General features: G+C 71.8%; 51 protein-coding genes and 1 pseudogene (2 of these 52 cut by a window edge). 27 read left to right on the forward strand and 25 right to left on the reverse strand.

Features of this window, described 5'->3' with window-relative positions:
• A protein-coding gene (locus ABZS42_RS10685; protein WP_355143858.1) for an iron chelate uptake ABC transporter family permease subunit crosses the window boundary here: on the reverse strand, positions 1-518 show its 5' portion. The gene continues 511 nt to the left of window position 1, outside the view; 518 of the gene's 1029 nt are visible here — the first part of the coding sequence; it begins with the start codon at positions 516-518; the stop codon falls past the left edge of the window.
• On the reverse strand, positions 515-1570 hold the full coding sequence (locus tag ABZS42_RS10690; RefSeq protein ID WP_355143998.1) for an iron chelate uptake ABC transporter family permease subunit: 1056 nt from the start codon (positions 1568-1570) through the stop codon (positions 515-517). The genes ABZS42_RS10685 and ABZS42_RS10690 overlap by 4 nt, the downstream gene beginning before the upstream one ends.
• A 113-nt stretch (positions 1571-1683) precedes the next feature.
• Between ABZS42_RS10690 and ABZS42_RS10695 the strand changes: the two genes are divergently transcribed.
• The 6 genes from ABZS42_RS10695 (at position 1684) to ABZS42_RS10720 (ending at position 8843) form a co-directional block, all read left to right on the forward strand.
• Positions 1684-2706 (forward strand): ABC transporter substrate-binding protein, encoded by a 1023-nt coding sequence (locus ABZS42_RS10695; protein WP_355143860.1) that lies wholly within the window; start codon positions 1684-1686, stop codon positions 2704-2706.
• Positions 2707-2906: 200 nt separating this feature from the next.
• A complete protein-coding gene (locus ABZS42_RS10700) occupies positions 2907-4481 on the forward strand; it encodes an aspartate aminotransferase family protein (RefSeq protein ID WP_355143862.1) in 1575 nt (524 codons plus the stop codon).
• Positions 4482-4517: 36 nt separating this feature from the next.
• Entirely contained in the window at positions 4518-5813 is a 1296-nt protein-coding gene (locus ABZS42_RS10705) for a SidA/IucD/PvdA family monooxygenase (RefSeq protein ID WP_355143864.1), read from the forward strand.
• A 74-nt stretch (positions 5814-5887) separates the two neighbouring features.
• On the forward strand, positions 5888-6469 hold the full coding sequence (locus ABZS42_RS10710) for a GNAT family N-acetyltransferase (protein WP_355144000.1): 582 nt from the start codon (positions 5888-5890) through the stop codon (positions 6467-6469).
• Positions 6466-8280 carry an IucA/IucC family protein gene (locus ABZS42_RS10715; RefSeq protein ID WP_355143866.1) on the forward strand — a complete coding sequence of 605 codons (1815 nt, stop codon included), beginning with the start codon at positions 6466-6468 and terminating at the stop codon, positions 8278-8280. The genes ABZS42_RS10710 and ABZS42_RS10715 overlap by 4 nt, the downstream gene beginning before the upstream one ends.
• 62 nt (positions 8281-8342) lie before the next feature.
• A complete protein-coding gene (locus ABZS42_RS10720; RefSeq protein WP_355143868.1) occupies positions 8343-8843 on the forward strand; it encodes an anthrone oxygenase family protein in 501 nt (166 codons plus the stop codon).
• Between the two features lie 27 nt (positions 8844-8870).
• On the opposite strand, the gene ABZS42_RS10725 is transcribed toward ABZS42_RS10720, so the two are convergent.
• Positions 8871-9356 (reverse strand): GNAT family N-acetyltransferase, encoded by a 486-nt coding sequence (locus ABZS42_RS10725; protein WP_355143870.1) that lies wholly within the window; start codon positions 9354-9356, stop codon positions 8871-8873.
• 184 nt (positions 9357-9540) lie between these two features.
• Between ABZS42_RS10725 and ABZS42_RS10730 the strand changes: the two genes are divergently transcribed.
• From ABZS42_RS10730 to ABZS42_RS10745, 4 genes are all read left to right on the forward strand, one after another.
• Positions 9541-9933 carry a hypothetical protein gene (locus ABZS42_RS10730; RefSeq protein WP_355143872.1) on the forward strand — a complete coding sequence of 131 codons (393 nt, stop codon included), beginning with the start codon at positions 9541-9543 and terminating at the stop codon, positions 9931-9933.
• A complete protein-coding gene (locus tag ABZS42_RS10735) occupies positions 9933-12440 on the forward strand; it encodes a DUF4132 domain-containing protein (RefSeq protein ID WP_355143874.1) in 2508 nt (835 codons plus the stop codon). Before ABZS42_RS10730 ends, ABZS42_RS10735 begins: the two co-directional genes overlap by 1 nt.
• 148 nt (positions 12441-12588) lie before the next feature.
• Positions 12589-13182 carry a GNAT family protein gene (locus tag ABZS42_RS10740; RefSeq protein ID WP_355143876.1) on the forward strand — a complete coding sequence of 198 codons (594 nt, stop codon included), beginning with the start codon at positions 12589-12591 and terminating at the stop codon, positions 13180-13182.
• Between the two features lie 394 nt (positions 13183-13576).
• The gene (locus ABZS42_RS10745; RefSeq protein WP_355143878.1) at positions 13577-13987 is read left to right on the forward strand and encodes a type II toxin-antitoxin system Phd/YefM family antitoxin; all 411 of its coding nucleotides are present in this window, start codon (positions 13577-13579) and stop codon (positions 13985-13987) included.
• Between the two features lie 39 nt (positions 13988-14026).
• Here ABZS42_RS10745 and smpB read toward each other — a convergent pair whose 3' ends face one another.
• Together smpB and ABZS42_RS10755 are read right to left on the reverse strand one after the other, a co-directional pair.
• Complete coding sequence (gene smpB, locus ABZS42_RS10750) at positions 14027-14518, reverse strand: SsrA-binding protein SmpB (protein ID WP_355143880.1); 492 nt, start codon at positions 14516-14518, stop codon at positions 14027-14029.
• A 131-nt stretch (positions 14519-14649) separates the two neighbouring features.
• Positions 14650-16878: a hypothetical protein gene (locus ABZS42_RS10755; RefSeq protein WP_355143882.1), complete on the reverse strand. Its 2229-nt coding sequence runs from the start codon at positions 16876-16878 to the stop codon at positions 14650-14652.
• A gap of 168 nt (positions 16879-17046) precedes the next feature.
• Here ABZS42_RS10755 and ABZS42_RS10760 point away from each other — a divergent pair, with 168 nt between their 5' ends.
• Complete coding sequence (locus tag ABZS42_RS10760) at positions 17047-18714, forward strand: FAD-dependent oxidoreductase (RefSeq protein ID WP_355143884.1); 1668 nt, start codon at positions 17047-17049, stop codon at positions 18712-18714.
• On the forward strand, positions 18711-20168 hold the full coding sequence (locus ABZS42_RS10765; protein ID WP_355143886.1) for an ATP-binding protein: 1458 nt from the start codon (positions 18711-18713) through the stop codon (positions 20166-20168). The genes ABZS42_RS10760 and ABZS42_RS10765 overlap by 4 nt, the downstream gene beginning before the upstream one ends.
• 50 nt (positions 20169-20218) lie before the next feature.
• On the opposite strand, the gene ABZS42_RS10770 is transcribed toward ABZS42_RS10765, so the two are convergent.
• The 7 genes from ABZS42_RS10770 to ABZS42_RS10800 all read right to left on the reverse strand — a co-directional run bounded on the left by ABZS42_RS10770 (position 20219) and on the right by ABZS42_RS10800 (position 26524).
• A complete protein-coding gene (locus ABZS42_RS10770) occupies positions 20219-20734 on the reverse strand; it encodes an NUDIX domain-containing protein (RefSeq protein ID WP_355143888.1) in 516 nt (171 codons plus the stop codon).
• Positions 20735-20849: 115 nt separating this feature from the next.
• Entirely contained in the window at positions 20850-21416 is a 567-nt protein-coding gene (locus ABZS42_RS10775; RefSeq protein ID WP_355143890.1) for an NADAR family protein, read from the reverse strand.
• 237 nt (positions 21417-21653) lie between these two features.
• Entirely contained in the window at positions 21654-22292 is a 639-nt protein-coding gene (locus ABZS42_RS10780; protein ID WP_355143892.1) for an SRPBCC family protein, read from the reverse strand.
• Positions 22289-22828: a metalloregulator ArsR/SmtB family transcription factor gene (locus ABZS42_RS10785; RefSeq protein WP_355143894.1), complete on the reverse strand. Its 540-nt coding sequence runs from the start codon at positions 22826-22828 to the stop codon at positions 22289-22291. Before ABZS42_RS10785 ends, ABZS42_RS10780 begins: the two co-directional genes overlap by 4 nt.
• A 27-nt stretch (positions 22829-22855) precedes the next feature.
• A complete protein-coding gene (locus ABZS42_RS10790; protein WP_355143896.1) occupies positions 22856-24952 on the reverse strand; it encodes a xanthine dehydrogenase family protein molybdopterin-binding subunit in 2097 nt (698 codons plus the stop codon).
• A 34-nt stretch (positions 24953-24986) separates the two neighbouring features.
• Positions 24987-25976, reverse strand: a complete 990-nt coding sequence (locus tag ABZS42_RS10795; protein WP_355143898.1) for a xanthine dehydrogenase family protein subunit M — start codon at positions 25974-25976, stop codon at positions 24987-24989.
• Positions 25973-26524: a 2Fe-2S iron-sulfur cluster-binding protein gene (locus ABZS42_RS10800; RefSeq protein ID WP_355143900.1), complete on the reverse strand. Its 552-nt coding sequence runs from the start codon at positions 26522-26524 to the stop codon at positions 25973-25975. The genes ABZS42_RS10795 and ABZS42_RS10800 overlap by 4 nt, the downstream gene beginning before the upstream one ends.
• A gap of 64 nt (positions 26525-26588) precedes the next feature.
• Here ABZS42_RS10800 and ABZS42_RS10805 point away from each other — a divergent pair, with 64 nt between their 5' ends.
• Both ABZS42_RS10805 and ABZS42_RS10810 read left to right on the forward strand, forming a co-directional pair.
• Positions 26589-27239, forward strand: a complete 651-nt coding sequence (locus ABZS42_RS10805) for a nucleotidyltransferase family protein (RefSeq protein ID WP_355143902.1) — start codon at positions 26589-26591, stop codon at positions 27237-27239.
• 97 nt (positions 27240-27336) lie between these two features.
• Positions 27337-27711, forward strand: a complete 375-nt coding sequence (locus tag ABZS42_RS10810) for a cupin domain-containing protein (RefSeq protein ID WP_355143904.1) — start codon at positions 27337-27339, stop codon at positions 27709-27711.
• Between the two features lie 170 nt (positions 27712-27881).
• On the opposite strand, the gene ABZS42_RS10815 is transcribed toward ABZS42_RS10810, so the two are convergent.
• The 5 genes from ABZS42_RS10815 to ABZS42_RS10835 all read right to left on the reverse strand — a co-directional run bounded on the left by ABZS42_RS10815 (position 27882) and on the right by ABZS42_RS10835 (position 33305).
• Entirely contained in the window at positions 27882-28568 is a 687-nt protein-coding gene (locus ABZS42_RS10815) for a TMEM175 family protein (RefSeq protein WP_355143906.1), read from the reverse strand.
• 130 nt (positions 28569-28698) lie between these two features.
• A complete protein-coding gene (locus tag ABZS42_RS10820) occupies positions 28699-30069 on the reverse strand; it encodes a GH1 family beta-glucosidase (protein WP_355143908.1) in 1371 nt (456 codons plus the stop codon).
• Between the two features lie 29 nt (positions 30070-30098).
• Positions 30099-30938 (reverse strand): carbohydrate ABC transporter permease, encoded by an 840-nt coding sequence (locus ABZS42_RS10825; RefSeq protein WP_355143910.1) that lies wholly within the window; start codon positions 30936-30938, stop codon positions 30099-30101.
• Positions 30931-31926 (reverse strand): sugar ABC transporter permease, encoded by a 996-nt coding sequence (locus tag ABZS42_RS10830; protein WP_355143912.1) that lies wholly within the window; start codon positions 31924-31926, stop codon positions 30931-30933. The genes ABZS42_RS10825 and ABZS42_RS10830 overlap by 8 nt, the downstream gene beginning before the upstream one ends.
• A 77-nt stretch (positions 31927-32003) precedes the next feature.
• A complete protein-coding gene (locus ABZS42_RS10835; protein WP_355143914.1) occupies positions 32004-33305 on the reverse strand; it encodes a sugar ABC transporter substrate-binding protein in 1302 nt (433 codons plus the stop codon).
• Between the two features lie 149 nt (positions 33306-33454).
• On the opposite strand from ABZS42_RS10835, the gene ABZS42_RS10840 reads away from it, so the two are divergent.
• Together ABZS42_RS10840 and ABZS42_RS10845 are read left to right on the forward strand one after the other, a co-directional pair.
• On the forward strand, positions 33455-34654 hold the full coding sequence (locus ABZS42_RS10840; RefSeq protein ID WP_355143916.1) for an ROK family protein: 1200 nt from the start codon (positions 33455-33457) through the stop codon (positions 34652-34654).
• A 400-nt stretch (positions 34655-35054) separates the two neighbouring features.
• Complete coding sequence (locus ABZS42_RS10845; RefSeq protein ID WP_355143918.1) at positions 35055-36188, forward strand: glutamate--cysteine ligase; 1134 nt, start codon at positions 35055-35057, stop codon at positions 36186-36188.
• Between the two features lie 36 nt (positions 36189-36224).
• Here the strand turns inward: ABZS42_RS10845 and ABZS42_RS10850 are convergent, their stop codons facing one another.
• Positions 36225-38009 carry an N-acetylglutaminylglutamine amidotransferase gene (locus tag ABZS42_RS10850; protein ID WP_355144002.1) on the reverse strand — a complete coding sequence of 595 codons (1785 nt, stop codon included), beginning with the start codon at positions 38007-38009 and terminating at the stop codon, positions 36225-36227.
• Between the two features lie 176 nt (positions 38010-38185).
• On the reverse strand, positions 38186-38608 hold the full coding sequence (locus ABZS42_RS10855; RefSeq protein ID WP_355143920.1) for a MarR family transcriptional regulator: 423 nt from the start codon (positions 38606-38608) through the stop codon (positions 38186-38188).
• A gap of 81 nt (positions 38609-38689) precedes the next feature.
• On the opposite strand from ABZS42_RS10855, the gene ABZS42_RS10860 reads away from it, so the two are divergent.
• The gene (locus ABZS42_RS10860; protein ID WP_355143922.1) at positions 38690-40483 is read left to right on the forward strand and encodes an ABC transporter ATP-binding protein; all 1794 of its coding nucleotides are present in this window, start codon (positions 38690-38692) and stop codon (positions 40481-40483) included.
• 69 nt (positions 40484-40552) lie between these two features.
• Here ABZS42_RS10860 and ABZS42_RS10865 read toward each other — a convergent pair whose 3' ends face one another.
• Complete coding sequence (locus ABZS42_RS10865) at positions 40553-41113, reverse strand: NAD(P)H-dependent oxidoreductase (protein WP_355143924.1); 561 nt, start codon at positions 41111-41113, stop codon at positions 40553-40555.
• Between the two features lie 140 nt (positions 41114-41253).
• Between ABZS42_RS10865 and ABZS42_RS10870 the strand changes: the two genes are divergently transcribed.
• Positions 41254-41772, forward strand: coding sequence for a MarR family winged helix-turn-helix transcriptional regulator (locus tag ABZS42_RS10870; RefSeq protein WP_355143926.1), 519 nt, complete (start codon positions 41254-41256; stop codon positions 41770-41772).
• On the opposite strand, the gene ABZS42_RS10875 is transcribed toward ABZS42_RS10870, so the two are convergent.
• Positions 41769-42509: a TetR family transcriptional regulator gene (locus tag ABZS42_RS10875; protein ID WP_355143928.1), complete on the reverse strand. Its 741-nt coding sequence runs from the start codon at positions 42507-42509 to the stop codon at positions 41769-41771. The two genes, ABZS42_RS10870 and ABZS42_RS10875, sit on opposite strands and share 4 nt — an antisense overlap.
• Positions 42510-42631: 122 nt before the next feature.
• Here ABZS42_RS10875 and ABZS42_RS10880 point away from each other — a divergent pair.
• Positions 42632-43564, forward strand: a pseudogene (locus ABZS42_RS10880) (ABC transporter ATP-binding protein).
• A complete protein-coding gene (locus tag ABZS42_RS10885; RefSeq protein ID WP_355143930.1) occupies positions 43561-45186 on the forward strand; it encodes an anibiotic ABC transporter in 1626 nt (541 codons plus the stop codon). The pseudogene ABZS42_RS10880 and the gene ABZS42_RS10885 overlap by 4 nt, the downstream one beginning before the upstream one ends.
• A 134-nt stretch (positions 45187-45320) precedes the next feature.
• Here the strand turns inward: ABZS42_RS10885 and ABZS42_RS10890 are convergent, their stop codons facing one another.
• On the reverse strand, positions 45321-45467 hold the full coding sequence (locus ABZS42_RS10890; protein ID WP_355143932.1) for a hypothetical protein: 147 nt from the start codon (positions 45465-45467) through the stop codon (positions 45321-45323).
• A gap of 182 nt (positions 45468-45649) precedes the next feature.
• Between ABZS42_RS10890 and ABZS42_RS10895 the strand changes: the two genes are divergently transcribed.
• The 3 genes from ABZS42_RS10895 (at position 45650) to pglW (ending at position 51623) form a co-directional block, all read left to right on the forward strand.
• Positions 45650-46216 (forward strand): hypothetical protein, encoded by a 567-nt coding sequence (locus ABZS42_RS10895; RefSeq protein WP_355143934.1) that lies wholly within the window; start codon positions 45650-45652, stop codon positions 46214-46216.
• A 146-nt stretch (positions 46217-46362) separates the two neighbouring features.
• Positions 46363-47127, forward strand: coding sequence for a hypothetical protein (locus tag ABZS42_RS10900; protein ID WP_355143936.1), 765 nt, complete (start codon positions 46363-46365; stop codon positions 47125-47127).
• Between the two features lie 71 nt (positions 47128-47198).
• Positions 47199-51623 carry a BREX system serine/threonine kinase PglW gene (gene pglW / locus ABZS42_RS10905; RefSeq protein ID WP_355143938.1) on the forward strand — a complete coding sequence of 1475 codons (4425 nt, stop codon included), beginning with the start codon at positions 47199-47201 and terminating at the stop codon, positions 51621-51623.
• 59 nt (positions 51624-51682) lie between these two features.
• Here the strand turns inward: pglW and ABZS42_RS10910 are convergent, their stop codons facing one another.
• Entirely contained in the window at positions 51683-52189 is a 507-nt protein-coding gene (locus tag ABZS42_RS10910) for a hypothetical protein (RefSeq protein WP_355143940.1), read from the reverse strand.
• A gap of 81 nt (positions 52190-52270) precedes the next feature.
• On the opposite strand from ABZS42_RS10910, the gene ABZS42_RS10915 reads away from it, so the two are divergent.
• Together ABZS42_RS10915 and ABZS42_RS10920 are read left to right on the forward strand one after the other, a co-directional pair.
• Complete coding sequence (locus ABZS42_RS10915; protein ID WP_355143942.1) at positions 52271-53158, forward strand: hypothetical protein; 888 nt, start codon at positions 52271-52273, stop codon at positions 53156-53158.
• Complete coding sequence (locus tag ABZS42_RS10920; RefSeq protein ID WP_355143944.1) at positions 53155-54066, forward strand: hypothetical protein; 912 nt, start codon at positions 53155-53157, stop codon at positions 54064-54066. The genes ABZS42_RS10915 and ABZS42_RS10920 overlap by 4 nt, the downstream gene beginning before the upstream one ends.
• A gap of 951 nt (positions 54067-55017) precedes the next feature.
• Here the strand turns inward: ABZS42_RS10920 and ABZS42_RS10925 are convergent.
• Both ABZS42_RS10925 and ABZS42_RS10930 read right to left on the reverse strand, forming a co-directional pair.
• Positions 55018-55368: a hypothetical protein gene (locus ABZS42_RS10925; RefSeq protein WP_355143946.1), complete on the reverse strand. Its 351-nt coding sequence runs from the start codon at positions 55366-55368 to the stop codon at positions 55018-55020.
• Positions 55365-55604: a DivIVA domain-containing protein gene (locus tag ABZS42_RS10930; RefSeq protein ID WP_355144004.1), complete on the reverse strand. Its 240-nt coding sequence runs from the start codon at positions 55602-55604 to the stop codon at positions 55365-55367. Before ABZS42_RS10930 ends, ABZS42_RS10925 begins: the two co-directional genes overlap by 4 nt.
• Positions 55605-55979: 375 nt before the next feature.
• Here ABZS42_RS10930 and ABZS42_RS10935 point away from each other — a divergent pair, with 375 nt between their 5' ends.
• Both ABZS42_RS10935 and pglX read left to right on the forward strand, forming a co-directional pair.
• The gene (locus ABZS42_RS10935) at positions 55980-56219 is read left to right on the forward strand and encodes a winged helix-turn-helix domain-containing protein (RefSeq protein WP_355144006.1); all 240 of its coding nucleotides are present in this window, start codon (positions 55980-55982) and stop codon (positions 56217-56219) included.
• Between the two features lie 72 nt (positions 56220-56291).
• A protein-coding gene (pglX, locus tag ABZS42_RS10940) for a BREX-2 system adenine-specific DNA-methyltransferase PglX (RefSeq protein WP_355143947.1) crosses the window boundary here: on the forward strand, positions 56292-57017 show its start. Its footprint extends 2868 nt past the window's final position; only the first 726 of its 3594 coding nucleotides appear in the window; its start codon is at positions 56292-56294; its stop codon lies off the right edge, out of view.

The following is a 57017-nucleotide window of genomic DNA, read 5'->3' on the forward strand; positions in this document are numbered from 1 at the left end:
TAGCCGTTGACGCCGGTGAGGATGGCGGTGATGCCGATGCCGACCAGGATCAGCCGGTAGCCGTGCACGCCGTTGCGCCAGGTGAGGAGGTAGACGAGCAGCCCGGTGGCGAGGCCGCCGGCCACCGCTGCGCCGGAGAGGGCGAGGCTGCTGCCGCCGAGCACCACCACGACCAGCGCGCCGGTCGACGCGCCCTGGGTGAATCCGAGCATGTCGGGGCTGCCCAGCGGGTTGCGCACCAGCGACTGGAAGACCGCCCCGGCCAGCGCCAGGGCCGCGCCCACCAGCAGCGCGGTGACCAGCCGGGGCAGCCGCAACTCGTGGATGATGAACCGCTCGGCCGGGGTGCCGCCACCGAGCAGGGTGCGCAGCACGTCGGCGGGCGTCATCGGGTAGTCGCCGCCGGCGACGGCCACCACGCCGAGGGCCGCGGCGAGCAGGGCACAGCCGGCTCCGACGGCGAGCGCGCGGGGACGGAACCGCAGCGAGTATCCGCCCGGGGTACGCAGTACGGTCACGGGCGGGCCACCCTCCTGCGCAGCACCAGCCAGAGGAAGAGCGGCCCACCGAGGACGGCCGTCACCATCCCCACCTGGAGTTCACCGGGGCGGCCGAGCACCCGGCCGAGCACGTCGGCGCCGAGCAGCAGCACCGGTGAGAGCACCGCGCAGTACGGCAGCAGCCAGCGCAGGTCGGGCCCGGTGAGCGCGCGGACCAGGTGCGGCACGAGCAGGCCGACGAAGACGATCGGGCCGCAGGCTGCGGTGGCCGCCCCGCACAGCAGGGTGACCACCGTGATGACGGTCGCCCGGATCAGCGCCGGGCGCGCGCCGAGAGCCCGGGCCGCGTCGTCGCCGAGAGCGAGTGCGTTGAGCGGACGCGCGGCAGCGAGCGCGACCAGCAGCCCTGCCCCGATGAACGGCGCCACCCGGGCGACCGTGGCGGCGTCGGCGCTGGCCAGCGAGCCGACGGTCCAGAAGCGCAGCCGGTCCAGCGAGGCGGCGTCGAGCAGCATCACGGCGCTGACGTACGAGTAGAGGGCGGCGTTGAGCGCCGCGCCGGCCAGCGCGAGCCGGGCCGGGGTGGCGCCGCGCCCGCCTCCGACGGCGTAGACCAGCGCGGTCACCGCCGCCGCGCCGAGCAGCGCGAACCACACGTACCCGTTGAGTGCGGTCACGCCGAGCACGGCGGCGGTGGCCACCGCGGCGGAGGCGCCCGAGTTGATGCCGAGCAGACCCGGGTCGGCGAGCGGGTTGCGGGTGAGCGCCTGCATCACCGCGCCGGCCACACCGAGGGCGGCGCCGGCGAGCAGGCCGAGCAGCGTACGCGGCAGACGCATCTGGTGGACGACCGCGTACTCGGCCGAGTCGGGTTCCCGTAGGCCCGACCAGACGTCGGCGAGAGGCAGTTGCTTCGCGCCCACCGTGATGCTGAGCACGACGACGGCGGCGAGCAGCGCCACGGCGCCGACCAGGCCGACGGCCCGTACGGTGGCCCGCCCGCGGCGCGGTGGGACCGGTCGGGGGGCCGTCGCGGCGACGCCGGATGGTGATGACTGGAGAACGGACAGTGTGGGCTCCGGTAGGGGGAGAAACGCCGGACGAGACTTGACAGCGATTTAGGTTAGGTTAACCTAACCGCGCTGTCCACGGTCATCCTGGACCCTGATCGAAAGACGACGCCATGCTCGATTCCACGTCTCGTATCTCCCGTCGCGGCCTGCTGGCCGGTGGGGCCGCCGCCATCGGCCTCCTGCTGGCCGGTTGCAGCGGCGGCGGCGATTCCGCCAAACCGACCACCAGCGGTGGTGGCCCCTGGACGTTCACCGACGACCGAAGCGAGAAGGTGACCGCCGCCAACCGGCCGAACCGGGTCGTGGCGTTCACCGGCACCGCCGCCGCGTTGGTCGATTTCGGACTCGACAAGCAGATCGTCGGGGTGTTCGGCGAGACGAAGCGGGCCGACGGCACGGTCGACCCGCAGGCCGGTGACCTGAACGTGGAGGGGGTGGAGATCCTCGGCAACGTCTGGGGCGAGTTCAGCGTCGAGAAGTACGCCGCGCTCCGCCCCGAGTTGCTCGTCACCCACATGTACGACCCCGGCGCCCTCTGGTACGTCCCGGACGAGAGCAAGAACAAGATCCTTCCACTCGCGCCCTCCGTGGCGATCACCACCGCACGGGTGCCGATGACCAAGCCGATCGAGCGCTACGCCAAGCTCGCCGAGTCCCTCGGCGCGGACCTGTCCGCGAAGAAGGTCACCGACGCCAAGGCCCGCTTCGAGGCGGCGGCCGAGTCGGTCCGTCAGGCGGTGAAGGCCAACCCGGGCATCAAGGTGCTGGCCGCCTCCGGCAGCCCGGACCTGTTCTACGCCTCCAACCCGAAGGTCAGCACCGACCTCATGTACTTCGCCGAGCTCGGCGTCGACATCGTGGTGCCCACCAAGCTCGAAGCGGGTGACTACTTCGAGGCGCTCAGCTGGGAGAACGCCGGCAAGTTCCCGGCCGACCTGATCCTGCTGGACAACCGCAGCACCGCGCTGCAGCCCAAGGACCTCGCCGCCAAGCCGACCTGGGCACAGCTGCCCGCGGTCAAGGCCAACCAGGTCGCGCCGTGGGACGCCGTCCCACGCTTCTCGTACGCCGGCGCCGCGCCGCTGCTGGAGAACCTCGCCACCACCATCCGCGCCGCCAAGAAGCTGAGCTGAGGCGGCGAGGAAGGGCCCCGGCCGACGATCCGCTGTCCGCCGGGCCCCTTCCCGGCATCTCTCGCGGCCTCCGCCGCGTATGTCCGGCACGTAGTCCGGCGACGCCGTTCCCCCTGCCGTCCTGCCGCCCGACCACGGCGGCGGGTTCCGGCCGCCCGAGATCAGCTCCGTCCGCAACCGAGCGTGGAGGACATTTCCCAATGAGTCTGCCGGCGTACACCGTCGAGGCCGTCACGAACCTGCCCGGTTCGCCCACCCCCGTCCCGGTCGAGGCCCGGTCCGGTGCCACCGCCGCCCGGGGACATCTGTTCAACAGCGGGACGGCCGCGCGGTACCGGACGGTTCTCGCCGGTGGTGTCGACCGGGTGGCCCGGCGAGTGGCCGGCGTGGACCGGCCGTTCACCGGGGTGACGCCGGGGGAGCTGGCTCCCCGGTTCGCCGGCATCGACCTGGACCGGCCGCTCGGCGACACCGCCGCCGCTCTGGACGAACTCGACGAGGTCTACCTGCGCGACGCGGTCTGGTTCCACCATCCCCGCTACCTGGCGCACCTGAACTGCCCGGTGGTGATCCCGGCGCTGCTCGGCGAGGCGGTGCTCAGCGCCGTGAACTCCTCCCTGGACACCTGGGACCAGAGCGCCGGGGCGACCCTGGTCGAGCGCCGCCTGATCGACTGGACGGCTGAGCGGATCGGTCTCGGTCCCGCCGCCGACGGGGTCTTCACCAGCGGCGGCAGCCAGTCGAACCTGCAGGCGCTGCTGCTGGCCCGGGAGGAGGCGTGCCAGGCCGCGGCGGGCCGGGAGGCCCGTGCCGAACTGCTGCCCCGGCTGCGGGTGCTCACCTCGACGGCCGGTCACTTCAGCGTGCAGAAGTCGGCGAACCTGCTCGGCCTGGCCCCGGACGCGGTACTGACCATCCCGACCGACGCGCAGCGGCGGATGATCCCCGCCGTGCTGCGGCGGGAGATCGAGCGCTGCCGGCGCGACGGGCTGGTGGTGATGGCCGTGGTGGCCACCGCCGGTACCACGGACTTCGGCTCCATCGACCCGCTCGACGAGATCACGGCGGTCTGTGCCGCCACCGGCGTCTGGCTGCACGTCGACGCGGCGTACGGCTGCGGGCTGCTGGCCTCGCGCACCCGCCGGCACCTGCTCGACGGGATCGAGCGGGCCGACTCGGTGACCGTCGACTACCACAAGTCCTTCTTCCAGCCGGTCAGCTCCAGCGCCGTGCTGGTACGCGACCGACGCGTGCTGCGGCACGTCACGTACCACGCCGACTACCTCAATCCGGCCCGCATGGTCGAGCAACGCATCCCCAACCAGGTGGACAAGAGCCTCCAGACCACGCGGCGTTTCGACGCGCTCAAACTCTGGCTGACCCTGCGAGTGATGGGCCCCGACCTGCTCGGCGACCTCTTCGACGAGGTGGTGGACCGGGCCGCCGACGCCTGGGAACTGATCAGCGAGGACCCCCGGTTCGAGGTGGTTACCCGGTCACCGCTGAGCACCGTCGTCTTCCGCTACCTGCCCACCGGAGCGGGGCGGGGACTCGCCGACGCGGCGAACCTGTACGCGCGGGAGGCGCTGGCCGCCTCCGGCGCCGCCCTGGTCGCCGGCACCACGGTGGACGGCCGGCACTTCCTCAAGTTCACCCTGCTCAACCCCGAGACCACTCTCGACGACGTCGGGCACGTGCTGCAGCTCATCGCCGAACACGCGGGCCGGTACGTGCACGAGCGGAGCACCGCCGACCTGGCCTGCCGGGTCGGCTGACCACCGAAGGCTGCCGAACCCGCCCGGGAGGGCCGCATGTCCACGCACGATTTCATCGCCATCGGCCTCGGCCCGTACAACCTGGGCCTGGCCTGCCTCACCGCGCCGATCCCCGAACTGGACGGGGTGTTCCTGGAGGCCCGACCGGGCGTCGACTGGCACCCCGGCATGCTGTTGTCCTCGGCCCGCCTGCAGACACCGTTCCTGGCCGACCTGGTCACCCTCGCCGACCCCACCTCGCCGTTCTCGTTCCTCAACTACCTGAAGGAGAGCGGGCGGCTCTACCCGTTCTACATCCGGGAGAGCTTCTACCCGCTGCGCGGCGAGTACAGCGCGTACTGCCGGTGGGCCGCCGCGAAGCTGCCCAACCTGCGGTTCAACCACGAGGTCACCTCCGTCGAGTACGACCCGGCCGACGGGCGGTACGTGGTGCGCGCCCGGGTCGGCGCGGGGGAGACCGTCACCTACCGGGCGCGGCATCTGGTGCTCGGCACCGGGACCCCGCCATACCTGCCCGAGAGGTGCGAGGGGCTCGGCGGCGAGCCGGTGCACACCTCCCGCTACCTGGAGAACCGCGCGGCGCTGCGGACCAGACGGAGCATCACGGTGATCGGCAGCGGGCAGAGCGCGGCGGAGATCTACCACGACCTGCTCGGCGACATCGACACGTACGGCTACCAGCTGAACTGGGTCACCCGCTCGCCCCGGTTCTTCCCGCTGGAGTACACCAAGCTCACCCTGGAGATGACCTCACCGGACTACGTGGACTACTTCCACGCCCTGCCCGAGTCGACCCGCTACCGGCTGGAGTCCGAGCAGAAGGGCCTGTTCAAGGGCATCAGCGGGGATCTCGTCGACGGGATCTTCGACCTGCTCTACGAGCGCAGCGTCGCCGGGCCGGTGAACACCCGGCTGCTCACCAACACCGAGCTGGTCAGCGCCGCGTACGAACCGGCCACCGGCACGTACGACCTCGGGCTGCGGCACGTCGAGCAGGGGCGGGACTTCACCCTGCGTACGGAGGGGCTGGTGCTGGCCACCGGCTACCGCTACCTGCCGCCGGCGTTCCTGGAGCCGGTCCGGGACCGGATCCGCTGGGACGCGCACGGACGCTTCGACGTCGCCCGCAACTACAGCATCGACCACGCCGGCCGGGAGATCTTCCTGCAGAACGGGGGCACCCACACCCACAGCGTGACCTCGCCGGACCTCGGCATGGGCCCGTACCGCAACTCGTGGATCATCCGTGAGCTGCTCGGCCGGGAGCACTACCCGATCGAGAAGAGCATCACCTTTCAGGAGTTCGGCGCACCGGCGGGATCGGCGTCGTGAGCGGGCGCAACGAGTCGGCGGCTGATGACTCCCGGCCGCGTCGCGGCGTCGAGTTCACTCGGGTCGACCCCTCGTTGGGCGAGTTCGCCCTGCGCCCGGTCGATCCGCACATCGACGCCGCGCTGCTGCACCGCTGGGTGACCCATCCGAAGGCCGTGTTCTGGCTCATGCGGGACGCCGACGTGGCCCGGGTCGCCGAGGAGTACCGGCGCATCGTGGAGCATCCGCACCATGACGCGTACCTGGGCCACTGGCGTGGTCGGCCCGCCTTCCTGGCCGAGCGCTACGACCCCGCGCGCGTCGAACTCGTCGGCCGGTACGACGCACGCCCCGGTGACGTGGGCATGCACTTCCTCTGCGCGCCGGCCGACACCCCCGTGCACGGCTTCACCCGCGCGGTGATCACCACGGTGCTGGCCTGGCTCTTCGCCGACCCGTCGACCGAACGGGTGGTGGTCGAGCCGGACGTGCGCAACACCGCGGTGCACGCGCTGAACGCCGCCGTCGGCTTCGAGGTCGTCGGCGCCATCACGAAACCCGAGAAGGACGCACTGTTGAGCATCTGCACCCGCGCCGGCTTCCATTCCGCCACCGGCCTCGACGCCGGCCCGGTCTCCGCGACCGGAGCGCCCGGCATGGACGGAGCCTCGGCGTGACCGTGTTCGACCCCGTCGCCCACCTCACTCCCGCGCACTGGGCCCGGGCCAACCGGCTGCTGGTGCGCAAGGCCCTCGCCGAGTTCGCCCACGAGCGGCTGCTCACCCCGGAGCCGACGGCCGCGCCCGCCGCCGCTGGCGGCGACACCCCACGCTGGTACGTGGTGCGCAGCGAGGACGGCACCGTGACGTACCGCTTCGCCGCCATCGTGCGCACCCTCGAGCACTGGCAGATCGACGCCGAGAGCATCACCCGGCATCGCGGCGAGGACGAGCTGCCCCTCGACGCGGTCGACCTGATCATCGAGCTGCGCGGGGCCCTCGGGCTCTCCGATCAGGTCCTCCCGGTCTACCTGGAGGAGATCACGTCCACACTGGCCGGCATCGCCTACAAGCTGGACCGCTCGCCGATGACCGCCAAGGAACTCGCGGCGGCCGACTTCCAGACCATCGAGACCTCGATGACCGAGGGTCACCCCTGCTTCGTGGCCAACAACGGCCGGCTCGGCTTCGGCATCGACGAGTACCACCGGTACGCCCCGGAGGCGGCCCGGCCGGTCCGGCTGCTCTGGCTCGCCGCGCACCGCGACCACGCGCAGTTCAGCCACTGCGCGGACCTCGACTACGACACCCTCGTCACCGGCGAACTCGGTGCGGAGACGCTGTCCCGGTTCGAGGCCGTCATGGCCGGGCTCGGCCTCGACCTCGACGACTACCTGCTGCTCCCGGTCCACCCGTGGCAGTGGCGGCACCGGATCGCGGTCACCTTCGCCGGCGAGGTGGCGCAGCGCCGCCTGGTGTGGCTCGGAACCGGGCCCGACGAACACCTCGCTCAACAGTCCATCCGGACGTTCTTCAACCTCACCGACCCGACACGGCACTACGTCAAGACCGCGCTCTCGGTGCTCAACATGGGGTTCATGCGCGGGTTGTCGGCCGCGTACATGGCGGGGACGCCGGCCATCAACGACTGGCTCGCCGAGCTGATCGCCGCCGACGAGGTCTTCACCGCGACCGGCCTCACCGTCCTGCGGGAGCGGGCCGCGATCGGCTACCGGCACTCGCAGTACGAGGCGGCCACCGACCGGTACTCGCCGTACCGGAAGATGCTCGCCGCGCTCTGGCGGGAGAGCCCGGTGCCGGATCTCGGACCGGGCCGGCGACTGGCCACCATGGCCTCGCTGCTGCACGTCGACCGCGACGGCGGCTCCTTCGCCGCCGCGTTGATCGACCGGTCGGGCCTGGCGCCGGAGACGTGGCTGCGCCGCTACCTGGACGCCTACCTGACCCCGCTGCTGCACGCGTTCTACGCCTACGACCTGGCCTTCATGCCGCACGGCGAGAACGTGATCCTCGTCCTCGACGACCACGACACCGTCGAGCGGGCGATCTTCAAGGACATCGCCGAGGAGATCGTGGTGATGAGCCCCGACCGGCCACTGCCACCGGCGGTCGAACGCATCCGGGCCGACGTGCCGGAGCAGGAGCGGCTGCTGGCCGTCTTCACCGACGTGCTGGACTGCTACCTGCGCCACCTGGGCGCGGTACTGGCCGAGGCCGGGACGCTCACCGAGGAGGCGTTCTGGCGTACGGTGGCCGGCTGCGCCGCCGACTACCTGGCTAGCGTTCCGCACCTGGCCGCGCGGATCGAGCGCTACGACCTGTTCGCCCCGGAGTTCGCGCTCTCCTGCCTCAACCGGTTGCAGCTGCGTGACAACCAGCAGATGGTCGACCTCGCCGACCCGTCGGCGGCGCTGCAACTCGTCGGCACGCTGGCCAACCCGCTGGCACCGTACGCGCCCGCGCGCTAGGGCCGACGCCGTCGGGGCGACCGGGGTGGCCGGGACGCCCCGACGGCGCGTCTAATGACCCGATGACGACGCTGCGCACCCTGAGCCTGCTCGCCGCGACTGTGACCATGGGACTGATGGCCGGCCTCTTCACCGCGTTCGCGTACTCCGTCATGCCCGGCCTGGTACGGGCCGACGCCCGGACGCTGATCCTCGCCATGCAGCGGATCAACGAGGCCATCCTCAACGGCTGGTTCTTCGCCTGCTTCTTCGGCGCACTGCTCTTCACCGGCGCGGCCGCGGCTCTGCACGCGAGCGCGGACTGGACCGGCGTGCTGCCCTGGATCGTGTCGGCGCTGGTGCTCTACCTGGTCGCGCTGGTGGTCACCATGGCGGTCAACGTGCCGCTGAACAACGCGCTCGCCCGGGCCGGTGACCCCGACCGGCTCGCCGACGTCGCTGCGGTGCGGGACCGGTTCGCCCCGGCGTGGATCCGCTGGAACCTGGTGCGTGCGGTCGCCTCGGCGGCCGGGTTCGTACTGCTCAGCTGGGCACTGGTGGTGCACGGCCGGGTCGCGGGCTGACCCGGCGCGTCTCCTCGTCCGGGCCGGTCAGAACTCGTGGTACATGACGTGCAGGCCGACCCGGCCGAGGGTGGGGTGCCGGAACGCGCCGGGCACGGTGCCCACCACCGTGAAGCCCTCCCGCAGGTACACCTCGACGGCCGCCCGGTTCGTCTCCACGACCGCGTTGAACTGCATGCCCGCGTACCCCTGCCGCCGAGCCCAGTCGAGCGCGTCCCGGCAGAGCGCGGTGCCGGCACCCCGGCCGCGGCAGTCGGTCGCCACCATGAAGCTCGCGGTGCAGATGTGCGAGCCGGGCCCGGGACGGTTGGGACCCATCTTCGCCGTACCGAGGACCCGCGTGCCGTCGACGGCCACCACGGTACGTCCGGGCGGGGCCTCCACCCAGATCGCGTACGCCTCGTCGGCGCTCATCGCGGGATCGTAGGCGAACGTGTCCTGCGCCCGGACGACTTCGGAGACGATCGGCCACACCTGCGCCCAGTCCTGCGGCGCGAACTCTCGGATCCGCACCCGCGCAGGCTAGGGACGCCGGTACGGCGAGGCAACCGGGTTTCCCGAGACGCCGGCGGCCCGGCGGGCGCTCTCCGGCCGGCGGGATCCGCGTGGTGACGTACCGCTCGGGCGCGGGCACGGGAGGTCCACAGTGGTGGCACCGGCGGATCGTTGTCGGTGCCCGAACCTAGACTCCACGGCCATGGTGATGGTGAGGTTCGTCGACGAGACCACCGGTGGCGCCAAGGCCGACGCGTGGCACCTGGAGGTCTTCGAGGAGCGGCTCGCCCTGCGCGAGCTGATCCGCCGCCGGGTCTTCCAGGAGGTGGCCGAGTACAACGCCCGGCGGCCCGAGGTCTTCCGCGGCCTGGTGCAGCCCAGCGACGCCGAGCGCACGCTCAACGGCTACCGGTTGCGCGAGCCCCGCCGGGTCGACGCCGAGGAGCAGTACGAACGCGCGATCGAGACGTTCGGCCGCAACGGTTTCGTGGTGCTCGTCGACGACCGGCAGGTCGACCACCTCGACGCGGAGGTGCAGTTGCACGCCGGCACGGAGGTCTGCTTCCTCAAGCTCGTCCCGCTGGTCGGTGGCTGATGAGCGCCTACGACAAGCACGTCGCCGCGCTCCGGCGGCTCGCCACCGGCGACGACATCGCCGCGATCGTCACGGAGCTGGTCTGGATCGCCCGTCACTTCCACGGCGGCTGGTACTACGAGGGCCCTCGGATCGCCGATGCGCTCGACGCGCTGCCCGGCGACCGGCGGGCCCGGCTCGCGACCGCCCTGGTCGACCGGCTCGAGGCGGGTGACCCGCCGGGCCACGACGACGAGGCCGACGACGAGGAGTTGAGCACGCTCGTGGTGGTGCTGCTGCGCAGGTTCGGCGCGGCGGTCGCCATCGCCGACATCCGGCGCCTGCTCGGCCACTCCACCGGCCGGTGGACCTGGTGGCTCGTCGACGAGTACGCCGAGCTGTGCCAGGTGGTGTACGAGACCGACGGCGCCCTGCCCGGCGAGGTCGTGGCGGCGCTGCGTCGCACGGAGGTCACCGGCTACAGCTCCACCGGCCCGCTACGGCAGCTGCTCGAACGGGTCCGTGAGCCCCTGCTGAACCCGGGGGAGGCGTGGAGCGACCAGGTGCTGGCCGAGCTGCCCGCGCTCGGCGGCGGCTGGCCGGACCTGCTGGCGCACGCGGTCACCGCCACCGCCGCCCGCCCCACCGCCCGTTGGGAACGGCAGGCGCGCGCGTTGCTCGACCGGGTGGGCGACGACGCCTACCGCAAGACGGCGCTCACCTGGCTGGCGCAGGTCGGTCGCCCGCGCACCGTCGCAATCCGCTCCCGCGACCACGAGTACAACTTCGCCGAGGCGTACGACCCGTACAACGCGACGGCGCTGCGAGGGCTCATCTGGCTGCTCACCCTCACCGCCGACGGCGCGGACAGCGACGTCGCGCGCGAGCTGGGGCGGCTGGTGGAGACCTCGCTGCGCAAGGTGCCGGGCCTCGGCCCGCGCAACCCCAAGGTGGCCAACGCCGCCGTCCAGGCGCTCTCCCGTCTGGACGGTGAGCCGGCGCTGGCCCAGCTCGCCCGGCTGACCGCCCGGGTCACCTACAAGGGCACGCTCAAGGAACTCAACAAGGCTCTCGACCAGCGGGCGACCGATCTCGGGCTGTCCCGGACGGAGGTCGAGGAGCTGGCGGTCCCGACGTACGGCCTGACCGGCACGGGTCGGCGGATCGAGACGTTCGGCGAGGTCACCGCGGAACTGGTGGTCGACGGCGGTGTGGTGGCGCTGCACTGGCGTAACGCCGCAGGCCGGCCGGTCCGGACGGTGCCCGCCGCCGTCCGCCGGGAGCACCCCGAGCGGCTGCGGGAGTTGAAGGCGACGGCGAAGGACGTCGAGAAGATGCTGGCCGCCCAGGCCGAGCGGCTGGACCGGCAGTTCCTCGCCCAGCGGCGTTGGCGGTACGCCGCCTGGCGGGCGCGGCATCTCGACCATCCGCTGGTCGGCACGCTCGGGCGGCGGCTGATCTGGTTGGTCGACGGAGTGCCGTGCGGGTACGCCGGCGGCGCGCTGCGCACCGTCGACGACGTGCCGGTCACGGCGGCCGACGACACCGAGGTGACGATCTGGCACCCGATCGGGCGTGACCTCGCCGAGGTGCTCGGCTGGCGCGACTGGCTGGAACGTCACGCCGTGGTGCAGCCGTTCAAGCAGGCGCACCGGGAGGTCTACCTGCTCACCGCCGCCGAGGAACGCACCGGCGTCTACTCCAACCGGTTCGCCGCGCACGTGTTGCGTCAGCACCAGTTCCACGCGCTCGCGGCGGTGCGCGGCTGGCGCAACCGGCTGCGGTTGATGGTCGACGACGAGTACCCTCCGGCGACCCGTGAGCTGCCCGAGTGGGGACTGCGCGCCGAGTACTGGGTGGAGGGGGCCGGCGACGACTACGACACCGACGCCACCGGCACGGGCAGCTATCTGCGGCTGGTCACCGACCAGGTCCGCTTCTACCCACTCGACGCGCCGGAGAACAGCGCGCACGCCGGTGGCGGCGGGTACGCGCAATGGCTCCCCGCGGGCGGCGAGCCGGCCGCCCCGCTGCCGCTGGAGCAGATCCCGCCGCTGGTGTTCAGCGAGGTGATGCGCGACGTCGACCTCTTCGTCGGGGTGGCCAGCGTGGGCAACGACCCGACCTGGCAGGACGGCGGCCCCGAGGGCCGGTACCGGGAGTACTGGCAGTCGTACGGCTTCGGCGAGCTGTCGGCCACCGCGCAGACCCGGCGGGACCTGCTCATGCGGCTCGTGCCCCGGCTGGCCGTCGCCGACCGGTGCCAGCTGGCGGGACGTTTCCTCGTGGTCCGCGGTGACCTGCGCACATACAAGATCCACCTCGGGTCGGGGAACATCCTGATGAGCCCCAACGACGAGTATCTCTGCATCGTGCCGCAGCAATCGGCGACGGCCGGGAACGGCCAGCTGTTCCTGCCGTTCGAGGGGGACCGGATGCTCGGCGTCATCCTCAGCAAGGCGCTGCTCCTCGCCCGGGACACCGAGATCACCGACGCGACGATCGTCTCCCAGATCCGGCACCGGTGAGCCCGCGCCGTGCCTCCGGTGGTCGCGGCGAGCCGCCGGAGGCACGGTCCCCGGGAACGATCCGGTCCGAAACAGGGTGGTCGGGACGGCCACGTGGACGACATGATCGGATCGCCCAGATCCGACCAGCGACATCTCCGGGAGAGCCGTGTTCGCGCTGCCGCTGACCACCGACGTCGAGCTGCGTCCGCTCGAGCCCTGGCGGGCCGAGGAGTTCCTGGCCCACCTCGACCGTGCCCGCGAGCACATCGCTCCCTGGGTGGGGCCGTCCTTCGTGGCCACCGACCTGGAGTCGGCCCGGGCGGTGCTCCAGCGGTACGCGGACCGTCGGGCGCGCGACGCCGGAGCCATCTGGGGACTGTGGCGTCACGACACGCTCGTCGGCGGGGTCATGTTCGTCTCGTTCGACGTCGCGCTCGGCGTGTGCGAGGTGGGCTGTTGGCTCGAACCGTCCGCCCAGGGCCACGGGCTGGTCTTCCGGGCCGTACGTCACGTCGTCGACCGGGCGGTGCGGGAGCGTGGCATCCACCGGGTCGAGTGGCGCACCAAGCCCGACAACGTACGCAGCATCGCGCTGGCGCGCCGGTTGGGCCTGCGTCTCGACGGCACGCTCCGCGAGGTCTACCCGGGCCCGTCCGGCCGGATCGACATACAGGTCTGGTCGGTGCTCGCCGACGAGTGGCGGGCAGCGTTTCCCGCCGAGGGTGGTGACTCGGACGCAGGCCGGCACGCCGTCGAGTGACCGGGGCACCCGGCCCGGGTCGAGCGCGTCGACCAGCCGCCGGGCGTACCCCCTCTCGCGTCCGGAACGGGTGCCGAGGAACCTGCGCAGCTGCGCGTCCACCGGGCGTCCCTGCTGGGCCGGCTGCCGTTCGAAGAGCCGGAACGAGCGCAGCTCGCCCTCGGCGGCGGCGACCTCCTGCACCGCCTCGACGCCGACCGCGCGGATCAGTTCGTCCTGCCGGTCGGCGACGCAGATGTGGAATCCCAGCGCGGCCATCGCGTCGCGGGACAGCTCCGCCCCGTATCCCGCCCGATGCAGCCCGCGCCGGACGGCCAGCGTCTCAAGGGCGACCCGGTCGCTCTCGCCCTCGACGAGACTCGTTTCTGTCGTACCCCCGCGGCAACATGCATCCATGGCTGTCTCCGCGCTGACCCCTCACTCCGATCAGCCGCGCTCCCTGCCGTTGCGCGAGGCGCGCACCCGGCTCACCCAGCTCGTCGCGCTCGCCGAGCTGACCGACACCGTCACGGTGGTGACCCGCGACGGCGATCCACGTCCGGTGGCCGCGATCGTGCCGGCCGGCGCCGCGCGCACCCAGGCGCAGGCCCGTTCCGACGCCGACCGGCTCGCCACGGTCACCTCCGGCTGGGCCCGCCGCCTCGACGAGCAGCGCCGGCAGAGTGGCCGCCGGCACGCGGCCGAGCTGCGGGCGGTTCGTGCCGCGTTGGCGCAGGCATGGGCCGAGCTCGACCGCCGTACCTCGGGCGACGATCCGGTCCTCGCCCGGCTCCGGGCCGCCCACGCCGATCTGCTCGCCGACTGATCCGGTTGCCACGTCGCCGGCGAGAAGCGCCGGCTGCTGTCAGGCCCGGCGGGTCCGGCCCTTGAGGTGGCGACCCAACTCCCGGGCGATCTCCCGATTGGCGTCGCGTTCGGCGAGGGCCTGACGCTTGTCGTACGACCGGCGGCCCCGGGCGAGCGCGAGTTCCACCTTGGCCCAGCCGTTCTCGAAGTACATCGACAGCGGCACGAGCGTGAACCCGCCCTCCCGGGTCCTGGCGAGGATGCGCTCGATCTCCACCCGGTGCAGCAGCAGCTTGCGGGTGCGCCGCGGCTGGTGGTTGGTCCAGCTGCCGAAGCCGTACTCGGCGATGTGCAGCCCGTACAACATGATCTCGCCGTCGCGTTCCTGGGCGAACGCGTCGACCAGCGACGCGCGCCCCTCCCGCAGCGACTTGACCTCGGTGCCGGCCAGCACGATCCCAGCCTCGTACGTCTTGAGGATCGTGTAGTCGTGCCGCGCCTTCTTGTTCGAGGCGATCAGCCGGCGCTCGGGCTGCCTGGAGGCGTTCACCCGGCTGAGGATATCCGGACGCCGGGCGCCCGCCCGCCCGGTCCATGGCGAGCCGAGTCGATCAGGGCAGCCCGCCCGAGCCGCAGCACCGGCCACGGCGGCCGGGGGAGCACGGTCACGGGGGCCGGCGGTCAGGAGGTCTCGGTGCGGAGCCGCTCGGCGAGTTCCCGAACCGACTCGGTGAGCCGGTCGTCGGATTCGCCCGGCCAGTGCCCGAAGATCGGCGGTGGCACGCTGTCGCTCGGCGGAGGAACCACGTCGCGCGGGTCGATCTGCCGCCGGTCCACCGTCGCCGCCGGGTCGTCCGGGCGCGTCGGGTCGCCCGGCCGGTTGGGCGAGAAGATCCAACTGCCGATCTGGTCGGTGTCCCGCCAGATGTTGATCCACCGCCAGCCGACCCGCCTGCCCACCTCCCGGAGCACGTCGTCGTCGACGTACGCGGGGAACAGGGGGCCGTAGAGCCGGCGCAGCGGCGAGCCGTAGGTGAGCAGGGCGACCCGTTCCCCCACCCGTTCCGGCAGCTGCAGCACGGTCGCCGCGAGCAACACCGACCCGTGGCTGTGCCCGGAGAGCAGCACCCGGTTGCCCTGCCCGACTAGGTAGGTGATCCGTCGGGTCAGCTCGGGTACCGCCCGCTCGGCGTAGCAGGGCGGGGCGAAGGGGTGGGTGCCGCGGGGCCAGAACGTGCCCAGGTCCCAGATCACGCCGACGTACCGGCGGAACTCGACGGTCCGGTAGGCGAAGATGCCGCCGACGAGCAGGCCGAGGAGGATGGCGGCGATCACGTAGCTGCCCGTGCCGAGGAGAAAGTTCACCAGGTCGCCGGGAACCCCGATGTAGCCCTGGACGATGTCCGCCGGGTACCGCCCCATGAGTCCGAAGACACTGGTGGCCAGGCCCAGCCCGATGAGGCAGGCGTAGGCCATGGTGATCGGCTCCAGGTGCTCGGTGAATCGAGCCCGGGCGATGGTCCGCTCGACCTGCCGCAGCCGTGGCCCGGCCTCCGGCGGAGCGTTGGGAAAGTCCCGAGCGACGATCTCGGCGGCGATGCGGTACCTGCTCCGGACGGAGATGACGGTCACCAGCCCGGCGACGAGCAACGTGCCGAGCACCGCCAGCACGAATCCGAAGATCGCCCACTTGTACGCCGGCGGCGGGCTGATCAGGAGGCGTGCCGCGGTCGGCTGGTCGCGGTTCAGCAGGTCCGCCACCCGGTAGACCAGCTCGGAGGAGAACGCCACCGCCAGCCCGGTGGCGACGGCCGCGATGGCCGGTGCTCCCCAACCGCTCCGGGTGGCCCGCATGCCCCGACCGCGCAGCACGACGAGCCCGATGCCGGCCAGCAGCAACGTCTGGGCGACGAAGATCCACGCCAGGGTGGCCCCGTAGCGGGGCAGACCGATCCCCGCCGGCCACGGCGTCGGGTCGACCAGGACGACCACCACGACCAGCACGGTCAACCCGCAGGCGATCGTGCGCAGGGTCCGCATGACGAGGTCCGCCCTAGGGCCGGCTTTTGGCCTTTCTATCAGGTTGTGGGCGCAGACCAGCACCACGCAGGCCACCAGGACCGCTCCGACCAGCACCGCCAGCACCAGCGACGCGACGGAGGCGCCGGGCCCGGCGCGGGCGGCGAGCAGGCTCGCGTCGAGTGTGGCGAACGCGGTCGCGACGTGGATCGAGCGCAGCCGTCCGACGATCGGGGCGAAATTCTGTTCGCCCGCCGCACCGAGCTGGTACTTTCCGGACTCGGTGCGCGTGGTTGGGCGGAATGCGCTGAACGGCCGGCCGGGCCGTGCGCCGAGCCACCAGAGCAGGCCGATGGCCCCGGCCGGGACCAGGCTGAGCACCGCCAGGCGCAGCCCGGTCGGCTGTGCGCCCAGCCAGGACAGCCAGTCCCGGTCTCGGACGCAGCGCGGGGAGGCCATGCACTGCCAGGCGACCAGATCCAGTGCGACCCCGACGATGGAGAGCACGTAGAGCGCGGTCAGGGTGAGCCCGAGTACCCGGCACAGCGTCTTCATCAGGGCATGGGATTCGGGAGGTGTCGGACGCATCCAGGCCGCCACGTTGCAGAGCATGAACGGCAGCAGGAAGACCAGCGACAGCGTCCGCACCGCGGTGCCGGAGGGCAGATCGCTCCAGCGGTACGCCTCCACCGTGACGCCGCCCGGGCCGCGGGTGTCCGGGTAGCCGGGCCGCGGGCGGAAGAACCCGCCGTTGTTGTCCCCGGCGACCTGGTACGCGTGCGGCCGGTCCAGCACCTGCTCGGCGCCGGCCCCCGAGACCCCGTGCACCCGCAGCTCAACGACCTCGCCGGTCTCCGCCGGCCCGGCCGCTGACGCCGGCGTCCCCGACATAGGCCCCCCGGAGGTGTCTACGGCAGCCCGGGCCGCGGCGCCCCGCCGGCGCCCGGCCCCGGTTACCCGCCCGGACGCCCGGCAATCGTCCTGCCGACCCGCTATCACGCCTCTTTCCGGATGCGCCCCACCCAGGTGCCGGTGACCGCTGGTGAGCGAGGTGGTTTCATGGGCGCCATGGCGAATCCGGTGATCCTGACCGTTGACGACGACCCGGTGGTGTCCCGTGCGGTGGCGCGCGACCTCCGCCGGCGCTACAGCGAGCGCTATCGGGTGATCCGTGCCGGGTCGGGCCCCGAGGCGCTGGACGCGCTTCGCGAGATCAAGCTGCGCGGTGAACAGGTGGCGCTGCTGCTCGCCGACCACCGGATGCCGGAGATGAACGGCATCGAGTTCCTCGAGGCAGCGATGGATCTCTTCCCCGCCGCCCGGCGGGTGCTGCTCACCGCGTACGCGGACACCGACGCCGCGATCGAGGCGATCAACGTCGTCGACCTGGACCACTACCTGCTCAAGCCCTGGCACCCGCCGGAGGAGAAGCTCTACCCGGTGATGGACGGGCTGCTGGAGGCGTGGGCGGCCACTCCCGAGGCGGCGCTGACCGAGATCCGGGTGGTGGGGCACCGCTGGTCCGCCCCCTCGTTCAAGATCCGTGACTTCCTGGCCCGCAACCTCATCCCGTACCGCTGGCTGCTCACCGACGACCCGGAGGGCGCCCGGCTGCTCGCCGCGGCCGGCGCCGGCGAGACGGACGTGCCGCTGGTGGTGACCGCCGAGGGCAAGACCTTGATCGCCCCGTCGACGGCCGAGCTGGCCGGCGTGGTGGGGATCGCCGTGCAGCCGACCACCGACTTCTACGACGTGGTGGTGGTCGGCGGGGGGCCGGCCGGTCTCGGTTCCGCCGTGTACGCGGCGTCGGAGGGCCTGCGTACGGTGCTGGTGGAGCGCCGCGCCACCGGCGGACAGGCCGGGCAGAGCAGCCGGATCGAGAACTACCTGGGCTTCCCTGACGGCGTCTCCGGAGCCCAGCTCACCGACCGGGCGCGCCGGCAGGCGCTCAAGTTCGGCGCCGAGCTGCTCGGCACCCGGGAGGTGATCGGCCTGACTGAGGCAGGCGGTGCCCGGTTGCTCCGCTTCGGCGACGGCACCGAGATCGCCGCGCACACCGTGGTGCTCGCCACCGGCGTCTCCTACCGGGCGCTCGACGCCCCCGGCGTCGGCGACTTCACCGGTCGGGGGGTCTTCTACGGAGCTGTCTCCACCGAGGCACCGAACTGCGTTGACCAGGACGTCTACATCGTCGGCGGGGCGAACTCCGCCGGGCAGGCGGCCGTCTTCTTCTCCCGCTACGCCGCCCGGGTGCACCTGGTGGTCCGGGGCGCCGACCTGACCGCGTCGATGTCGCGTTACCTGATCGACCAGTTGGAGCAGAGCGACCGGATCACCGTGCACCCGCACACGCAGGTGGTGGGCGCGGCGGGCGGCGAGCACCTGGAACGGATCACCCTCTGCGACTCCCGTACCGGCGAGGTGCGCACCGCCGACACCTCCTGGCTGTTCGTCTTCATCGGCGCGGAGCCGCGGACGGACTGGCTGGACGGGGTGCTGGTGCGTGACCAGCGTGGCTTCATCATCACCGGGCCCGACCTGGTCAGCGACGGGAAGCCGCCGTCCGGCTGGTCGCTGTCGCGCGACCCGTACCACCTGGAGACGAGCCTGCCGGGGGTCTTCGCCGCCGGCGATGTGCGCTCCCAGTCGGTGAAGCGGGTCGCCTCCGCCGTGGGCGAGGGGGCCATGGCCGTCTCGCTGGTGCACCGCTACCTGGCGGCGCAGTGAGCGCCCCGACCGGCCGGCTGGCGCCGGAGGAGCTGCGCACCCTGTTCCTGTTCGAGGCGCTGGACGACGAGCAGCTGGCCTGGCTGGCGGAGCACGGCCGGAGGGAGCAGCGGGCCGGCGGCACGGTGGTGTTCGACGAGGGTGAGGCCGCGACCTGCTTCTTCGTCCTGCTCTCCGGCACGGTGACGCTCAGCCGGCGGGTGGGCAACGACGAGCTGGAGCTGAGCCGGAGCTCCCAGCGGGGGGTGTACGGCGGCGCCACCCAGTCGCACCTCGCCGATGAGACCGAGCAGATCTACCGCTACACGATGCGCGCGATCACCGACGCCGAGTTCTTCGTGCTTGCCGGGGAGAAGTTCGCGTATGCGGTCCGCACCTGGTTCCCGATGGCGATCCACCTGTTGGAGGGGCTGTTCATCGGGATGCGGAACACCCAGACCCTCGTCGGTGAGCGGGAGCGGCTGCTCGCCCTCGGTTCCCTCTCGGCCGGCCTCACCCACGAGCTGAACAACCCGGCCGCGGCGGCGGTCCGGGCGACCTCGGTGCTGCGCGACCGGGTGGGCGCGATGCGGAGCAAGCTCGCGATGATCGCCGACGGTCGCCTCGACGGCAGCGCCCTGCACCGTCTGGTGGAGTTGCAGGAGGAGGCGGTGGCCCGGGTGGTGACCCCGCTGAAGCTCAGCCCGATGGCCGCCGCCGACGCCGAGGACGCGCTCACCGACTGGCTGGACGAGCACGGGGTACGGGATGCCTGGGACCTGGCGCCGATCCTGGTCGGTGGCGGCGCGGACACCGAGTGGCTGAGCCGGGTACGGACGATCGTCGGGCCGGCCGACCTGGAGTCGGCGATCCGGTGGCTCACCTACACCGTCGAGACAGAGTTGCTGATGCAGGAGATCGGCGAGGCGGTCACCCGGATCTCCGGTCTGGTCGGCGCCGCCAAGCAGTACTCACAGCTGGACCGGGCGCCGTTCCAGGTGGTCGACGTGCACGACCTGCTCGACGCCACGCTCGTGATGTTCAAGGCGAAGATCCCCGCCGGGGTCAAGCTCGTGAAGGAGTACGACCGGAGCCTGCCGCCGGTGCCGGCGTACGCGGCGGAGCTGAACCAGGTCTGGACCAACCTGGTCGACAACGCGCTGGGCGCGATGGGGGACAAGGGGACGCTGACCGTACGCACCGAGCTGGCGGGTGACCTGCTCGCCGTGGAGGTCGCCGACACCGGGTCGGGGATCCCGCCGGAGGTGCGTCCGCGCATCTTCGAGCCGTTCTTCACCACGAAGCCGGTGGGCAGCGGCACCGGCCTCGGGCTGGACATCTCGTACCGGATCGTCGTGCACAAGCACCACGGCGACATTCGGGTACGCAGCGAGCCGGGCGACACGGTCTTCCGGGTGCTGCTGCCGCTGACCGCCGAGCGCCCGCCCACGCCGGATCCGCTTCCCGCGCCCTGACCGTCCGTACCGGCGGGGCGCGGGTTCAGCCGGATCGACGCGGTAGTGGTTCAGCGCGCGCGGTATGCGGCCAGGAAGTCGGCGAGCACCCGGGTGTGCGTGTCGAAGGCCAGCTCGATCGGCTCGGTGAGGACCAGCCACTCGGTGGCCTCCTCGGTCGGCGCCGAGGCGGGCAGATCTTCGGCACGCTGCTCGGGCAGCACGCCGAAGACCATCATCGTGCCACCGGCGGGCGCGCTGTGCACCGCGAAGAGCGTGGCGTCCCGCGCCGCCGCGATCAGGCCGGTCTCCTCGCGCAGTTCACGGACCAGTGCCTCGTTCCACTCCTCGCCGTACTCGATGAACCCGCCGGGCAGGGCGAGCTGCCCGCGAGCCGGCTCGATGTCCCGCCGGACCACCACCACGCCGACGCCGGCGGTGGTGCGGACCGGGAGCACCGCGACCGCGACCGGCAGCGGGTTGCGCCAGACCGTCTGCCCGCAGACCGGGCAGACCCGCGGCCACCCGGCCGACGCCGGGTAGGCGGCTCCACAGAAGGAACAGTGGGCGTACGGCGCACCGGTCATGCCGCAGCACGTTACCCGCGGCCCGCCCTCCACTTCGACCAAGGTCGACTCGGCTTCCGTGAAGTCGGGCTGTCCGCCTCGCCTGAACAGCCCGGCTTCCGTGAAGACGAGTCGATCAAGTGCCGGTGTTGTCGCGGAGGATGTCGCGGGCGTCCATCAGGGCGAAGCCGAGCAGATTCGCCCCGCGCCAGGTGCCGGGCTCGGCGGCCCGTGGGTCGTCGGCGGCGAGCCCGATGCCCCAGACGCGGTCCATCGGGCTCGCCTCGACGAGGACCCGATCGCCGGTGCCGAGCAGGAAATCACGCAGCGCCGGGTGCTGGCCGAACTTGGCGACGCTGCCCGCCACCACGATGCCGTAGCGGGCGGCCTCCCACCGGGCCTCGTCGAAGCCGCGGACCTGCCGGCCGAGCGACTTGGCGCGGTGCGGGTGGGTGGCGGCGAGGATCCTCTCGGCCGTGCCGACGTCGCCGAAGAGCTGCGCCTTGTGCCACATCATCCAGTGCTCGGCGGTGGCGAAGGTGTGATCACCGTCCTCGAACGGGGCGGGCCACCACTGGCTCAGGCACCCGGCGCCGACGCTGCCGTCGCGCTGCGGCCGGTGGCCCCAGAAGAACAGGTAGCGCGGGCGCTGCCCGGCGTGCACCGCGGCGGACAGATCATCGATCGATCGAGGGGACGGCACCGGCGCAGTCTGCCCGATGGCACTGACAAGGTCGACTCGATATCCATGAAGTCGGGCTGTCCGGGCGCGCGCGACAGCCCGACTTCCGTGAAGACGAGTCGATCAAACCGCGCGCGCCGCGCAGGCCGGGCGCCGGGCGGGCCGGGCCCCGGGCGGGCCGCGCGCTGGGCGGGCCGGGCGCTGGGCGGGCGGGCGCTGGGTGGGCCGGGCGCCGGGCGCGCCGTGCCGCGGGGTAGGTCAGGCGGGAACGCCGGTGTAGAAGGCGGTGACCCGGGCGGCGGCGGCCCGGGCGGCCTCGGGGTCGGTGCCGGCGGCGATGCTCGCCTCGCACCAGCGCTCGCTGGCCAGCGTCGTGAACGCCCGCCCCTCCGCCGAGGCCGACCACGCCTCGGCGTCCTCCGGGCGTACGCCCGCCCCGGGCGCACCGAAGTACGACGCGAGGCCGAGCAGTCCGAGGTCCCAGCCGATGCCGACCGCGCCCGGGCCGAACTGCGCCCACCGGTCGTCGTCGACGTGTGCGATGTGGTCCAACTCGAAGCGGGTGCGGTCACCCTCCTGCGGGGTCAGTCGGACCTCGATCCAGCTGACCTCGTTGCCGTACTCCCAGGTGGCCGTGAAGCTGTGCGGCGGGTCGCAGGTCTCCACGACACCACCGGCGTTGCCCTGCAACTGGTAGCGGCCGCCCAGCCGCAGCTCGCCGGAGATCGGCAGGAACCAGCGGGGGATCCGCTCGGCGTTCGTGCAGGCGTCCCAGACGTCCTCGACCGACGCGTCGTACGTCTGGCTGATCGTGGTCACCCGCGCCTCGCCGGCCTCCAGCGTCCGGCTGCCGACCTGCCGCCGGACCGCGTTGATCTGCTCGCTGGCATCGATCATCGTGCTCTCCTCTTGTCGGGATGCTCCGTGGCCCGCCGGCGCGGGCTGTCGTGGGGGGCGGCAAAGGCCGACCGGCGGGGCCGGTCGTCGGGGTCGGCGGATGCCGACCGGCGGGGCCGGTCGTCGGCTCGCGCCGCTGATTCGGTGTGGCCGTGGTGGGCGGACGCCTGCGGTGGCGTTACGTCGGCTGTGCCGCCGGGCTGTTCACGCAGTCGCCGCTCGCGCTTGCCCCGGGCGAGCTCGGTGGCAAGGGCGTTCAGTGGTGGGGTCCAGAACCGGCGGAAGTGGTCGAGCCACTGGTCGACGTCACGCAGCGGGCTCGGGTCGACCGCGTAGAGCCGCCGGGTGCCGTCCGGCCGGACGGTGGCGAACCCGTTGAGCCGCAGGACCTTCAGGTGCTGGGAGACGGCCGGCTGGGAGATGCCGAACTCGCGCTGGATGACGACGCAGACGTCGCCCGCGCTCGTCTCGCCCTCGGCGAGCAGCTCCAGGATCCGGCGCCGCACCGGGTCGCCCAACACGTCGAAGGCATGCACCCGGAAGTTATATCAGCAATGTATTAATTAAGTAAAGGATGATGCGCCGATGAGTTTGTCGAGCCGGATCGGCAGGTCCCGGACCCGTACGCCGGTGGCGTGCCGGACGGCGTTGGCGATCGCTGCCGCCGTGCCCACGATGCCGATCTCGCCGAGCCCCTTCACCCCGGCCGGGTTCAGGTCGGGGTCCTCCTCGTCGACCCAGTACGCCTCGATCTGCTCGACATCCGCGCACCCGGTGATGTGGTACGTGGCGAGGTCGTGGTTGACCCAGTCGCCGTACCGCTCGTCGAGCAGCCCCTCCTCGTGCAACGCCATCGAGATTCCCATGGTCATGCCGCCGATGAGCTGGCTGCGTGCCGTCGTCGGATTCACCACCCGCCCCGCGGCGAACACACCGAGCATGCGGTTCACCCGCACCTCGCCGGTGTCCACGTCCACCCGCACCTCGGCGAACTGGGCGCCGTACGCGTAGCGGGCCATCGGCTGCTGAGCCCGGACCTCGTCGGCGGTGCTCGCCGCCACGGTCAACCCCTCGGGCGGCAGCGTGCCGGAGTGGTGGCCCAGCCGGTCGCGCAGCTCCTGGCAGGCGCGTACCACCGCCCAGCTCCACGAGGCGGTGCCCATCGAACCCCCGGCCACCCCGGCCGGTGGCAGGTCGCTGTCACCGATCCGGATGTCCACCCGCTCCGGCGGTACGCCCAGCGCGTCCGCGGCGACCAGCCACAGCGCCGTACGCGCGCCGGTGCCGATGTCGGTCGCGTTGATCCGGACCAGGTAAACCCCGTCCGGGAACGCGGTCGCGGTGGCCGCGGAGGCGCGCGCACGAGCGGGGTAGCTGGAGCCGGCCACCCCGGTGCCGATCAGCCACCGGCCCTCGCGGCCGGTGCCGGGGCGCGGGTCGCGGTCGGCCCAACCGAACCGGCGGGCCCCCTCGGTGAGGCACGCGACGAGGTTCCGGCTGCTGAACGGATGCCCCTGGTCGGGGTCGACCGTCGGCTCATTGCGGATCCGGAGCTCGATCGGGTCGATCCCGCAGGCGGAGGCGAGTTCGTCCATCGCGGACTCCAGGGCGTACGCGCCCGGACACTCGCCCGGCGCCCGCATCCAGAACGGAGTCGGCACGTCGAGACGGACCAGCCGGTGCGTGGTGCGCCGGTGCGGCGCCGCGTACATGCTGCGGGTGTAGACGGCGGTCTGCTCGGCGAACTCGGTGAGCGTCGAGGTCTGGCTGATCGCGTCGTGGCAGATCGCCGCGATCCGGCCGTCCGCGTCCGAGCCCAGCCGTACCCGCTGGATCGTCGGGGTGCGGTAGCCGATCGGGCCGAAGAGCTGTTGACGGGTCAGGGCGAGCCGGACCGGCCGGCCCACCTGTCGGGCGGCGAGTGCGGCGAGCACCACGGCGGCCTTCGGGTAGCCCTTGCTGCCGAACCCGCCGCCGACGTGTTCGCTGATCACCCGGACCGACTCGCGGGGGATCTCGAACAGCTCGGCGAGCGCGGCCTGCACGGCCGTCGAGCCCTGGTTGCTGTCGTGCAGGAGCAGCTGCCCGTCGCGCCACTGTGCCGTGGTGGCGTGCGGCTCCATCGGATTGTTGTGGTAGGCCGGAGTCCGGTAGGTGACGTCGACCCGCACCTCGGCGGCCTCGAACGCGGCGTCGAAGTTCCCGTCGGTGGTGTCCGTCGGGTAGCCGGGGTTGACCTTCTCCGGCCGGTACAGCCCGGGATGGTCGGCGGTGAGCACGGTGCTGTGCGGTTCGGTGTCGTACTCGATCAGTACGTGCCGTGCCCCCTCCCGGGCCGCCTCGATGCTCTCGGCCACGACCAGGGCCACCAGTTGGCCGCGGTAGTGAACCGTCGGATCCTGCAACAGGTGCAGCTCCGCCTCGACGCCGGTGGCGAGCCGGGGGGCGTTGCCGTGGTGCAGGACGGCGAGCACGCCCGGCACCGCGAGCGCCGGGTCCGGGTCGATCCGGGTGATCCGGCCGCGCACCGCCGCGGCGGGCACCGCCCACCCGTACGTCACGTCGTCCAGCGGGTACTCGACCGCGTACCGGGCCGTGCCGGTGACCTTCTCGCGGCCCTCCAGCCGTGGGTGGGCCCGGCCCACCGCGCCCGCGCTCACCCGCGTGCTCCGGCGTTCACGTCGAGGGCCCGGATCATGCCCGCGGCTCCGCCAGCTCGGTGAGCGCGCGGACGGTGACGGCGCGGATCAGCGGCACCTTGAAACCGTTGTGGCTCAGTGGGCGGGCCACCGCGAGTTCGGCGTCGGCGGCCTGCCCGGCCAGCTCCGGCGTGAACGGCTGCCCACGCAGCGCCGCCTCGGCCTGGTAGGCCCGCCACGGCCGGTGCGCGACCGCGCCGTAGGCGAGCCGGACGTCACGCACCACGCCGCCGTCGAGGTCGAGCACGGCGGCCACCGAACCGACCGCGAAGGCGAACGACGCGCGATCGCGCACCTTGAGGTACGTCGACCGGCGCGCGGCCGGCAGCGGCGGCAGCCGTACGGCGGTGATCAGTGCGCCCCGCCGCAGGGTGGTCTCCCGCTCCGGGTGCTCACCCGGGGACCGGTGCAGTTCGACGAAAGGTACGTCCCGCGTGCCGTCGGGTTCGGCCACCTCGACCACCGCGTCGAGCGCGGCCAGCGCCACCGCCAGATCCGAGGGGTGGGTGGCGACGCACTGCTCGGACCAGTCCAGGATGGCCAGGTCGCGGTTCTGCCCGTGCCGGGCCGCGCAGCCGCTGCCCGGCTCCCGCTTGTTGCACGCCTTGCCGGTGTCCTGGAAGTAGTAGCACCGGGTGCGCTGCAACAGGTTGCCGGCGGTGGTCGCCATGTTCCGCACCTGGCCGGAGGCGGCGGCGAGCAGGGCACGGGCGAGCACCGGATAGTCCCGCCGTACCACCGGATGGGCGGCCAGGTCGCTGTTGCGTACGGTGGCCCCGACCCGCAGGCCGCCGTCGCGCAGCGGCTCGATCGCGTCCAGCGGCAGCCGGGTGACGTCCACCAGCAGGTCGGGTCGCTGCACGCCGAGTTTCATGAGGTCGACGAGGTTGGTGCCGCCGGCCAGGTACGCCGCCTCGGGGTCCCCGCCGAGCAGCGCCACGGCCTCGTCGACATCGGCCGGGCGGCGGTACCGGAACTCCCTCATCGGTCTCCCGCCGTCTCCCGGATCGCGGCGACGATGTGCGGGTACGCGGCACACCGGCACAGGTTGCCGCTCATCCGTTCGCGTACCTCCGCGTCGGTCAGCCGGACCGCGCCGGTGAGGTCGTCGGTGACCGCGCTCGGCCACCCCGCGGCGACCTCGTCGAGCATGCCGCGGGCGGAGCAGAGCTGCCCCGGCGTGCAGTAACCACACTGGAAGGCGTCGTGGGTGATGAACGCCGCCTGCAACGGGGAGAGCGGGTCGGCCCCGGCCAGCCCCTCGACAGTGGTGATCGAGCAGTCGTCGAGGGTGACGGCGAGGATGAGACAGCTCTTCACCCGCCGGCCCTCCAGCAGCACCGTGCAGGAGCCGCACTGACCGTGGTCGCAGCCCTTCTTCGCGCCGACGAGGTCCAGGTGCTCGCGCAGCATGTCGAGCAACGTCGTGCGGTTGTCCAGCGTCAGCTCCCGGCGGGTGCCGTTGACGGTGAAGGCGACCCGGGACGAGCGTTCGTCGCCGGCGACCGTGGCGCTACCGGACCCGTTCTGCACCCGCCCATAGTAGCTTTGTTCGCACTAATCAGAAGAAAACCGGCAAATCGTTCACGGGGGCGGTGTGGAACAGCGGAACGTGGCCGGGCTACTGCTCGCCGCCGGCGGCGGCCGCCGCTTAGGCCGGCCGAAGGCGCTCGTCGAGTTCGACGGCGAGCCGCTGGTGCGCCGTGCGCTGCGCCTGCTGGCCGGCGGCGGCTGCGCCCCGGTGCACGTCGTGGTCGGCGCCGGGGCGAACGACCTGCCGCCACTGCCGGAGGCGGTCCTCGTCCGCAATCCCGACTGGTACCGGGGGATGGGTCTGTCGCTGCGCCTCGGGTTGGCGTCGCTGCCCACGCACGTGACCGCGGCTGTGGTCGTCCTCGTCGACCAGCCGCTGCTCACCCCGGCGGCGGTACGCCGGGTGCGGGCCGCGTACGACTGCGGCGCGGCGGTCGCGACGGCCACCTACGCCGGGCGTCCCGGGCACCCTGTCCTGCTCGGGCGTGACACCTGGCCGTTGCTCGAGCGGTACGCCACCGGGGATCGGGGTGCGCGCGACCTGCTGCGCGCCCGGCCGGACCTGGTGGTCCGGGTGCCCTGCGACGGTGTCGGCGACCCGGCCGACCTCGACACCCCGGCCGACCTCGCCCGCGCCGCACAAGAGGTGAGCGCGGCTCCGGCCCCGGTCCATCAGGCGGTCGTGGTGGGTGACGAAGGCCAGGGATCAGGGTGACCCGGGCACTGCGACTGCAGGATCCGTAGGCGCGGGGGTGACGGGCGCCGGCGTGCCGGTGTCGAACCGGCGCCGGTAGGCACTGGGGGTCAGGCCGGTGTGCCGCACCATCTGGGCACGCAGTGGGGGGAGTCCCCAGACCGCTGGCGCGGGCGACGGCCGTGAGGCGGCACTCGCCGGCGAGCACGTCTGGCACCGTCACGACAGCACGGACGAGTTCTTCCTCGTGCTCTCCGGGGAGCTGCACATCGCCCTGCGGGAGGGGCCGGACGATGGGCCGGTGCGGGAACGCGAAGTGCTCCTGCCGGCCGGCTCCGTGTTCGTGGTGCCCAAGGGAACCGAGCACCGGCCGTACTCCGCCGAGGGGGCCGCGATCCTCATGTTCGAGCCCAGCGGCACGTCCTCGGTCGGCGACCGGCACGACGCCGTCCCAGAGCACGTCGACGCGACGACGGGCCACGCCCTGCCGTGACGTGGCCCGTTTCCGGGGCAACTCGACGGGCGGTCGTTCGGCCATCGGGCCGTGACTCGGAACCGGCAACGTCCGCCGAGGCCGTGGGTACGCGGTGAAGCATCGAGGCCGCGCAGGGCCGCCGCGTACGCATCCGCGGCGGCCCGATAAGCGCCGGTCAGCGGCGCCACTCACCCGCCGCGCGGGAACAACCGCCCGAGCGGCCCGGCCCGCAACCCTTCGCTGGTGACCGCGTGGTAGACGATCATGACGATGATGCCGATCAGCCCGACCACCGGATCGACGAACCAACCGAGCAGGCCGCTCAGCCCGTAAAGGATCAGGCCGGTGACCGGCCGGACACGTTGGTTCCGGACATGCTCGGGGCCGACCTCCCGGGCCCGCAGGGTGGGATGACGGTGCAGGTAGCTGAAGAACGCCAGCCAGGGAGCGGACATCAGGGCCGCCGCGAGCGCGTAGAACGCCACGGCCGCTCGCTGGTCGGCGCTGTCACCCTCGGTGAAGGCCGAGGCCAGCACCGCGGTGGGGAACGGGATGATGACAGCGCCGAAGAGGATGGTGAGGTTGATCCAGTTGAGCGCCAGCGTAGTCCCGCGCACCAGGCGTATCAGCGCGTGGTGATTGAGCCAGATCACTCCGATGTAGCCGAAGGACACCACGAACGCGAGGTAGGAGGCGCCCTCATGGCGCAGCCCGGTCAGCAGGCCGCCCTCGTGATAGTCAGGGACGCGAAGCTCCAGCACCAGCAGCGTGATGACGATGGCGAAGACACCGTCGCTGAAGGCCTTCACGCGATCGGTCTCCGACACCCTGACCTGGCCCTCGGGCGGCGCGGTGCCCTCTTCGGCTGCGGCCATTGCCGCAGGCTATCCGCCCCGCGTCGGGGACGGCGGCGGTTCGCCCGGACATGACCGGGCCGCGGGTGCTGGACCGCCTCCCCGGGCAACCGCCGGTGCGGCACCCGGAGAGGCAGCACGTTGTACCCGCTCAGGCCCCCGGCGCGGCGGCGCCCGTACCCGCCGATCGGTGGGCGCGGATGAGCTCGGCGTAGCGGTGACCGCTCGCCTTCATCGTCCGCCGCTGGGTGGCGTAGTCGACGTGCACCAGGCCGAAACGCTTGTCGTAGCCGTACGCCCATTCGAAGTTGTCCAGCAGCGACCAGACGAAGTAGCCGGCGAGCGGAACGCCCCGCGCCACCGCCGAGGAGCACGCCACCAGGTGCTCCTCCAGGTGGTCGGTGCGCTCCTTGTCCTCCACCGTGCCCTCGGCGGTGACCTCGTCCGGCCACGCCGAGCCGCTCTCCGTGACGATGATCTTCGCGGGCCGGTACTCCGCGTTCACCGACACCAGCAGCTGCTCGAGCCCGGGTGGGTAGACCTCCCAGCCCATCGCCGTCTCCACCGCGCCGGGCACCGGCACCTGCCGGGCGTACGGCGCCGGCCCCGCCGGGTCGTCCACGACCAGCTGACGGAAGTAGTAGTTCACCCCGAGGAAGTCGGTCGGCGTGGCGATTACCGCGAGGTCGCCGTCGCGCACCGGCGGCTCGATGCCGTACGTGGCGATCATGTCCGTCGGGTAGCCACGCCCGTGGATCGGATCCAACCACCAGCGGTTGACGTGCCCGTCCATCCGGCGGGCGGCCGCGACGTCCTCCGGCCGGTCGGTGGCCGCCTCCACCGGGCTGAGGTTGAGCACCAGCCCGACCGACGCCGGCCGGGCGGCGTTGGCCCGTACCGCCTGGGTGGCGAGGCCGTGCCCGAGCAACGTGTGGTGGGAGGTGCGCACCGCGCGGCCGAGGTCCCGCTCCCCGGGGGCCATGTCGCCCTCCAGATGGCCGATCCAGGAGACGCAGAGCGGCTCGTTGACCGTGCACCAGTCGGTCACCCGGTCGCCGAGGCGGGCCGCGACGATCGCGGCGTAGTCGGCGAACGCCTCGGCGGTGGCGCGCTCCGGCCAGCCGCCCCGGTCCTGCAGCACCTGCGGCAGATCCCAGTGGTAGAGCGTGCCGAACGGCCGGATCCCCTCGGCGAGCAGCCGGTCGACCAGCCGGTCGTAGAAGTCCAGCCCGGCCGCGTTGACCGTGCCGGTCCCCTCGGGCAGCACCCGTGGCCAGGCCACCGAGAACCGGTACGCGTCGACGCCGAGCCGGCGCAGCAGCGCCACGTCCTCCGGCCAGCGGTGGTAGTGGTCGCAGGCCACAGCCCCGGTGTCACCGTTGTCGACGTTTCCCGGGCCGGCCGAGAAGGTGTCCCAGATGGACGGAGATCGTCCGTCGACGTCGACGGCCCCCTCGATCTGGTACGCCGCGGTGGCGGTGCCCCAGAGGAAGTCGGGCGGCAGCTTGGACAGGTCCGGCACGGGTCGGTTCTCCTCTGCGGTGGATCGAATCACTTGATCGCGCCGGCGGTGAGGCCGGCGACGAAGTAGCGCTGCAACGCCAGGAAGCCGGCGACGACGGGCACGCTCACCACCAGCGAGGCGGCCATCACCTGGTTCCAGTAGACGTTGTACTGGGTGGAGTAGCCCTGAAGGCCGACCGCCAGGGTGCGGCTGCCCTCGTCCGTCATGACCGAGGCGAAGAGCACCTCACCCCAGGCGGTCATGAACGCGTACACGGTCACCGCGACCACGCCGGGCACGGCCGCCGGCAGGATCACCCGGAACAGGGTGCGCAGTGGACCGGCGCCGTCGACCTGGGCCGCCTCGTCGAGCCCGCGGGGGATCGAGTCGAAGTAGCCGACGAGCATCCAGATCGAGAACGGCAGCGAGAAGGTCAGGTACGTGATGACCAGACCGGTGCGGCTGGCGTACAGCTGGATCCCGGTGGTGTTGCCCAGGTTCACGTAGATCAGGAACAGCGGCAGCAGGAACAGGATGCCCGGAAACATCTGGGTGGACAGGACGGTCATCGAGAACACGCCCCGGCCGCGGAAGCGGTACCGGCTCACCGCGAACGCGGCGAAGATGGCGACGGCCACCGAGCAGACCGCGGCGATGCTCGACACCACCAGGCTGTTCACCAGGTAGTGGGCCAGCGGCACGGTGCTCCACATGTCGATGAACGGTTGCAGCGTCGGGCGGCTCGGCCACCAGGTGAAGCCGTTCTGCACGTCCTGCAACGGTTTCGCGGCCGAGGTGAGCATCACGTACAGCGGAATGACGACGAAGAGGGTGAGCAGGGTCAGCACGATCCGCCGGCCCCAGCGCTCACCGGCGGTCTCACGCATGGTCCCTCCGGCGGTTGGTGATCAGCAGGTAGCCGGCCGAGACGACCAGCAGGAAGAACAGCAGCGCCACGGACATCGCCGAGCCCGACCCGAAGTCCCAGGTCTTGAAGGAGCTGCGGTAGATGTGGATGGAGATTAGGTCCGCCTGCTGCGGCGCCGAGCCGCCGAAGAGCACGTACGGCGTGTTGAAGTCGTTGAAGGTCCAGAGAAAGAGCACGAGCAGCAGGACCAGGTTCACCGGGCGCAGCATCGGCAGGGTGACCGAGCGCAGCCGGCGCCAGAAGCCGGCGCCGTCGATGGCGGCGGCCTCGTAGAGCTCGTCCGGGACGTTCTGCAGACCGGCCATGAGGCACAGGAACGCGAACGGCCAGTTGCGCCAGACCGAGACGACCAGCACCGACCAGAAGCTGTTGTCGCCGATCAGCCAGAACGGCTTGTCGTCCAAGAGCCCGAGCTGGTCGACGAGGACGTGGTTGACCAGACCGGTGTCCCGCTGGAGCAGGAAGCTCCAGGTGATCACGGCGGTGTAGACGGGCAGGGCGTACGGGGTGAGGAACAGCGCCCGCAGGATCGCCCGGCCGCGGAACGGTCGTTGCAGCACGACCGCGCCGGCGATCCCGAGCAGCCAGGCCAGTCCCACCGAGAGCAGGGTGTAGAGCAGCGTGATCCAGAACGAGTGCAGCAGCTCGCGGCCGACGGTGGTGTGGAAGTTCAGCGTCGCCTTGTAGTTGTCGAGCCCGATGAAGGGAGCGGTGGACCAGTCCCGAATGTGGAACTGGGTCAGCTCCAGCAGGCTCATCCAGACCCCGACCAGCATCGGGATCACGTGGATGCCCAGTTCCAGTACGACGGCCGGAACGAGCAGCAGGTACGGCAGGAACGAACGCCGGGGCCGGCGCGGCCGCCGGGCGGGGGCCGGCACCGGCTTCCCGGCCCGGGGTGCGCGCCGGCCGGGGTGGGCACCCGGCGCGGTGGTGCTGGTTGCCATCGGGGTCCTCTCGCCAGGTGGTGGCCGTGGCGGGGCACGGCGGGGGCGCCCTGCCACGGCCACCGGTGACGCCGGGATCAGCGCATCTTCTGCTGCGCGTCGCTCAGCTTCTTCTTCACCGACTCCTCGGTGACCGGGCGGCCGCTGGCCGCGTCGGCGAACAGTTCCTTGATGGCGGTGCCGACCAGTGTCTCGAAGGTGCTCTCGTCGGGCACCTGCGGCAGCGGGGCCGCGGTGGTGGACAGCGTCTCCTGGAGCACCTTCTGCTCCGGGGCGCCGAACGCCGGGTCGGTACCGACGGTCTTCACCGCGGGCAACGAGCCGTACGTCTTGTTGAGGATGGTCTGCTCCTCGTCGCTGGTCATGAACTTCACGAAGCTCAGCGACGCGTCCTTGTTCTTGGTGTGCTTGAAGATCGCCATGTTGATGCCCGCGACCATGCTGTTGACCTTCTTGCCCCCGGCCGGCGGGGTGGCCAGGAACGGCACGGGTGCGATTCCGTACGCGTCGGCCGGCATGTTCTGGGTCTTCAGGTTCGACCCGGCGGCCTGCCACAGCAGCATCGCCGCCTTGCCGTTGGCGAAGTCGGAGACCGACTGGTTCTGCGCGTACTCGGCGTTGCTCGGGTTGGTGATCTTGTCAGCGGCCATGAGGTCGACGTACCGCTTCACCGCCGAGACGTTCTGCGGCGTGTCGAACGTCGGCTTGCCGGACGAGTCGAACCACTCGCCGCCGTACTGCTGGCCGAAGGCGAAGGCGTGGTGGGCGTTCTCGTTCGGGTTGGCGCCCTCGATCGCGAGCCCCCACCGGTCGCCGGTGCTGAGCCTCTTCCCGTACTCGGCGAGCTGCTCCCAGGTGGTCGGCGGGGCGGTGATGCCGGCGTCGGCGAACGCCTTCTTGTTGTAGTACAGCGCGTACGCCAGGCTGTAGAGCGGCACTGCGGCCGGCGGCTTGCCGGGTGCTCCGGCGGCGGCCAGCGCGGCGGGCACGAACCGGTCCTTGCCGCCGACGGCCTGCAACGTGGCATCGTCGAACTCGACGAGCGCCCCGGTGGCCTGCAACGACGCCGACCAGGTGTTGCCGATGTTCACCACGTCCGGGCCCTGCCCCGAGGTGGCCGCGGCGAGCAGCTTGTTGAGCAGGTCCGACCAGGGGACGACCTCAAGGTTGACCTTGATGCCGGTCTGCTTCTCGAACTTGTCCAGCTCCGGCCGAAGGATCGTCTTGTCGGCCTCGATGCTGGCGCCCTGGTTGCTGGCCCAGTAGGTGAGGGTCTTGCCGGAACCGCCGGCGTCGTCGCCGGAGCCGCCGCAGGCGGTCAGCGACGCGGCCGCCAGGACGGCGGCGGTGAGTATCCCGAGGTGTCGTCTCGTGGACACGATCAGCCTTTCCGATGCAATGGTGGGGGTGAGGAGGGGGATTACATAAAGGCTTAAATTATGTCGTCATTTAAGTGTCTGCCGGATGGGCCGTCAAGCATCGGGAGCCGTACAGTCGCTCCGGACGACCGACGAGATCGAGGTGACGAGTGGAGCTGGCGCGAGCCACCAACCGGAGCGTGCGGCTGCGCAACCGGGGGGCCCTGCTGACGAAGCTCTTCCTCGACGGGCCGCTGACCCGGCAGGACCTGGTGCGCAGCACCGGCCTGAGCCAGCCGGGAGTGAGCAACGTGGTCAGCGACCTGATCGAGGAAGGGCTCGTGGCCGAGGCGGGCGCCGCCGAGTCCGACGGCGGCCGGCCCAGCATGATGCTCCGGATCGCACCCCGGTTCGCGTTCCTCGTCGGGGTGGACGTCGGTGAGACCCGGGTCCGCGTCGAGCTGTTCGACTTCGCCATGACCCTGCTGGCCAGCGTGGAGTACCCGCTCGACCCGGCCCGGACCGAACCTGCCGAGGTGGCCGGCCACGTGCTCGCCGGGATCGACGCGGTGACCGGCACGGCCGGAGTCTCGCCCACCGACGTGCTCGGCGTCGGGATCGGTGTCTCCGGGGTGGTCTCGCAGGGCGAGCACGCCGTGGTGCACGCCCAGGCCCTCGGCTGGGACGCGGTGCCGCTGGAACGCTTGATCGCCGCCGGTACCGACCTGCCGCTGCACATCGACAACGGGGCGAAGACCCTCGGTCAGGCCGAGATGTGGTTCGGCGCCGGCCGGGGCGCCCGGCACGCGGTCTTCGCCCTGGTCGGTTCGGGTGTCGGCGCGGCCGTGGTGGCCGGCGGCGCGACCTATCGCGGCGCCTCCAGCAGCGCGGGGGAGTGGGGCCACACCACCCTGGTGTACGGCGGGCGGCAGTGCCGCTGCGGCGCCCGTGGCTGTCTCGAGGCGTACGTGGGCGCCGAGGCGATCATCGACCGTTACCGGGAGGCGCTCGGTGGCCGCCCGGTGCCGGGCGAGGACGAGGAGTCGCAGCTCAACACGCTGATCGAGGCGGCTGCCGGCTCCGCGATCGCTCGCCGGGTGCTCGACGAGACGGCCGCCTACCTCGGCGCCGGCGTGGCCAACCTGATCAACCTGTTCAACCCGGAGCGGGTCGTGCTGGGCGGCTGGGCGGCGATGGCCCTCGCGGAACTGCTGCCGGCCGTACGCGAGGCCGCCGGCCGGCAGGCGCTGCGCCAGCCGTACGAACAGGCGTCGATCGAGCTGTGCCGGTTGGGTGTGGACGCCGTCGCCCTCGGCGCCGCGACGCTGCCGGTCGCCAGCTTCCTCGCCGACGGCGGCGTACGCCGCTGACACCCCGCTCGCGCTGTCGCCGGCCGCCCGCTGCTTGCGCCTCAGTGGTGGCGGCACGCCGGGCGAAGGCGTGGCAGGGATGTTGTTCCGGCGCTTTAGAGCTGAGTCGTTCGCGACATCGGACGCCGCGACCCCGCGATGGCGTGCCGCCGTGCGCCGCGTTCCGAGTCGTTTACGACATCAGCTCCAAAGTCTCCGAGCCGCCCTACCCGCCGCCGGCAGCAGCGAGTGCAACAGGGTCGTGGACCACTACTGGTTGGTGGTCGTCCCGGCACGGGCGGCACGGGCAGCCCGAGTGGCGGGGGCGGGCGGAGCGTTTGCCTGTCGAGTCGGCGGGAACGCTGGTCCGGCCGATAGCGCGACGCCCGGCGCGTCGCCCGACGAAACGGACGCCGAACGTATGACGTACCGTCCGACAGTCGCCACCGCGGTACCCGACCTCGCCACGCTGACCCTCGGCGTGGAGGAGGAGTTCCTGCTGCTGGACCTGCGATCCGGGGAGAACCTGCCGGTCGCCCAGCGGGTCTTGACCGCGTTGCGCGGTGCGGCGCGGGACCAGAGCCGGCAGGAGTTCCGGCACAGCATGGTCGAGATGGTCACCCCGGTCACCGCCGACCTGACCGAGTTGCGCGCACACCTGGTGGCGCTGCGGCGCTCCGCCGCCGAGGCGGCCGAGTCGGCCGGCGCCCGGCTGGTCGCGGTGGGGGCGACCCCCATGCACGAGCCGCAACGGACGGTACCGGACAAACCGCGCTACCACGCCATGTCTCGGCGGTACGGACCAGTGGCGCACGATCCGGCGGTCTGCGGCTGTCACGTGCACGTCGGGGTGCCGGACCGGGAACTGGCCATCCAGGTCTGCAACCACCTGCGTCCCTGGTTGCCCGTGGTGCACGCGATCGCCACCAACTCGCCGCTGCACGACGGCGCCGACACCGGGCACGCCAGCTGGCGTTCGATGCAGCTGGAACGCTGGCCCAGCCTCGGTCCCACTCCCTACTTCGCCTCGGCGGCGGACTACGACCGTACCGTGGAGGAGCTGATCGCCGCCGGAGTCATGCTCGACGCGGCGATGGTCTACTGGTACGCCCGGCCGTCCGCCGCGTACCCCACCGTGGAGATCCGGGTCGGGGACGTCTGCCCGACCGTCGACGACACGGTGCTGGTCGCCGCGCTGTTGCGTGCCCTGGTCGCGACGGTCCTCGACGAGGCGCGGGCCGGCGTGCCGGCGTCACCCGTGCGCGACTGCCTGGTGTCGGCGGCGCACTGGCGGGCCGCCCACGACGGCCTGGACGGTACCCTCATCGACCTGCGCCGCGGCGGTGCCCGGCCGGCATGGGAGTTGGTCGACGAACTCTTCGCCACGGTCTCACCGGCGCTGGTCCGGCACGGCGACCTGGGCTACGTGCTCGATCAGCTGACCCGGCTGCGCGGAGAGGGCACGGGCGCCACCCGGCAGCGTCGGATCCTCGACGAGACCGGTGACCTGCGCGCGGTACTCGCCGAACTGGCCGCCTGGACCATCGCCACCTGAGCGATCCCTCATCGGCTACCAGCCGGTGAGCGGGGATCAGCTGATGTCGTGGGACTGGAGCCAGAGTTCCAGCAGGCCCAGCTGCCAGAGCTTGTTGCTGCCGGCTGCCGCCGCGGCCCGGTCCGGCTCGGCCAGCAGTTGCGCCACGTACTCGTCACGGAACAGGGCACGTTCGCGGGCGACGGGTGCCTGCAACGCCTCGACCACCAACTCGCGCACGGCGCCGTCGACGTTGCGCAGCGCGGGCACCGGGAAGTAGCCCTTCGGCCGGTCGATCACCTCGGCCGGCAGCACCTCCCGGGCCACCTCCTTGAGCACCCCCTTACCGCCCCGGGCCAGCTTGTGCTCCGGTGGGCAGTGCGCCGCGAGGGTGACCAGGTCCTGGTCGAGGAAGGGCGTACGCACCTCCAGCCCCCACGCCATGCTCATGCTGTCGACCCGCTTGACCGGGTCGTCGGGGAGCATCAGGTGGGTGTCCAAGCGCAACACCGCGTCCAGTGCGGTCTGTGCCCCGGGCGCCGCCAGGTGCGCGTCGAGCAGGTCCCGGCTGACGTCCCGGTCCAGCGCGTACGCCGGACCGACCACCCGGTTCAGCTCGGCGTGGTCCCGGTCGAAGAACGCGGCGGCGAAGTCGTCCGCGGCAGCCTCCCGGGGCACCTTCGCCAGCGGCTGGTGGTAGCCGTAGCCGGCGAACACCTCGTCCGCGCCCTGCCCGGACTGGGCCACCTTGACGTGCTGGGCGACCTGTTCGGAGAGCAGGTGGAAGGCGACCACGTCGTGGCTGCCCATCGGCTCGGTCATCGCCAGCACGGTCCGGCGTACGGCGGGGACCAGGTCGTCGTCGGCGAGCCGGACGCGTTGGTGGTCGGTGCCGAACGCGCGCGCAACCAGGTCGGAGTAGTGGAACTCGTCGCCGGCTTCGTCGCCCCGGCTGTCGAAGCCGATGCTGAACGTCCGCAGGTGCCGCTGCCCCGCCTCGGCGAGCAGCGCCACGATGAGACTGGAGTCCAGGCCGCCGGAGAGCAGGACTCCGACCGGGACGTCCGCGACCAGCCGTCGGCGTACCGCGGTGCGCAGCGCCTCCCCGACGGCGGCCTGCCAGTCCCGCGCGCCCATGGCCGCCTCGGCGGGTTCGCGTACGTAGTCGGGCTGCCAGTACCGCTCGTCGCGGCTGCGCCCGTCCGCCTCCACGATGCGCAGGGTCGCCGGTGGCAGCTTGCGTACGCCGCGCAGGACGGTCCGGGGCGCGGGCACGATCGAGTGCCAGGAGAGGTAGTGGTGCAGCGCCACCGGGTCGATGCCGGTGTCCACGTCCCCGGCGCGCAGCAGCGCCGGCAGGCTGGAGGCGAACCGTAGCCGGTCGGGTGTCTCGGCGAGGTAGAGCGGTTTGATGCCGAGGCGGTCGCGGGCCAGCACCAGTCGCCGCCGAACCTGGTCCACCAGGCCGAAGGCGAACATGCCGACCAGATGGTCGACGAACCGCTCACCCCAGTGGGCGTACGCCACCAGGATCACCTCGGTGTCGCTGGTGGAGTGGAATTCGTAGCCGGCGTTGCGCAGTTCCTCGCGCAGCTCCGGGTAGTTGTAGATGCAGCCGTTGAAGACCAGGCCGAGCCCCAGGTCCTCGCGGACCATCGGTTGGGCGCCGGCGTCGGAGAGGTCGATGATGGTGAGCCGTCGGTGCCCGAGGGTCACCCAGCCGTCGCTCCACAGCCCCTCGCCGTCCGGGCCGCGGGAGCGCATGGCCTCGGTCATCCGGGTCACCGCCGCGTCGTCGGGCCTCGACCCGTCGAACCGGGCCTCCCCACCGATGCCGCACATCAGCGCCGGCCGCCGGTCGTACCGCTGAGCAGGCGTCCCACGAGGCCCTCCCGTCACCCGCCGGTCCCGTCGATCGGACGGGCTCGGCTACCCGGCCGGCCGGTGATCAAACCCGGCCAGGGGACTGTCGCGGTCCGCGCCGCCGGTCATCCCGGGGCCCGCCTCGCGTCGGGCGGTCAGCCGTGCAGCGTACGCAGGATGCGGGCGAGTTCGTCGCGGTCGCCCGGGGTGAGTTCGCCGAACAACCGGTCCGCCTCGGCCTGGCGGGTGGCCCGGATGGCGGTGCTCGTACGTACGCCCTCGGCGGTGAGCGCGACCAGGGTGGCCCGCCTGTCGTTCGGGTCGGGGCGGCGTTCGACCAGCCCGCGCCGCTGCAGGTCGTCGACCACCTCGGTGGCGGAGCGGGGTGCGATGCGCAGGTGCTCGGCGAGCGCGCCGGGACGCAGTACGCCGTGCCGGGCCAGGACGCCGAGGGCGCGTGCCTGGCTCGGGCTGACGTCCCAGGGTGCGAGGGCTGCCCGGGTGCGATGACGCAGCAGCCGCGCCACCTTCCAGAACGCCTCGGCCAGGGTCTCGTCGTCGCCGTCCGCCTCGGTCACGCGGAATACGGTAGCAGCAGCTACGGTTGTTACCTCATGATGAGGTCACCTCAGTAAATTCAGACCGGAAGGCAGCCGCTCTTGGAGCACACCCCCCTCGGCCGCGACCGCGGCCCCCGCACCGTCAGCCAGGCGGAGAAGGCGCAGGCCCGGCAGGTGCCGCTGCGGCGCGTCGCCGGGCTCTTCCGCCCCCATCGGGCGCCCCTCGCCGTGGTCACCGCGATCATCGTGGCCTCCTCGGTGATCGCCATGGCCTCGCCGTTCCTGCTGCGGCACGTGATCGACACCGCCCTGCCGGAGCACGACCTCCGCCTGCTGGTCTGGCTGGTTCTCGGCATGGTCGGGGTGGCGGCGGTCACCGCCGTCCTCGGCGTGGTGCAGACCTGGATCTCCACCCGGGTCGGGCAGGAGGTCATGCACCGGCTGCGCACCGAGGTGTTCACCCACCTCCAACGGCAGTCGCTGAACTTCTTCACCCGCACCCGTACGGGCGAGGTGCAGTCGCGGATCACCAACGACATCGGTGGCATGCAATCGGTGGTCACCTCCACCGCCACCTCGATCGCGTCGAACCTGACGACGGTGGTCGCCACCGTTGCGGCGATGGTCGCGCTCTCCTGGCGGTTGTCCCTGGTCTCGCTGGTCATCCTCCCGCCGGCCATCTGGCTCACCCGCCGGGTAGCCCGGCTGCGTCGCGAGATCACCGCCCGACGCCAGCGGGAACTCGCCGACCTGAACGTCACCGTCGAGGAGAGCCTGTCGATCAGTGGCGTGCAGCTCGCCAAGACCCTCGGCACCGCGCCGGCGCTGATCGAGCGTTTCACCGCCTCCTCGGCCCGCCTGGTCGACCTGGAGCTGCGCAGCGAGCTGGCCGGGCGCTGGCGGATGGCCTCGATGAGCATCGTGTTCGCCGCCGTCCCGGCGCTGATCTACCTCGGCGCCGGCCTGCCGGGTACCGCCGGCACGCTGAGCATCGGCACCCTGGTCGCCTTCACCGCGCTGCAGAGCGGGCTGTTCCGCCCGCTGATGATGCTGCTCAACGTGGGTGTCTCGGTGACCTCGTCACTGGCGTTGTTCGCCCGGATCTTCGAGTACCTGGACCTGCCGGTGGAGGTGGCCGAGCCGGCCGAGCCGGTCGCGGTGGACCGGCACCGGATCCGCGGCCACCTGCGCTTGGAGGAGGTCACCTACAGCTACCCGGGCAGCGACACCGCGGCGGTCGCCGGGGTCACCCTCGACGTGCCCGCCGGCACCGGACTGGCCCTGGTCGGCGAGACCGGTTCCGGCAAGAGCACCCTCGCCGCCCTGGCCAGCCGGTTGCACGACCCGACCAGCGGTCGGATCACCATCGACGGGATCGACCTGCGTGACATGCGCCTGGCCGACCTGGCCGCGGTGGTCGGCGTGGTGAGCCAGGAGACCTACCTGCTGCACACCACCGTGCGGGAGAACCTGCGTTACGCCCGGCCGGACGCCACCGACCCGGAGATCGAGGCGGCGGCACGCGCGGCGCAGATCCACGACGTGATCGCGGGCCTGCCGGACGGGTACGACACCGTGGTCGGCTCGCGGGGCCACCGCTTCTCCGGTGGCGAGAAGCAACGGCTGGCGATCGCCCGTACCCTGCTGCGGAACCCGCCGGTGCTGATCCTCGACGAGGCCACCAGCGCGTTGGACACCGAGACGGAACGGGCCGTGCAGCGGGCGTTCGACGAGCTGGCCAAGGGCCGCACCACCATCACCATCGCCCACCGGCTCTCCACCGTCCGCGGCGCCGACCAGATCGCGGTGCTCGACCACGGTCGCATCGTCGAGTGCGGCACCCATGACAACCTGCTGGGCCGCAACGGTCGGTACGCCGCCCTGGCGGCCTGACCTGCGCCGGGTACGCGAAGATGGCCGCGGGCTCGCCCGCGGCCACCTTCGGAGCGCTCAGCTGCGTGTTCAGTTCTTCCGCAGGTGGGCCAGCGCGCCGCTCCACGCGACGACCTGGTCGATCATGGTGTTGAGCGCGGGCTCGTGGACCGGGTTCGGCTTGAAGACGCTGTAGTTCTCGAAGTCGCTGTGCAGCGACAGCGCCACCTGGACCCGCACGTCGGCCATCATCAGCTCACCGGCGACCAGGCGCAGGTGCTCGACCGCGCGGGCGCCGCCGACGGAGCCGTAGCTGACGAAGCCGACGGCCTTGTTGTTCCACTCGGCGAAGAGGTAGTCGATGGCGTTCTTGAGCGCGCCCGAGGTGGAGTGGTTGTACTCCGGGGTGACGATCACGAAGCCGTCGTACTGGGCGATGGTCTCGGCCCAGCGCTTGGTGTGCGGCTGGCTGTACTGCCCCATCGACGGCGGGATCGCCTCGTCGAGGTGCGGCAGCGGGTGGTCGAGCAGGTCGATGAGGTCGAACTCCGCGTCCGAGCGCTGCTTGGCGTGCTCGAGGACCCAGCGGGCGACCGCCTCGCCGTTGCGGCCGGGACGGGTGCTGCCGAGGATGATGCCGATCCTGGTCATGGGTGTGGTGCCTCCGGAAGTCGTGGTGTTACGCCAGCACACGCTAGACACTCATTGTTTGGTCAAGCAAATAGTCGAGCTATGGTTGCGGTCACACTGGCTCGGGCGGCATGCCCGCGCCCGGACCTAGGATGGTGGCCATGGTCGGTGTCCCCGGCGAACCGCTGAAGCCCCTCGACCCGGACGAGGAGGCGCTGGTGCGCAACCTGTACCGGGTGATGTACCTCCTGCCCCGGGCGATCGACGCCGACATGGTCTGCGACCGGCAACTGCCGCTCACCGAGTACACGGCCCTCATGCACCTCTCCGAGGCGCCCGAGCGGCAGCTGCGGATGAGCGAACTCGCCGCCGCCTGTCACCTTTCGCTCAGTGGGATGACCCGGACCATCACCCGCCTGGAGACGCAGGGTCTGGTGCGTCGGGTTCGTAGCGAGGAGGACGCCCGGGGCTGGAACGCCGTGCTCACCGACGCCGGTTTCGCGCGGCTCGCCGAGTCCTGGCCGAGCCACCTGGCCGCTGTCCGCCGGCGCTTCCTCGACCACTTCGAGGGCATCGACCTCGCCCGCCTGGCCCGGGTGTTCGAGCGGGTGGGGACTGCCGACGAGTTATCCGGCAGCATCGAGACGCCCGTCGCGGAACAGTCCCAAAACCGTCTCTAAACAGTCTCGTTAGTGGGTCCGGCCTGTTGCAGGTGGCGGTAGACGGTGGCGCGGGAGACGTGCAAGGCGGCCGCGATCGCATCCACCGAGTGCTCGCCGGAGGCGTACATCCGGCGCGCCGCCTCGATCTGCTCGCGATCCAGCGCGCGCGGTCGGCCCGGCCTCCGTCGCGGACCGGCCCCGGCGGTGTCCACCGGCGCGGCCAGGAGCCGGCGTACGCCGTCGAGCATGTCGGCCCGGAGCACCTCGTCGGACACGTCGGTGAAGAAGACGACCGGGTCGCTGCACATGGCGACCGCCTGCACCGCCCGCACCCGTTCCCGGCGTCCCGCCTGCGGGCCGGCGATCACGTCGATGGCGCGCATGGAGATCCGCATCAGACGGTGGTAGGTGTCGCCACGGGTGATCGGGGCGATGTCGTGGAACAGCATGCCGAGCGGACGGCGGTGCGTCAGTATCGTGTCCACCCAGCCCTCCAGCACCGCCTGGCGGGCCCGCTCCGCGGGCAGCTCCTCCGCGGCGTCCAGCAACCCCTCCAGATCGGACAGCAGCGGCTCGACCAGCGCGGCGAGCAGATGCTCCTTGGCGGGGAAGTGGTAGAGGATGGCGGCCTTGGTCAGCCGCAGCCGTTCACCGATCTGCCGTAGCGAAGTGCGTTGGTAACCGTGCTCGGCGAACAGGTCGAGCGCGGCGCGCAGGATCCGCGACCGGGTGTCGTCCGCAGGCTCGGCCGTCATTGCGTCAGCTTAGAGGCACGTTCCGGTCGCGCTTCCGACCGACGGGTTGAACACCATTGATCCGCCTGACCGTCGGTCAGTACAGTGGGGTTGTCGATGTGTCACCCGCCCGGGGAGGGACCATGGCCGTCATCGCGATCGACGAACTGGTCAAGACGTTCGGCGCCGTCCGCGCCCTCGACGGGCTCCATCTGCGGGTCGAGGCGGGGGAGGTGCACGGCTTCCTCGGCCCCAACGGCGCCGGCAAGTCCACCACCATCCGTATCCTGCTCGGCCTGCTGCGCGGCGACTCGGGCGAGGCGCGAGTGCTCGACGCCGACCCGTGGCGCGACGCCGTACGCCTGCACCGCCGGCTGGCCTATGTGCCCGGCGACGTGAGCCTCTGGCCGAACCTCACCGGGGGCGAGGCCATCGACCTGCTCGGCGAGCTGCGCGGCGGCCTCGACCGGCGCCGCCGCGACGAGCTGCTGGACAGCTTCGACCTCGACCCCACCCGCACCTGCCGCACCTACTCCAAGGGCAACCGGCAGAAGGTCGCCATCGTCGCCGCGTTCGCCTCCGACGTGGAGCTGTAGGTGCTCGACGAGCCGACCTCCGGCCTCGACCCGCTCATGGAGTCGGTGTTCCAGGACCAGGTCCGGCGGATCCGGAACGAGGGCGGCACCGTGCTGCTCTCCAGCCACGTGCTCGCCGAGGTCGAGGCGCTCTGCGACCGGGTCAGCATCATCCGCGAGGGACGCACGGTCGAATCCGGCAGCCTCACCGAGCTGCGCCACCTCACCCGCACGGCGGTGACAGTGGAGACCGCCCGCCCGCTCACCGGCCTCGCGCAGCTGCCCGGCGTGCACGCCGTACGCGAGGCCGGCGGGCGCACCCACCTGGAGGTCGAACCCGCCCACCTCGACGAGCTGCTCGGGCACCTCGTCCGCTTCGGCGTACGCTCGCTGACCAGTGCCCCACCCACCCTCGAAGAACTGTTCCTGCGCCACTACGGCGCCGGCCAGACCACCGACGACGGTCACCGCGACACCGAACCCCGGGCGGTCCTGCGATGAGCGCCTTCACCGGCACCGGGCGGCTCGCCCGGCTCGCGCTGCGCCGCGACCGGATCCGGCTCGGAATCTGGATCATCGGCACACCCCTGCTCGGGTACGCCCTGGCAGCCAGCGTGGCCGGCCTCTACCCCGACGAGGCGGCCCGGCACGGCTACGCCACCACCTCGGCGTCCAGCCTGGTCGCCCGCGCCTTCAACGGCCCCATCGCCGGCACCGACCTCGGCGCCGTGGTGGTCGCCGAGACGTACGCGACGCTCGCGGTCCTCGTCGCGTTGCTGAGCACCTTCGCGTTGGTCCGGCACACCAGGCAGAACGAGGAGACCGGCCGCGCCGAACTGCTCGGCGCGTCAGTGGTCGGCCGGTACGCGCTGCTCACCGCCGCCCTGCTGGTCGTCGTCGGGGCGAACGTGCTCGCCGCCGCCCTGCTCGCGGTCGCCCTCACCGGCGCCGGGCTGCCCCTCGCCGGGTCCGTCGCCGCGGCCGCCGCGATCGGTGGCGTCGGAGTGGCGTTCACCGGCGTCGCCGCCGTCACCGCCCAGCTCACGGTCACCTCCCGAGGCGCCAACGCGCTCGCCGCCGCGGCCGTCGGCCTCTCCTTCCTGCTGCGCGCCGCCGGCGACGTGTTCGGCGAGGTCACGGCCGGCGGCACGCGGGTGGACAGCGCCTGGCCGTCCTGGCTCACCCCGCTGGGCTGGGGCAACCAGGTGCGCGCCTACACCGGCGAACGGTGGTGGACCCTCGCCCTGCCGGTCGCCCTGCTGGTGGCCGCGGTGGCGCTCGCGTACGCGCTGGCACGACGCCGCGACCTCGGCGCCGGCCTGCTCGCCGCCCGCCGCGGCCCGGCGCACGCCGCGGCGTGGCTGCTCAGCCCCGCGGGCCTGGCCTGGCGGCTGCAACGCGGCACGCTGCTCGGCTGGGCGATCGGAGTTGGCGTGCTCGGCGTCTCCATGGGTGTCGCCGCGGACGAGTTCAACGCCATGATCGCCGAGAACCCGGCCGCCGCCGAGGCCATCGCCGCGATGGGTGGCGGCACCGGCCTGGTCGACGCGTACCTCGCCGCGATGCTCGGGCTGTACGCGCTCGCCATCGGGGCGTACGTCGTACAGGCCCTGCTGCGGGTACGCGCCGACGAGGCCGACGGGGTGCTGGAGGCGGTCCTCGCCACCGGGGTGAGCCGCAGCCGTTGGCTGGGCACGCAGGTGGGCGCGGCCGTGCTCGGGGCGACCGCGCTGCTGCTGTTCGGCGGGATCACCACCGGGCTCGGCTACGGCCTCGTCGACGAAGACCCGGTGGGAAAGGCGCTCACGTTGGGCGCCGCCGCCGCACTTCGGCTGCCGGCCCTGCTCGTCGTCGCCGGTGTGGTGACCGCCCTGTTCGGACTGCTGCCCCGCTGGTCGGTGGCGCTCTCCTGGGCGGCGCTGACGGCGTTCCTGCTGCTCGGGCAGCTCGGCGCGGTGCTGGAGCTGCCGCAGGCCGCGCTCGACGTCTCGCCGTACACCCACGTGCCGTCCGCGCCCGCGGTCGACCCGACGGCGCTGCCCCTGCTGGTCCTCGCCGCCGTGGCGGCGGCCCTGCTGGCGACCGGCGTCGCCGCCTTCCGCCGCCGCGACGTCCCGAGCTGACCAGCGGGACGGCCCGGACTTTGATACCCCGCTGGCGCTGGCGGGGTGTCCCGGCGCGAAGTCGATCAGTCGGGCGGTGTGGCGGTCTCGCCGGTGGGCTGGCAGCCACGGGTGCCGTGGGCATTCTGACGCAGCTACCGGCGCTCCTCGGCGTCCTGGTCGGCACCCTCGGCGCGATCCTCGCCACCTCGTTGGGCCGACCGGGCCCGCTGGCGGCGCAGCCAGAGCGTCCGTTGAGACGAGCGACGGCTCGCCGCGTACGTCGACTTCGCGCACGCCATCAAGGACAGCCACGCGGTGGCGCTGCGGATAACGGCTGACCACCGGCGCTGCGGCAGGCACTGCTTGGCAGGTCGGTCGTGACGTCCGAGCTGCCGGAGCGACCAACGGGGCGGCTTCGAGTCGGAGGGTGGTTCTACCCTGCCGGTGGCAGCAATCCGCCTCGGGAGAAGAGAAGGCAGTCGTGCGACGGGGATATTGGCGAGAGTCCGGGGATGCGGTTAGCGCTGAGGAGGCCTGGGACATTTGGGCGCCGCACGCGTACGACGTCCTGCTGGAGGTGGCGCGGCGATATCGCGCAATCATTACCTACGGTGAGGTTGGCAAGGAGGTGCAGGACAGGTCGGGCGTCCGGACCTCCGCGCTCCTGCAGAACTGGATCGGTACCGTCCTCGGGCGGGTGGTCCGGCGCGCCCACAACCAAGGTCACCCACCGCTGACGGCGCTGGTCGTGCACAAGGACGACGGCAAGGTTGGCGTTGGATACGCCGAGGTGTTGCAGATCGCCGGGCAGCCGCCGGTCGAGGACGACATGCAACGCGAGCGACATGCCGCGTCGGCCCGGCTGGACTGCTACCGCTACTTCGAGGCGTCAGGGCTTCCGGCGGACGGCGGCCAGCCAGCCCTCGCACCAAGGCTCGAGGAGGCCGTGCGGCGGCAGCGCCGAAACGCTCCGCAACCTCGCCACCCCACCTGTTCCCGATGCGGCATCCAGCTTCCGGTGAGCGGCGTTTGCAGCTACTGCGACTGACACCTGTTGGCCGCGTCGCGCTGCGCGGCGACCCCGAGCGTCCGCCAACTGCGCCGACTCCCACCTGAGCTGATCATGGATCTATGATCATCCGCTGCGGCACCGGGCCAGTCCCGGACCACCAGCGCGGATGAAGGGGTTGGCTGATGGCGAAGCACGACAGGGAATCAATGGCCAACCGCTTCGACGCGGCCTGGAAAGCGCTCGAATCGGAACTGAAACATCGTTGGAGGGAGCGGACCGGAGGCGAGTCGGGGCAGCAGCAGACCGCATTCAGCATGCTGACCTGGGCCCGAGAGCAGAAACTACTTACCGCCGACCAGGAACGGTTCCTGGACCGCTGCCGCAGCGTCCGCAACGCCTACACGCACGTGTCGTTCGAGGGCTACTCGGGGCCGATCGCGTCTCCGCCGCGAGAGATCGTGGAGCGCCTGGAGAAGATCCTCAGCGGTCTGCGGCATCCGCGGAAGGTCGGGGAGATCGCCACCAAGGCCAGCACCTGCCTCCCGACCACGCCCCTGCGCGAAGCGCTGCAGACGATGCACCGGGGCGATTTCTCCCAACTGCCCTACCGAGACGAGCAGCGCGGCTGGCTCCTCGTGACCCGGGAACAGGTCGGCCGCTGGGCGGAGGCCAAGGCTGAAGCGGACGGCATGGTGCTGCTCGATTTGAGCGCCGCGGTGTCGGAACTCGCGGACCACCCAGAGGTCGGTCCGGTGCGGCCGAGTCAACTCGACGCGTCGGCCACGCTCGCGAGCGCCGTGGCCGCGCTCGAGTCGGCGCTGCATCGGCCGGACGACGCCGACGGCGGTTACCCGCTGGTGCTGGTGACGGGCAAGGGGGACAACGCACCGGTGCAGGTGCTCGCCGTGGACGATCTGCCGCGGGCGTACCGAGAACTTGGCCGCTGACCCGACGAGGCTGACCGATGCGAGAGCGCCGGGCGACGGCCGCGCGGTCACCTGGCCCTAGGATCTCTGGCATGCAAGAAGGCCGGTGGACGACGATCACGCCAGCGCAGTTCGCGCACGAGCGCGAGGCGCTCGCGCACGTCCAGGCGTTACTGCCAGACACCGAGCCCTACCGCGCCTGGTCCAACTTCACCTTCACCGCCCAGACCGGCCACCCCTATGAGGTTGATCTGCTGGTCGCCGCGCCGGGCGGGCTCTACCTCATCGAGATCAAGAGCCTGAACGGCCGGCTGATCTCCGGCGGCTCCAACTGGATCCTGCAGGGCCCGAGCAACACCCGTACGTTCGACAACCCGCTGCACCTGGCGGACATGAAGGCCAAGAAGCTCAAGTCCCTGCTTCAGGTCGCCGCGACGCAGCGCAAGGGCCCGCCGGTCAAAATCCCGTTCGTGCAGGCGGCGGTGTTCCTGTCGAAGCCCGGCCTGCACGTCGGTCTTTCCGACCACCACCTGCACAGCATTTATGGTCCGGAGCCGGCGGCCGGTCACCAGCCGGGCCCGCTGCCGACGATCACCTCCCTGCTGCAGCGTCCGCCGCAGGACGAGCGGCAGCGGGTCACCAAGGAGATGTCCGCGACGCTGCCGGACCTCCTCAATGCGGTCGGCATCGCCCGCAGCCGCAAGCACTACCAGATCGGGTCGTGGGAGCTGGATACCCGCCCGTTCGACGTCGGCCCCACCTGGCAGGACCACCAGGCCCGGCACCGCGACCTGGAGCGGGAGCGCCGCCGGGTGCGGATCTACCTGGTCGAACGCAACGCCGTGCAGACCGAGCGGGCCAGCATCGAACGCGCCGCGAAGCGCGAGATGCTCGCGCTGCACGGCATCAACCACCCGGGCATCGTGCAGGTCGACTCGATGGAATCGCACGAGGCCGGACCCGCGCTGATCTTCCGGTACGACCCCCGCTCGGTGCGCCTGGACCACTACATGGCCCAGTACGGCGACCGCCTGGACGCGCTGAGCCGGCTGGCGATGATCCGCCAGCTCGCCGAGACCGTGGCGTACGCGCATCGCCGGCGGCTGCACCACCGGGCCCTGTCGGCCCGCAGCGTGCTGGTCAGCCCGGGGCGCGCCAGGAGAGGCGGCAGCGAGGACGAGGCGTGGCTGACTCCGCAGCTGCAGATCAGCGACTGGCAGGCGGCGACCCGCGGCGCGGACGCCAGCGGTGGAAGCAGCGGTGACGCGGTCACGCTCTCCTCGCACGCGGCCTCGCACATCGAGCGCTCGGCGGAGGCGTACCTCGCGCCGGAGCTGACCGCGCCGAAGCCCGACGCCGTCGCGATGGATGTTTTCGGCCTCGGCGCGCTGGCGTACCTGATCCTGACCGGCCAGCCGCCGGCGGCGAAGCGGCCCGAGTTGCTCGCCCGGCTGGCTCGGGACAATGGCCTGCGGGCCGCCGCCGTCGCCGACGGCATCAGCGAGTTCGCCGATGAGCTGATCCAGGCGGCCACCGCCCCGGTGCCGACCCAGCGGCTCACCACCGTCGCCGACTTCGTCGAGATGCTCCAGGTCGTCGAGGACGAGCTGACCGCCCCACCTCCGGGCCTTTCGGTGCACCCCGAGGAGCCGGAGCCCGAGCAGGTCGACCCTCTCGAAGCGCGCGGCGGCGACCGGGTCGGCGAGTGGAAGATCGTCCGCAGCCTCGGCACCGGCTCAACCTGCCGCGCATTCCTCGGCTTCAACGAGCGCACCCGGCGGGAGGAGGTGCTCAAGGTCGGGCTCTCCGACGAGAAGGGCGCCCGGCTCGAGCATGAGGCCCGGGTCCTCGGGCCGCTCACCGACTCCCGGGTGATCCGGCTGGCCCGGCCCGAGCCGCTGCAGATCGGGAACCGCACCGTTGTGGTGCTGGAGCACGCCGGTGACCGCACCCTCGCCCGCAAGCTGCGCGACGACGGCCGGCTCACCGTCGACGAGCTGGAGACCTACAGCGACTACCTCTTCGGCGCGCTGGACTACCTTGAGGGTGAGGGCGTCTACCACCGCGACATCAAGCCCGACAACATCGCCATCCGGATCCGCCCCAACCGCACCCGGCAGCTGGTGCTCTTCGACTTCTCCCTGGCCGGGGTCTCGGTCAAGGAGATCAATGCCGGCACGCCGCGTTACCTCGACCCCTTCCTCGGCACCGCCAGCCGACAGGTCTACGACAAGCACGCCGAGTGGTACGCCCTCGCGGTCACCCTGCACGAGATGGCCTCCGGCGAGCTGCCGGTCTGGGGCGACGGCGGCACCGAGCCGCAACTCACCGAGGGCCCGCCGGTGCTGGCCGCCGAGGCGTTCGACCCGGCGATCCGCGACGAGCTGGTGGAGTTCTTCCAGCGCGCGCTGCACCGCGACCACCGCCAGCGGTACGCCACGCTGAAGGACCTGCGCGACGCCTGGCAGCAGGTGTTCCGCCGCTCCGACGCCAGCACGCCAGTCGGCACCGACCATCCAGAGATCGCCCCCGACGAGCCGGACGTCGAGGGCGCCGAAGCAGCCCGAGACGAGGCGTCCACCAAGGCCACCCGCGCCACCGCGTTGGAGGCGGCCGGCCTCACCCCGCGTGCCGTGTCGGCCGCGCACCGGCTGGAGGCCACCACCGTCGGCGACCTGCTCGCAGTGGCCAACAAGCTCGCCCACCTTCCCGGCCTCGGCGCGAAGACCCGGCAGGAGCTGCAACGCCGGGTCAAGGAGTGGCGCCAGCGGCTGGGGGAGCGGGAGACGCTCCCGACGACGCCGGCTGCCCGCAAGGCGGCCAGCGCCGAGGTGGCCACCGAGGCCGCCGCCGGGGACGGCGACGCCGATCTGGTACGCGTCGGCCTGGACGCGATCGCCACGCTGCTCGTCCCGGCAAAGAACGGGCGGAACGCGACCGAGATCGAGGGCACCCGGCTGCTGCTGCATTTGCCCGACGAGTCAGGGACGCTGCCGGCGCTGCCGCTCTGGCCGCAGCAGCCGCAGGTGGCCGCCGCGCTGGGCGTCACCGCCGGTCGGGTCGCGCAGATCCTCGGCAAGCAGCGCAAACGCTGGGACGACATCCCGGTGGTCGGCAGCGTGCGTACCCAGATCATCGAGCTGTTGCGCGACGGCGGCCGTGTGATGGGCGTCGCCGAGCTGGCCGCGGCGCTGCTCGGCAGTCGCGGCTCGGTGCGTACCGGGGATGCGCTGCGTCTCGCGGTGGCGGTCGCCGCGGTGCGGGCCGCCGTCGAGGTGGATGCGCTCGCCGAGGAGCCGCGCCTGCTGCTGCGCCGGCACTCCCGCGCCGACATCAACGGCAAGCCGCACCCGCGCGGCGACCGGCTGCTGGTCGCGCTGGAGGCCGGCGAGGACGACGCTCCGGACATCCCGGCCGCACCGGCCCTGCTCGACTACGCCGACGCGCTCGGCAAGGCCGCCGACAAGCTCGCCGCCAGTGAGGTGCTGCCCAGCCCGGCGACGGTGCTGCGTACCCTCGCGGCGGTGACCGCGCCCGGCGGGGCGGCCGACGCAATCGACGAGCGGCGGCGGGTGCTGCTCGCCGCGGTGGCCTCGGAGCGCGCCGCCGCGACCGCGCGGCTGGAGCTCTACCCGCGCGACCTCGACCCGGTACGGGCGCTGCGGTTGGCCCAGGCCGGCGTCGTGCCCCCGGCCAGCGAAGGGCGGCGCGGGCTCACCCCGACGCAGGTGGCCGACCGGGTGACCGCCCGCTTCCCGGAGCTGGATTCGCTACCGCCACATCCCACGCTGGACCGGTTGCTCGCCGAGGCCGGCTTCGAGCTGCGCTGGGACCGCGACCGGTACGTGCCGCCGCCGCCCCGTGCCGCCTCGTCCTCCATGTCGATCATGCAGCGACGCCCGTCGGTGACGGCCGCGCCGAGCCGCTGGACGGCCGAGTCGCCGGACCTGGCGGCGGCGATGCGGGCCGAGGAGCGGCTGACCGGCGCGAGGTCCGCCGGAGGATTCCGGGCGCTGACGGTACGACTCAACCGCTACCACCTGGCCCGGGAGGAACTGGCGCGGCGCTTCGACGCCCGGCCGGTCAACGTGGCGGCCCGCTTCCTGGACCACCTGCACGCCCTGGTCGACGCCCGCCCCAAGCCGACGTGGGAGACGGTGCTCGGGGCGGACATCGCCGAGGAGGGGTCGCGGGCGGCAATCAAGCTGGGGGAGTACGTCGAGCAGGCGTGGCAGCTCGCCGCGCCTGAGCTGCATGCGGAGTTGCGGGCCGGCGAGGGGCCAGCGCTGCTGCACGACGCGGCGGTGCTGGCGCGGTACCGGGCGATGGACCGGCTCTACGAGCTGGCCGACGCGGCGCGCGGTGGGGTGGGGGGCGTGTGGCTGCTCTGCCCGATGGAGGACCCAGCGCTACTGCCGAAGCTGGACGGGGCGGTGGTGCGGGTCGGCGACAACGAGTGGATCGCCCTACCGGACGCCTGGGTCGTCAACGCCCACCGCAGCGCAGTCACCGCCTGACGTACGGGCATCCGTCGTGGCCTCGGATGAGGCCCAAGTGAGGGAGTGGGCAGACGCGTCTACGCGAACAGCGACAACAGTGCGGTTTGCGCTGCTGTGAGGCGTATCGGGACGTCCACGCCAACGGTGGGAAAGACCTGGGCGACCTCGAGGTCGCTTCTGCGAATGCTCGTCGCGATCCCGATCTTCACACCCCTGGCCGTCAGGGTCTCGAGCAGGCGGCGAGCGTCCAGAAGGTACGCCGCGGAGATCCGCCACGGGTGGTGCCGCACGGCGCCCGGGGGTCGTGCCGGCCCGCTGAGGATCAGGTAGTAGTCGCAGGGGTGCGGGCTGATGTCGAGGCCGGTGAAGGCATCACCGTAGGTCTTGATGTTCACGGTCCGACCGGCGAGCGGATCCGATCGAAAGACACCGTCGTAGCCAGCCTGCACTGCCGTGTCGGCAAGCTCGATGTCGAAGACCTGCGCGGCGATGAACTCGCCGACGTCACCCGGCCGCGCCGATCGCCCGGTGAGCGCCGCGATTCGGGCGTCCAACTCGTCGCGAGCGCGCAGCAACGCGGCCAATTGGTGCAACGTCTCGGTCACGAGGTCGATTCTTCGCGTTGCGGACTGGCTTGACCAGTCACGCGTCGCTAACTTTTCGTCATGACGACCTCTGCACGGAAGCGGGTTGCGGCCTTCTGGGACGCCCACGTCGAGTCCTGGCTAAGGAGCGAAGATCAATTGCCGGAACGGCTCAAGGCTTGGTTTGACTCCTATGTGGGCGTCGGTCCCGGCGAGGTGACCCGCGACGGCTTTCCGGAGGCTTATCACGGCGATCTTCTCGGTCAGGAGCACACGCCACGGATGGTGGTGCTCGGTCTCAACCCCGGAGAGTTCCGTCCCCGCTTCCAGGCGCGCGACGGCATCTTCGCCAAAGAGATCAAGGAGTACGGCTCGTACAGCAGGTGGGCCACGACGTGCCCCTACAACCGGCCGCCGTGGACGCTGCCTCACGAGATGGGCCGCAACACGTACTACCAGGCGCGCCTTGAGTTCACCCGCCGATGGCTCCAGGACCCGACCGCCGACCATCGTGATCTGCTGATCTTCGAGTGCTACCCGTGGCACTCGAAGTCCATCAACGCGCCGCTGCGGCCGCCGCCGGAGGTGATCGAGCAGTTCGTATGGCAGCCGATCGCAGAGCTGTCCGTGCAGGACGTGTTCGCCTTCGGCCGGCCCTGGGACGGCATAGCCCAGGCGCTCAAGCTGCCGCTGACGGGCAAGCTCGGATCCGGCGGCACGTGCTACGGGTCGAACGTGTCCAGCAGGGCGGTGCGGACGTACGCGCTGCCGTCGGGACAGCGGCTGGTCGTCGAGTGGCACGCGGGGGCAGCCGGACCGCCCAGCGCCAAGGAGACGGCACTCCTTCGGGAAGCTCTCGTCGGTGGGGGAACTGGGGGTGATGGCAGCGTGCCACCACCCCCGCAACCCAGGGCCGGTGGTGGTATCGAGCCCGGAGTCGTTGGCAGTCATTCCGAGGTGTCGTCATGATTGCGGCAAGCGACACCCTCGTCACGGCCGGGCGCGTCGAAAGGCTGCGCCAGTACATGGGCGCGCAGGTTCTCGGATCGTCGGGCGATTGCATCTGCCGGAAGCTGGGCAGCTGTCGGCGGAGCGTACTGTTCGACCGACATGGGGCGCCCCGGCCCGAGGTGTCCTACGGCGCCGGGCAGCTCTCGCACGTCGGCCGTCATTACGACCTCACGCTGGACGGGATGCCATCCCGCGTCCTGGTCATCGCCATGGATACGGTGCGACTGAGGGAGCACGTGACTCTTGAACAGCGCCACGCCGAGGTCATGGACTCCGCCGACCTGCCGTTCACCCGCCGGAATCCGCACATGCAAGGTACTACCAGTGCGCTCCGGCTCGCTGTGGGGCGGGAGCCGGCAGACGATCGCGAAGGCGAGCAGCTCCGCCTGAGCGGGGCACGGCAACCTGCGCATCTCTTCGACGCGTACGCCATGGCGAATCTGCGGCTCTGCTCGGCCACGGCCGACGGAGAGAGGTCGTTGAGCAGCGCGACCATGAGCCGGAACTGTCTCCCGCATCTGGCAGCGACGATCAAGATCCTGGAGCCGACGCTGTGCATCGTGCAGGGCGTCCAGGTCAACAAGGTGCTCACCGAGCTGATCAGTCGGCGTCGTCAGGTTGCCCCACACCTCCAACAGGCGCGAATCGCAGGCGTCGACACCCTCGTCGCGGCTTTCACCAATCCCTCCGCCCGGGGCAACTACCGGTGGGGACGGCTTACCGGCGTTCCCTACCTGTACGAGACTGTGGCACCGGCGCTTCGGGTCGCACACCAGCTCGTGGTAGGTGCGCCAGCCCCGACCGGCAACGCCACCGTTCACCCGCAGAGGCGGCCGGCCGCTCTCGATCGTCAGCCGCCGGGGTAGCGGCTCCACCAGTGAGGGTCGGTCGCCTCGACGTATTCGGCACCGGACGGGCTGTGCTCGACCTGTGTCACGTAGTCCCGGGCGAGAGTGTCGGCGACCCAGGCCAGTTCCAGCCGGGGACAGCCAGTCGATGGGCAGGGCATCCGGGCCGTGCGCGGCACCCAGGAGTGCGCCGGCCACGGTCGCCGCGTGCTTAGCGCCAGCGGATGACGCGAACAGCAACGCCTCCCGCACCTGGTCCCGCTTCCGGAAGGAAACCGCCACGTAGACGGCCCCGAGTAGCGCGGCGTGTGCAGTGCCGCCAGCGGCGAGCCGAGCCAGCTCCGCCGCCTGAGCGGGCTTGGTCTCGGCTGCGGCGAGAGCCAGCGCGAGTGTGTCTGCGGTGGTGCCGGGCCAACTGCCGTGCGGCACGTGATGAGCCCTCATGGCGGCTCCGGCGACACTGTTGCCCAGGTCGATCAGGTGGATCATGGTGGCGCCCAGCGCCGCCGCTGCCATTGCCGAGCCACCGTGACTCAGGGCTGCCAGGCTGGCGCCCAACGCACCGGGCGACTGCCACCAGGTGCAGAGCCCTGCCGAGAGGGCGCGCGTGAGGCCGTGTGCCCCGATGCTGGCGCCGCCCGGGTGCTCCAGCGTGCCCGCCTTTCCTCCCTGCAGGGCGGCGACCGTGGCTGGCGCGGAGCCGCGCCGCTCCTGCAACACCGGAACCTTCGCGAGCCAGCCGGTCATCGGATCGCTCCCGTGTGCCGGCTTCACACCGGTGATGCCCTGGAGCACCGCCCACCGGTGGTAGGCGTACCAGACCACGCCGGGTGGGTGGGTCAGCCCCTTGTGCATGCCCCGCACGTGCGCCCGGATCAGGCCCTCGACGGTGAAGCAGGCGAGTTGACCGGCGCTCGTCGCGCGCAGGGGCCCGCTCGCCGGCACCGTGCCACCCGTCGCACCGATGCGTCACCCAGTATCACCCCCAGCACGGAGCCCCGAGCGGTCGCCAGTTGCGGCGCTGTCCTGATCATGCCGGCGAGCATAGGACGAGGCACGGCGGGAGGGCGCGGTGCGGCGGGCCGCGGTCTCAGAAGCTCGGGCGGAGCGCAGGCCGGCGAGTTGGACGTAGACCTCGCGTTTGGCGGTCGCCTCGCCGCGACGGTCGAGGACGTAGCCGGTCAGCCAGATCCAGCCGTGGTACGTCGGCTGGTTGGACATCGACACGACGCGGAAGGTCAGGGCCCGGTCCCCGGCGAACTGCACCGAGGCGCGGCCGTCGATGACGAGCAGGTCGCCGGGGGAGGGGCGCGCGGTCACCAGTGACCGGAGTTGTGGGAGTGCTCCTGCGGTGGCCGGCACTCCCGCGCGTGCATGGTCTGCCAGTCGCGTAGCGCCCGCTTGATCCGGTCGTTCTCCTGGCTGAGCAGCCGTACCGTCTCGTTGAGGTCGGCCAGCTCGTCGGCCACCCGTGCCTGGAACTCGCGTACCTCCAGGGGGTCGACACCGCGCCAGCGCGCGGCGAACTCGCGGGTCCGCACCTCGTGCGGCGTCAACCGGCCCGGGTAGCCGGCTGGATAGGGCTGGCCACCTCGATACACCTGAGCCACGACGATCCTCTGCGGGGCAGGCGGAAGCGCGAAGGCTCCCGGCGGGGGGGGTGTGGAAGGGCGGGGCGTCCGCGCGGGGGGCGCGGACGACCCGCCCGCTCGGCCGCCGCAGCTCGATTCAGCGGTACGACAGCAGAGCAGTCCGACGGGTCGGGACGGGCACACGCACCCGCCCCCGACTAGGGCAATGCCTCTGCTCCTTGTTGCCACGCAAGGGGAGAGGCGGTCACCAACTTAGCTGTCCCAGTCACCTTAGTCAAACGATGAGTTGTTGCGAGGTGTCGTTGCGTGATCGAATTGGCGTGCCACGCAGGGGGAGTCATGCCGATCACTGCCGACTACATCCGCATCGCCGACGAGATCGTCGGCGACATCAGAGCGAAGAAGCTCAAGCCGGGCGACAAGCTGCCCTCGATCACGCAGCTCGCGGCCACTCACAAGGTCAGCCCGTCCACCGTCAAGCAGGTCTACGTGCGGCTTGAAGCCCTGCGGGTGATCTGGCGGCACCAAGGCAAGGGCGTCTTCGTCAACGATCCGAAGCTCTGGATGCGGGAGCCGTAGGTAGCGGGCCGGCGACGGAAACGGGCCTTACGGGTAACACCGTCTCGTCGGCGGGACGACTAGAGTCGTCGCGTGATCGACCGGAAGCTGCTCTTGTCCGACCTGCAGACGCAGGTCAAGAACCTGGAAAAGGACCTGCGGGAGCAGGCCGAGTCGGTCGAGGAGGTGCGCCTCAAGCTGCGTGGCGAGTACGACCACGCCTTCAAGGTCGGGCGTACCGCCGCCACCTGGGCGGCCTGGCGCGACGAGCGGGTCACGCAGGTCGCCGTCGCCTGGGTGCTCGGCACGGTTTTCGTACGTTTCTGCGAGGACAACGGACTGCTGCCCGACCCCTACCTGGCCGGTCCGGGGGACCGCCTGGTGCTGGCCGAGGAAGCCGAGGCGCAGTTCTTCCGCGACCAGCCCGACAAGACCCTCCGCGACTGGCTGCACCAGGGCTTCGACGTCATCGCCAGCACCCAAGCCGGCAAGTCGCTCTTCGACAAGCGGCACAACCCGCTCTACCAGATCCCCCTGTCGCACGACGAGGCAAAGAACGTGATCGCCTTCTGGCGTCGGCGTGGCGAGACCGGCGGCCTGGTGCACGACTTCATGGACCCGGATTGGGACACGCGCTTCCTCGGCGACCTCTACCAGGACCTCTCCGAGGCTGCCCGGAAGACATACGCGCTGCTTCAGACCCCGGAGTTTGTCGAGGAGTTCATCCTCGACCTGACCCTCACCCCGGCGATCGAAGAGTTCGGCCACGACGTCGTCAAGATGATCGATCCAACCTGCGGCTCGGGCCACTTCGTCCTC

Source organism: Micromonospora sp. NPDC005367 (genome assembly GCF_040606825.1).
In the GTDB taxonomy this organism is placed as follows: domain Bacteria; phylum Actinomycetota; class Actinomycetes; order Mycobacteriales; family Micromonosporaceae; genus Micromonospora.

What these genes read in the sequence shown, in the direction of transcription:
- ABZS42_RS10745 (WP_355143878.1), top strand. Translation starts at nt 13,577, where the DNA reads ATGGCTGTCTCCGCGCTGACCCCTCACTCCGATCAGCCGCGCTCCCTG.
- ABZS42_RS10760 (WP_355143884.1), top strand. Translation starts at nt 17,047, where the DNA reads ATGGGCGCCATGGCGAATCCGGTGATCCTGACCGTTGACGACGACCCG.
- ABZS42_RS10695 (WP_355143860.1), top strand. Translation starts at nt 1,684, where the DNA reads ATGCTCGATTCCACGTCTCGTATCTCCCGTCGCGGCCTGCTGGCCGGT.
- ABZS42_RS10825 (WP_355143910.1), bottom strand. Translation starts at nt 30,938, where the DNA reads ATGCGTGAGACCGCCGGTGAGCGCTGGGGCCGGCGGATCGTGCTGACC.
- ABZS42_RS10735 (WP_355143874.1), top strand. Translation starts at nt 9,933, where the DNA reads ATGAGCGCCTACGACAAGCACGTCGCCGCGCTCCGGCGGCTCGCCACC.
- ABZS42_RS10770 (WP_355143888.1), bottom strand. Translation starts at nt 20,734, where the DNA reads ATGACCGGTGCGCCGTACGCCCACTGTTCCTTCTGTGGAGCCGCCTAC.
- ABZS42_RS10890 (WP_355143932.1), bottom strand. Translation starts at nt 45,467, where the DNA reads ATGGCGTGCGCGAAGTCGACGTACGCGGCGAGCCGTCGCTCGTCTCAA.
- ABZS42_RS10755 (WP_355143882.1), bottom strand. Translation starts at nt 16,878, where the DNA reads ATGTCGGGGACGCCGGCGTCAGCGGCCGGGCCGGCGGAGACCGGCGAG.
- ABZS42_RS10795 (WP_355143898.1), bottom strand. Translation starts at nt 25,976, where the DNA reads ATGAGGGAGTTCCGGTACCGCCGCCCGGCCGATGTCGACGAGGCCGTG.
- ABZS42_RS10830 (WP_355143912.1), bottom strand. Translation starts at nt 31,926, where the DNA reads ATGGCAACCAGCACCACCGCGCCGGGTGCCCACCCCGGCCGGCGCGCA.
- ABZS42_RS10875 (WP_355143928.1), bottom strand. Translation starts at nt 42,509, where the DNA reads ATGACGGCCGAGCCTGCGGACGACACCCGGTCGCGGATCCTGCGCGCC.
- ABZS42_RS10815 (WP_355143906.1), bottom strand. Translation starts at nt 28,568, where the DNA reads ATGGCCGCAGCCGAAGAGGGCACCGCGCCGCCCGAGGGCCAGGTCAGG.
- ABZS42_RS10935 (WP_355144006.1), top strand. Translation starts at nt 55,980, where the DNA reads ATGCCGATCACTGCCGACTACATCCGCATCGCCGACGAGATCGTCGGC.
- ABZS42_RS10850 (WP_355144002.1), bottom strand. Translation starts at nt 38,009, where the DNA reads ATGTGCGGCATCGGTGGGGAGGCCCGGTTCGACGGGTCGAGGCCCGAC.
- ABZS42_RS10865 (WP_355143924.1), bottom strand. Translation starts at nt 41,113, where the DNA reads ATGACCAGGATCGGCATCATCCTCGGCAGCACCCGTCCCGGCCGCAAC.
- ABZS42_RS10705 (WP_355143864.1), top strand. Translation starts at nt 4,518, where the DNA reads ATGTCCACGCACGATTTCATCGCCATCGGCCTCGGCCCGTACAACCTG.
- ABZS42_RS10780 (WP_355143892.1), bottom strand. Translation starts at nt 22,292, where the DNA reads ATGATCGATGCCAGCGAGCAGATCAACGCGGTCCGGCGGCAGGTCGGC.
- ABZS42_RS10700 (WP_355143862.1), top strand. Translation starts at nt 2,907, where the DNA reads ATGAGTCTGCCGGCGTACACCGTCGAGGCCGTCACGAACCTGCCCGGT.
- ABZS42_RS10870 (WP_355143926.1), top strand. Translation starts at nt 41,254, where the DNA reads ATGGTCGGTGTCCCCGGCGAACCGCTGAAGCCCCTCGACCCGGACGAG.
- ABZS42_RS10720 (WP_355143868.1), top strand. Translation starts at nt 8,343, where the DNA reads ATGACGACGCTGCGCACCCTGAGCCTGCTCGCCGCGACTGTGACCATG.
- ABZS42_RS10885 (WP_355143930.1), top strand. Translation starts at nt 43,561, where the DNA reads ATGAGCGCCTTCACCGGCACCGGGCGGCTCGCCCGGCTCGCGCTGCGC.
- pglW (WP_355143938.1), top strand. Translation starts at nt 47,199, where the DNA reads ATGCAAGAAGGCCGGTGGACGACGATCACGCCAGCGCAGTTCGCGCAC.
- ABZS42_RS10845 (WP_355143918.1), top strand. Translation starts at nt 35,055, where the DNA reads ATGACGTACCGTCCGACAGTCGCCACCGCGGTACCCGACCTCGCCACG.
- ABZS42_RS10900 (WP_355143936.1), top strand. Translation starts at nt 46,363, where the DNA reads ATGGCGAAGCACGACAGGGAATCAATGGCCAACCGCTTCGACGCGGCC.
- ABZS42_RS10730 (WP_355143872.1), top strand. Translation starts at nt 9,541, where the DNA reads ATGGTGATGGTGAGGTTCGTCGACGAGACCACCGGTGGCGCCAAGGCC.
- ABZS42_RS10920 (WP_355143944.1), top strand. Translation starts at nt 53,155, where the DNA reads ATGATTGCGGCAAGCGACACCCTCGTCACGGCCGGGCGCGTCGAAAGG.
- ABZS42_RS10915 (WP_355143942.1), top strand. Translation starts at nt 52,271, where the DNA reads ATGACGACCTCTGCACGGAAGCGGGTTGCGGCCTTCTGGGACGCCCAC.